Annotated in this window: 49 protein-coding genes, 1 tRNA gene and 1 pseudogene; 23 read left to right on the forward strand and 28 right to left on the reverse strand. The window is 67.1% G+C overall.

Annotated features, from left to right (window positions below; all coding sequences use genetic code 11):
* The coding region (locus tag E3T37_RS12145) for an FGGY family carbohydrate kinase (protein ID WP_134367149.1) at window positions 1-120 on the reverse strand (120 nt) is incomplete at its 3' end.
* Between the two features lie 118 nt (window positions 121-238).
* Window positions 239-1,003 (reverse strand): MIP/aquaporin family protein, encoded by a 765-nt coding sequence (locus E3T37_RS12150; protein ID WP_134402663.1) that lies wholly within the window; start codon window positions 1,001-1,003, stop codon window positions 239-241.
* Between the two features lie 226 nt (window positions 1,004-1,229).
* Here E3T37_RS12150 and dhaK point away from each other — a divergent pair, with 226 nt between their 5' ends.
* The 4 genes from dhaK (at window position 1,230) to E3T37_RS12170 (ending at window position 5,786) form a co-directional block, all read left to right on the forward strand.
* Complete coding sequence (gene dhaK, locus E3T37_RS12155; RefSeq protein ID WP_134367151.1) at window positions 1,230-2,231, forward strand: dihydroxyacetone kinase subunit DhaK; 1,002 nt, start codon at window positions 1,230-1,232, stop codon at window positions 2,229-2,231.
* A gap of 11 nt (window positions 2,232-2,242) precedes the next feature.
* Entirely contained in the window at window positions 2,243-2,878 is a 636-nt protein-coding gene (gene dhaL / locus E3T37_RS12160) for a dihydroxyacetone kinase subunit DhaL (RefSeq protein ID WP_134367153.1), read from the forward strand.
* A gap of 71 nt (window positions 2,879-2,949) precedes the next feature.
* Window positions 2,950-3,567, forward strand: a complete 618-nt coding sequence (dhaM, locus tag E3T37_RS12165; protein ID WP_338144999.1) for a dihydroxyacetone kinase phosphoryl donor subunit DhaM — start codon at window positions 2,950-2,952, stop codon at window positions 3,565-3,567.
* 200 nt (window positions 3,568-3,767) lie between these two features.
* The gene (locus E3T37_RS12170; protein WP_134367155.1) at window positions 3,768-5,786 is read left to right on the forward strand and encodes a bifunctional diguanylate cyclase/phosphodiesterase; all 2,019 of its coding nucleotides are present in this window, start codon (window positions 3,768-3,770) and stop codon (window positions 5,784-5,786) included.
* Between the two features lie 9 nt (window positions 5,787-5,795).
* Here the strand turns inward: E3T37_RS12170 and E3T37_RS12175 are convergent, their stop codons facing one another.
* From E3T37_RS12175 to E3T37_RS17850, 4 genes are all read right to left on the reverse strand, one after another.
* A complete protein-coding gene (locus tag E3T37_RS12175) occupies window positions 5,796-6,497 on the reverse strand; it encodes a hypothetical protein (protein ID WP_134367157.1) in 702 nt (233 codons plus the stop codon).
* 559 nt (window positions 6,498-7,056) lie between these two features.
* Window positions 7,057-8,013, reverse strand: coding sequence for a hypothetical protein (locus tag E3T37_RS12180; protein ID WP_134367159.1), 957 nt, complete (start codon window positions 8,011-8,013; stop codon window positions 7,057-7,059).
* Window positions 8,014-8,563: 550 nt separating this feature from the next.
* Window positions 8,564-8,884 (reverse strand): helix-turn-helix transcriptional regulator, encoded by a 321-nt coding sequence (locus tag E3T37_RS17410; RefSeq protein ID WP_338145005.1) that lies wholly within the window; start codon window positions 8,882-8,884, stop codon window positions 8,564-8,566.
* Between the two features lie 19 nt (window positions 8,885-8,903).
* Window positions 8,904-9,884, reverse strand: a complete 981-nt coding sequence (locus E3T37_RS17850; RefSeq protein WP_370292502.1) for a tyrosine-type recombinase/integrase — start codon at window positions 9,882-9,884, stop codon at window positions 8,904-8,906.
* Window positions 9,885-10,558: 674 nt separating this feature from the next.
* Between E3T37_RS17850 and E3T37_RS12195 the strand changes: the two genes are divergently transcribed.
* Window positions 10,559-11,128, forward strand: coding sequence for an HdeD family acid-resistance protein (locus E3T37_RS12195; RefSeq protein ID WP_206750641.1), 570 nt, complete (start codon window positions 10,559-10,561; stop codon window positions 11,126-11,128).
* Here the strand turns inward: E3T37_RS12195 and E3T37_RS12200 are convergent.
* Window positions 11,114-11,914, reverse strand: coding sequence for an SDR family oxidoreductase (locus tag E3T37_RS12200; RefSeq protein ID WP_134367163.1), 801 nt, complete (start codon window positions 11,912-11,914; stop codon window positions 11,114-11,116). The genes E3T37_RS12195 and E3T37_RS12200 overlap by 15 nt on opposite strands.
* A gap of 115 nt (window positions 11,915-12,029) precedes the next feature.
* On the opposite strand from E3T37_RS12200, the gene E3T37_RS12205 reads away from it, so the two are divergent.
* The 4 genes from E3T37_RS12205 to E3T37_RS12220 all read left to right on the forward strand — a co-directional run bounded on the left by E3T37_RS12205 (window position 12,030) and on the right by E3T37_RS12220 (window position 14,689).
* Window positions 12,030-12,503 carry an NfeD family protein gene (locus E3T37_RS12205; protein WP_134367165.1) on the forward strand — a complete coding sequence of 158 codons (474 nt, stop codon included), beginning with the start codon at window positions 12,030-12,032 and terminating at the stop codon, window positions 12,501-12,503.
* Window positions 12,500-13,459, forward strand: a complete 960-nt coding sequence (locus E3T37_RS12210; RefSeq protein WP_134367167.1) for an SPFH domain-containing protein — start codon at window positions 12,500-12,502, stop codon at window positions 13,457-13,459. The genes E3T37_RS12205 and E3T37_RS12210 overlap by 4 nt, the downstream gene beginning before the upstream one ends.
* Window positions 13,460-13,468: 9 nt before the next feature.
* On the forward strand, window positions 13,469-14,233 hold the full coding sequence (locus E3T37_RS12215) for a glycerophosphodiester phosphodiesterase family protein (protein ID WP_134367169.1): 765 nt from the start codon (window positions 13,469-13,471) through the stop codon (window positions 14,231-14,233).
* A gap of 90 nt (window positions 14,234-14,323) precedes the next feature.
* Window positions 14,324-14,689, forward strand: a complete 366-nt coding sequence (locus E3T37_RS12220; RefSeq protein WP_134367171.1) for an RNA polymerase-binding protein RbpA — start codon at window positions 14,324-14,326, stop codon at window positions 14,687-14,689.
* Between the two features lie 22 nt (window positions 14,690-14,711).
* Here the strand turns inward: E3T37_RS12220 and lnt are convergent, their stop codons facing one another.
* The 10 genes from lnt to E3T37_RS12270 form a co-directional block, all read right to left on the reverse strand.
* Window positions 14,712-16,301, reverse strand: coding sequence for an apolipoprotein N-acyltransferase (lnt, locus tag E3T37_RS12225; protein ID WP_134367173.1), 1,590 nt, complete (start codon window positions 16,299-16,301; stop codon window positions 14,712-14,714).
* A gap of 9 nt (window positions 16,302-16,310) precedes the next feature.
* Complete coding sequence (locus tag E3T37_RS12230; protein WP_134367175.1) at window positions 16,311-18,770, reverse strand: RNA helicase; 2,460 nt, start codon at window positions 18,768-18,770, stop codon at window positions 16,311-16,313.
* Window positions 18,771-18,801: 31 nt separating this feature from the next.
* Window positions 18,802-19,554, reverse strand: coding sequence for a twin-arginine translocase subunit TatC (gene tatC, locus E3T37_RS12235; protein ID WP_134367228.1), 753 nt, complete (start codon window positions 19,552-19,554; stop codon window positions 18,802-18,804).
* A gap of 45 nt (window positions 19,555-19,599) precedes the next feature.
* A complete protein-coding gene (gene tatA, locus E3T37_RS12240) occupies window positions 19,600-19,821 on the reverse strand; it encodes a twin-arginine translocase TatA/TatE family subunit (RefSeq protein ID WP_134367177.1) in 222 nt (73 codons plus the stop codon).
* On the reverse strand, window positions 19,814-20,158 hold the full coding sequence (locus E3T37_RS12245) for a hypothetical protein (RefSeq protein ID WP_134367179.1): 345 nt from the start codon (window positions 20,156-20,158) through the stop codon (window positions 19,814-19,816). The genes tatA and E3T37_RS12245 overlap by 8 nt, the downstream gene beginning before the upstream one ends.
* Window positions 20,158-21,192 (reverse strand): YafY family protein, encoded by a 1,035-nt coding sequence (locus E3T37_RS12250; RefSeq protein WP_134367181.1) that lies wholly within the window; start codon window positions 21,190-21,192, stop codon window positions 20,158-20,160. The genes E3T37_RS12245 and E3T37_RS12250 overlap by 1 nt, the downstream gene beginning before the upstream one ends.
* Window positions 21,189-22,283: a YafY family protein gene (locus tag E3T37_RS12255; protein WP_134367183.1), complete on the reverse strand. Its 1,095-nt coding sequence runs from the start codon at window positions 22,281-22,283 to the stop codon at window positions 21,189-21,191. Before E3T37_RS12255 ends, E3T37_RS12250 begins: the two co-directional genes overlap by 4 nt.
* A 35-nt stretch (window positions 22,284-22,318) precedes the next feature.
* Entirely contained in the window at window positions 22,319-23,284 is a 966-nt protein-coding gene (locus E3T37_RS12260; RefSeq protein ID WP_134367185.1) for an FKBP-type peptidyl-prolyl cis-trans isomerase, read from the reverse strand.
* Window positions 23,285-23,366: 82 nt separating this feature from the next.
* Window positions 23,367-24,431, reverse strand: a complete 1,065-nt coding sequence (locus E3T37_RS12265; RefSeq protein WP_134367186.1) for a tRNA (adenine-N1)-methyltransferase — start codon at window positions 24,429-24,431, stop codon at window positions 23,367-23,369.
* 26 nt (window positions 24,432-24,457) lie between these two features.
* Window positions 24,458-25,177 carry an HAD family phosphatase gene (locus tag E3T37_RS12270; RefSeq protein WP_255572859.1) on the reverse strand — a complete coding sequence of 240 codons (720 nt, stop codon included), beginning with the start codon at window positions 25,175-25,177 and terminating at the stop codon, window positions 24,458-24,460.
* 84 nt (window positions 25,178-25,261) lie between these two features.
* Here E3T37_RS12270 and E3T37_RS12275 point away from each other — a divergent pair, with 84 nt between their 5' ends.
* A complete protein-coding gene (locus E3T37_RS12275; protein WP_134367188.1) occupies window positions 25,262-26,215 on the forward strand; it encodes a proteasome assembly chaperone family protein in 954 nt (317 codons plus the stop codon).
* A gap of 54 nt (window positions 26,216-26,269) precedes the next feature.
* On the opposite strand, the gene mshC is transcribed toward E3T37_RS12275, so the two are convergent.
* Genes mshC through E3T37_RS12290 form a run of 3 tightly spaced genes read right to left on the reverse strand, consistent with a single transcriptional unit; the run spans window position 26,270 to window position 29,727 of the window.
* Window positions 26,270-27,514, reverse strand: coding sequence for a cysteine--1-D-myo-inosityl 2-amino-2-deoxy-alpha-D-glucopyranoside ligase (gene mshC / locus E3T37_RS12280; protein WP_134367189.1), 1,245 nt, complete (start codon window positions 27,512-27,514; stop codon window positions 26,270-26,272).
* Window positions 27,515-27,527: 13 nt separating this feature from the next.
* Window positions 27,528-28,382 (reverse strand): undecaprenyl-diphosphate phosphatase, encoded by an 855-nt coding sequence (locus tag E3T37_RS12285; protein ID WP_134367191.1) that lies wholly within the window; start codon window positions 28,380-28,382, stop codon window positions 27,528-27,530.
* Window positions 28,383-28,401: 19 nt separating this feature from the next.
* Window positions 28,402-29,727: a M20/M25/M40 family metallo-hydrolase gene (locus E3T37_RS12290; protein ID WP_134367193.1), complete on the reverse strand. Its 1,326-nt coding sequence runs from the start codon at window positions 29,725-29,727 to the stop codon at window positions 28,402-28,404.
* A 116-nt stretch (window positions 29,728-29,843) separates the two neighbouring features.
* Here E3T37_RS12290 and E3T37_RS12295 point away from each other — a divergent pair.
* Window positions 29,844-29,926, forward strand: a tRNA-Leu gene (locus E3T37_RS12295).
* Window positions 29,927-30,188: 262 nt separating this feature from the next.
* Here E3T37_RS12295 and E3T37_RS12300 read toward each other — a convergent pair.
* From E3T37_RS12300 to E3T37_RS12310, 3 genes are all read right to left on the reverse strand, one after another.
* Window positions 30,189-30,497, reverse strand: a complete 309-nt coding sequence (locus E3T37_RS12300; protein ID WP_134367195.1) for a hypothetical protein — start codon at window positions 30,495-30,497, stop codon at window positions 30,189-30,191.
* Between the two features lie 758 nt (window positions 30,498-31,255).
* Window positions 31,256-31,918 carry an alpha/beta hydrolase gene (locus E3T37_RS12305; protein WP_160141125.1) on the reverse strand — a complete coding sequence of 221 codons (663 nt, stop codon included), beginning with the start codon at window positions 31,916-31,918 and terminating at the stop codon, window positions 31,256-31,258.
* Window positions 31,915-32,829, reverse strand: a complete 915-nt coding sequence (locus tag E3T37_RS12310; RefSeq protein ID WP_134367199.1) for a VOC family protein — start codon at window positions 32,827-32,829, stop codon at window positions 31,915-31,917. Before E3T37_RS12310 ends, E3T37_RS12305 begins: the two co-directional genes overlap by 4 nt.
* 308 nt (window positions 32,830-33,137) lie before the next feature.
* Between E3T37_RS12310 and E3T37_RS12315 the strand changes: the two genes are divergently transcribed.
* On the forward strand, window positions 33,138-34,751 hold the full coding sequence (locus E3T37_RS12315) for an isocitrate lyase (protein ID WP_134367201.1): 1,614 nt from the start codon (window positions 33,138-33,140) through the stop codon (window positions 34,749-34,751).
* Window positions 34,752-35,078: 327 nt separating this feature from the next.
* Here E3T37_RS12315 and E3T37_RS12320 read toward each other — a convergent pair whose 3' ends face one another.
* A complete protein-coding gene (locus E3T37_RS12320; protein WP_134367203.1) occupies window positions 35,079-35,279 on the reverse strand; it encodes a hypothetical protein in 201 nt (66 codons plus the stop codon).
* 114 nt (window positions 35,280-35,393) lie between these two features.
* Window positions 35,394-35,513 (reverse strand): VOC family protein, encoded by a 120-nt coding sequence (locus tag E3T37_RS12325; protein ID WP_134367205.1) that lies wholly within the window; start codon window positions 35,511-35,513, stop codon window positions 35,394-35,396.
* A 193-nt stretch (window positions 35,514-35,706) separates the two neighbouring features.
* Here E3T37_RS12325 and E3T37_RS12330 point away from each other — a divergent pair.
* Window positions 35,707-36,629: pseudogene (locus tag E3T37_RS12330) on the forward strand (5'-3' exonuclease H3TH domain-containing protein).
* Window positions 36,630-36,736: 107 nt separating this feature from the next.
* Here the strand turns inward: E3T37_RS12330 and E3T37_RS12335 are convergent.
* From E3T37_RS12335 to E3T37_RS12345, 3 genes are all read right to left on the reverse strand, one after another.
* Window positions 36,737-37,237 carry a CarD family transcriptional regulator gene (locus E3T37_RS12335; protein WP_134367207.1) on the reverse strand — a complete coding sequence of 167 codons (501 nt, stop codon included), beginning with the start codon at window positions 37,235-37,237 and terminating at the stop codon, window positions 36,737-36,739.
* 133 nt (window positions 37,238-37,370) lie between these two features.
* Window positions 37,371-38,396: an agmatine/peptidylarginine deiminase gene (locus E3T37_RS12340; protein WP_134367209.1), complete on the reverse strand. Its 1,026-nt coding sequence runs from the start codon at window positions 38,394-38,396 to the stop codon at window positions 37,371-37,373.
* Window positions 38,393-39,385 (reverse strand): nitrilase-related carbon-nitrogen hydrolase, encoded by a 993-nt coding sequence (locus E3T37_RS12345; RefSeq protein ID WP_134367211.1) that lies wholly within the window; start codon window positions 39,383-39,385, stop codon window positions 38,393-38,395. The genes E3T37_RS12340 and E3T37_RS12345 overlap by 4 nt, the downstream gene beginning before the upstream one ends.
* A 94-nt stretch (window positions 39,386-39,479) precedes the next feature.
* On the opposite strand from E3T37_RS12345, the gene E3T37_RS12350 reads away from it, so the two are divergent.
* From E3T37_RS12350 to E3T37_RS12390, 10 genes are all read left to right on the forward strand, one after another.
* A complete protein-coding gene (locus E3T37_RS12350; protein ID WP_134367213.1) occupies window positions 39,480-40,118 on the forward strand; it encodes a TetR/AcrR family transcriptional regulator in 639 nt (212 codons plus the stop codon).
* Window positions 40,119-40,392: 274 nt separating this feature from the next.
* Window positions 40,393-41,271, forward strand: coding sequence for a xanthine dehydrogenase family protein subunit M (locus E3T37_RS12355; protein ID WP_134367215.1), 879 nt, complete (start codon window positions 40,393-40,395; stop codon window positions 41,269-41,271).
* A 5-nt stretch (window positions 41,272-41,276) separates the two neighbouring features.
* Window positions 41,277-41,774: a (2Fe-2S)-binding protein gene (locus E3T37_RS12360; protein ID WP_134367217.1), complete on the forward strand. Its 498-nt coding sequence runs from the start codon at window positions 41,277-41,279 to the stop codon at window positions 41,772-41,774.
* Window positions 41,771-42,637, forward strand: coding sequence for a molybdopterin cofactor-binding domain-containing protein (locus tag E3T37_RS17650; protein WP_255572866.1), 867 nt, complete (start codon window positions 41,771-41,773; stop codon window positions 42,635-42,637). The genes E3T37_RS12360 and E3T37_RS17650 overlap by 4 nt, the downstream gene beginning before the upstream one ends.
* 5 nt (window positions 42,638-42,642) lie before the next feature.
* Window positions 42,643-43,776, forward strand: a complete 1,134-nt coding sequence (locus E3T37_RS17655) for a molybdopterin cofactor-binding domain-containing protein (protein ID WP_241975868.1) — start codon at window positions 42,643-42,645, stop codon at window positions 43,774-43,776.
* Between the two features lie 9 nt (window positions 43,777-43,785).
* On the forward strand, window positions 43,786-44,715 hold the full coding sequence (locus E3T37_RS12370) for an XdhC family protein (protein WP_241978689.1): 930 nt from the start codon (window positions 43,786-43,788) through the stop codon (window positions 44,713-44,715).
* Window positions 44,699-45,307: an NTP transferase domain-containing protein gene (locus E3T37_RS12375; RefSeq protein WP_174844102.1), complete on the forward strand. Its 609-nt coding sequence runs from the start codon at window positions 44,699-44,701 to the stop codon at window positions 45,305-45,307. The genes E3T37_RS12370 and E3T37_RS12375 overlap by 17 nt, the downstream gene beginning before the upstream one ends.
* Window positions 45,304-46,227, forward strand: a complete 924-nt coding sequence (locus tag E3T37_RS12380; RefSeq protein WP_134367221.1) for a MoxR family ATPase — start codon at window positions 45,304-45,306, stop codon at window positions 46,225-46,227. Before E3T37_RS12375 ends, E3T37_RS12380 begins: the two co-directional genes overlap by 4 nt.
* 383 nt (window positions 46,228-46,610) lie before the next feature.
* Window positions 46,611-47,501, forward strand: a complete 891-nt coding sequence (locus tag E3T37_RS12385) for a VWA domain-containing protein (RefSeq protein WP_166806102.1) — start codon at window positions 46,611-46,613, stop codon at window positions 47,499-47,501.
* Window positions 47,501-48,045: SRPBCC family protein (locus tag E3T37_RS12390; RefSeq protein ID WP_134367224.1), on the forward strand; the 545-nt coding region annotated here is incomplete at its 3' end. The genes E3T37_RS12385 and E3T37_RS12390, both read left to right, overlap by 1 nt.

The raw sequence follows: 48,045 nt of genomic DNA on the forward strand, positions 1-48,045 counted from the left end.
CCGGGGGAAGATCTGCTCGTGCTCGAGCTGACCGGCGGAAATGATCGTCCCGGCCTTGTCGAAGATGATCGCGCGGGTACTGGTGGTGCCCTGGTCGATTGCGATGACGTGCTTGGCCATGGAATTCCTCCTAGTGGGTGGTGCGGGAAGTCGGAGCGGAAAACAGAGTTGCGGTGAAACCGGGCGGACAGCAAAAAAATGGGCCGATTCAGGTGTCGAATCGGCCCACCCTTCAGCGCTAGGTGAGGATGGGGAGCAGGACCAGGGACGCCCAGCCGGCCAGCACCCCGCCGATCACCGGCCCGACGACCGGAACCCAGGAGTAGGCCCAGTCTGAGGAACCCTTGCCCTTGATCGGAAGCACGAAGTGCGCGATCCGCGGCCCAAGGTCACGGGCCGGGTTGATGGCGTAGCCGGTCGGTCCGCCGAGGGAGGTGCCGATCACGAGAACTAGCAGGGCCACCGGCAGTGCGCCGAGGGCCGCGAGGCCACCGCTTTCGCCCTGGCGGCCGCCGCCGAAGGCCAGAACCACGAACACGAGCACGAAGGTGCCGATGATCTCGGTGACCATGTTCCAGCCGTAGGAACGGATGGCCGGGCCGGTCGAGAACACGCCCAGCTTGTTGGCCGGGTTCGGCTCCGCATCGAAGTGCTGCCGGTAGGCCAGCCAGCAGAAGACCGCCCCGATGAAAGCACCCAGGAACTGGGCTGCGATGTATGTCAGGACCGAGAGGAAATTGACGGGGACGCCGGATCCGAACTCGGTGGCGCCCGACGCGACGAGGCCGAGAGTGACGGCCGGGTTCAGGTGTGCGCCGGAATTATAGGCAGCGATCACACCGACGAAGACCGCGAAGCCCCAGCCGATGGTGACCATCAGGAACCCGCCGCCGAGGCCCTTGTTCTTGGCCAGAGCGACGTTGGCGACCACGCCGGTTCCGAGGAGGACCAGCAGCGCCGTCCCCACGACCTCCGACAAAAACACAACTCCGATATTGTCCACGTTGACCTTCCTTGCCGAGGCGGGAGATGCCGGAGCGATCCCATGTTGGTGTGCGGTTTGCATCACCATAGCCCGGTGCTTTCCGGAGGGGAATGGGAAGACTTTCCCGCTGATTTTGGCCCTTATCAGCCGTTGCGCCCACGCGTAGATTGAAGCGGGTAGGCGAAGTTCCTACGGCACGGCACCGCGGTCGTGCCGTCCTGTCATCCCGATCGAAGGAAGAGCCATGAAGAAACTCGTCAATGATCCAAAGAACGTGGTGGATGAGGCTGTTGCCGGGTTCGGGGCAGCCCACGCCGACCTGGTGAGCGTGCACCAGGATCCCAACTTCATCGTGCGCAAGGACGCACCGGTGGCGGGGAAGGTCGGACTGGTCAGCGGAGGAGGCAGCGGTCACGAACCGATGCACGGTGGTTTCGTTGGATTCGGAATGCTCGACGCCGCTGTTCCCGGCGCCGTGTTCACATCCCCGACACCGGACCCCATCCTCGCCGCGACGAAGGCCGTTGACGGGGGAGCGGGAGTGCTTCACATCGTCAAGAACTACACCGGCGACGTCCTCAACTTCGAGACGGCGGCCGATTTGGCCGCCGCGGACGGCATCGAGGTGCGCTCGGTGCTCGTCAACGACGACGTCGCGGTGAAGGACTCCCTCTATACGGCCGGCCGACGCGGCGTCGCCGGAACGGTGCTGGTCGAGAAGATTGCCGGGGCGGCCGCAGACCGGGGGGACAACCTGGATGCGGTGGCGACGGTGGCGGAGAAGGTCATCGCGCGGGTGCGGTCGATGGGGGTGGCTCTGACGCCGTGCGTCGTGCCGCATGCCGGCGAACCGAGCTTCACCCTGGCTGAGGACGAGATCGAGATCGGAATCGGCATCCACGGTGAGCCGGGACGGGAACGAATCAAGCTTGAACCCGCTGATGCCATCGTCGACCGGCTGCTCGGCCCCATCCTCGACGACATCCCCTTCGTAAGCGGCGACGAGGTTCTCCTCATGGTCAACGGCATGGGCGGGACGCCGCAGATCGAGCTCTACATCGTCTTCCGGCACGCCGCCGAGGTCCTTGCGGCGAAGGGCCTCACGGTCACTCGGACCCTGGTCGGGAATTTCACGACCTCACTCGAAATGCAGGGCATGTCGATCACGGTACTGAAACTGGACCAGGAATTGACCACCCTGTGGGATGCGCCGGTCCAGACGGCGGCGCTACGGTGGGGACGGTAGAGGGAGATCGAATGAACTTGGGTGCCACCTGGGCGAAGGCCTGGATCAGGACCAGCGCGGATGTCATGAGCGAACACCGGGTGGAGCTGATCAACCTGGACCGCGAGATCGGCGACGGTGACCACGGCGAGAACATGGACAGGGGTTTTCAAGCGGTGCTCGGGAAGCTCGACGATCTACCGGCGGATGCCGCCCCCGGGGACGTTTTCAAGCTCGTCGCGACCACACTGATCTCCACGGTGGGTGGCGCCGCCGGTCCGCTGTACGGCACGGCGTTCCTGAAGGCCGCCGTGGCCGTGGCCGGTGCGCTCGAGCTTGACGGCGCCGCGCTGGTGGCGCTGCTCACGGCCGCCAGGGACGGCATCGTCCTGCGCGGCAAGGCGGAATTACGAGACAAGACCATGGTTGACGCCTGGACTCCGGCCGTCGACGCGGCCGCCGCCGCCCACGAGGCAGGGGCCAACGATCTGGACATCCTGATTGCGGCAGCGAACGCCGCGGAGGCGGGAGCGGTCGCGACGGAACCCTGGGTGGCGCGTAAGGGCCGGGCGAGCTACCTGGGGGAGAGGGCCATCGGCCATCGAGATCCCGGCGCCCAGTCGTCGGCCCTGCTGCTGCGTGCGGCCGCAGACACGGCGGCGGCGTGAAAGTGGACGCTAGGAAAGGTCGGGTCGGCCTGGTCTTCGTCTCGCACAGCGCCAAAATCGCGGAAGGTTTGGTGGATCTGGCGCGCCAAATGGCGCCGAACACCGCCCTCATCCCGGCGGGGGGAACCGACGAAGGCGATATCGGGACGAGTTTCGAGAAAGTGGCCACCGGCATCGTGCAGGCGGATGCGGGTGCCGGCGTCGCACTGCTCTGCGATCTGGGCTCCGCCATTCTTACCGCAGAGACGGCGCTCGACTTCCTGGCCGAAGACGTGCGAGCGCGCGTGCGCATCGTTGACGCGCCCCTGGTCGAAGGCGGCGTCGCAGCCGCCGTGGCAGCCGAGGTCGGGGGAGATCTCGATGCCGTGGAGAAGGCCGCCCGCTCGGCCGTTCACCTATCGCCGGCCGTGGAGGCAGCACCTCCCGTTGCTCCTGTTGTCACCCGCAGGGTGACACTCGTCAACAGGGACGGCCTGCACGCTCGGCCCGCCGCCGACTTCGTCAAGCTGGCCAGCACCCTCAACGCACGCGTGACGGTGAACGGCAAGGATGCGTCCAGTCTGCTGGCCATCATGGGCCTGGGCCTGATCCGGGGCATGACCGCCGAGATCTCGTCCTCCGACGAGCACGGAGCGGAAGCGGTCGAGGCCCTGGCCAATCTGCTGGAATCAGGATTCGGCGAGGAATAGGGGACGGCGTTCCCGAGCACGCGCGCCCCCTTCAGTAGGATGGGGAGCTGTGGGCATGACCGGCACCGGTCCCGTGTCGACAGGGTCGCGAAGCTCGGTTTCCGGCCTGCATCCTCTCGCGATTCGAAGGCCGGCACCTTGAGTTCTTCCCCCGACCGTGGTCTGTCAGCGTGACCCATCAATGGCCGGCGCGCGCGCGAATGTCGGTCGCGTCCGAATTCGGACTGCGGGCGACATTCCCTGACCATCCGACAACCGCCGCCGCACGCAGCGAGGTGAAAAGGCTCCTGGCTCGGGCATTCTCCGCCACATCCCAGGCCTCCCTGATCACCGATGCCCGGCAGCGGATCCTTCACGTCAGCGGATCCTTCACCGCCATCACGGGCTATGACGAAGCCGAACTCCTGGGCCAGGACTGCCGTATTCTGCAGGGGCCCGGATCCGACCCCGGCGTCACGGCAGCAATCCGGCGGGCACTCAGTTATGGGGAATCGTATGAGGGAGATATCCTCAACTACCGAAAAGACGGTTCCCCGTTCTGGAACAGCCTGAGCATCAGGCCGCTGCGCGACGAGGCAGGAACGATCACCCACTTCGTCAGCGTCCAGCGTGACGTCACCGCGCGAATGGCACACCAGGAGCAATTGCGGTTCCAGGCCGGGCACGACCCGGTGACCGGCCTGCCGAACCGCCGGGCACTGGATCAGCACCTGTCCTCCCGTCGCCCCGCCGAGGGCGCAGTGCTGGCCATGATCGACGTCGTCGCGCTCCGCTCGATCAACAGCACCTTCGGGTACGAGGCGGGCGACAGTCTGCTCAAACAACTCGGACGCCGGATGCGGGAGCTGCTGGCGGACGGTGACTTCCTGGCGTGCCTCGGCGGCGATCTGTTCGCCGTCGTCCTCGAGAACATCGACGGAGGAACCCGGTTGGAGGATGAGCTGGCGCGCCTGCACGAGGCTGTGCAAACGCCCTTCTCGTTCACGGACCTGGACCAGGACTGCACCATCGATCTGAGCATGGGATTGGCCCGCATCACGGGTGACGGCACGACCGGTTTCCTTTTTCATCAAGCGGATGCTGCGCTCCGCCGGGCCAGGGAGGGCCGCCCCGCGGGCCCGTGGTGGACGCTGGCGCCGGACGTTCCCGAGGAAGCGGTGGATCGGGACGTCGACGGCGTGGGGGACCTGCCGGACGTGGGGGACCTGTCTACCGGCAGGTCCGATCGGGAGCAGTTGTTCGCCGGGGGACTGTCCATGTTCATGCAGCCCGTGCTGGATCTGCGAACCGGCCGACTCAGTCGAGTCGAAGCCCTGGCCCGGCTGACCCTCTCGGACGGCACGGTGATTCCACCGGCCCGGTTCCTTCCCGCCCTGGATGATGCCGACCTCGACGAGTTGTTCCGGCGGGGCCTGAACGAGGCACTCCGCTGCCTCGCTCGCTGGGACGACGGGGGCCTGTCGACCAGTGTCTCAGTGAATATCTCCCCGTCGACGCTTCGGAACCCGGATTGTCCGCGGTGGGTCAGCAATGCGATGCGGCGCCACGGCATCGCGCCGGACCGGCTCGGTCTGGAATTGCTGGAGACGCTGGCGGTCGAATCGGAGGTGCAGATCGAGGCGATCGATCGTCTCCTCCGTCTGGGAGTGGGGCTCGCCCTGGACGATCTGGGCTCGGGGTACAGCAGCCTGCAGCGACTGTTCGCGCTGCCCTTCGACACGATCAAACTCGACCGCGGTCTACTCGTCGAGATCCGGTCCAGACCGGTGGAGACGTTGAGCCTGGTCTCGGCCCTGACCCAAATGGGTCGTGACTTCGGCGTCAGCGTGGTGATCGAAGGACTCGAGGACGCCGGGATGGCCGAGGCAGCGAGCGTCCTGGGAGTTCCACTGGGGCAGGGATACTTCTTCGCCCGTCCGATGCCGGCGGATGAGGTGCCCGGATGGGTGGCCGGGTTCACCTTCCCGCTTCGTGCCGACGCGGTACAGAGCGCCCTCGGGGCCCTTGCGTACCACTGGCAGTTTCTGCGCTGGGCCTCGCCCCACCCGACTGTGCTCGCCGGCTGTCCTCTGACCGACTTCATCTCGCTCCATTCGACGACAGCCGCGGCCGCACGCTGGCACGCGCACCAGCATGGCCAGGCTCCCGATCCGGTGTACGGACAGATGCTGGCGGATTGGCTGGTCGACCTCGTCCGGGATGGCCCCCTGGGCGAGTAGCTGGAGGAGCTACGGGAGCAGGTTGTCCAGGATTCGTCCCGAGTATTCCTGGGCGAACACCGCGGCCAGGAACGTGATCGTCGGGATGAACAACGATCCCACCGCATGGCTCAGCGCCTGCCTCCGTTTCGGACTGGTGGGGGAGTCGCGGATCAGGTCGTGCACGGCGATCAGCTGCCGGACCCGTTCCAGAGCAGTCGCGGGGAGCTCGCTGAGCACCGCGCCGAAAGACTCGATCCGGAACTGCAGAAGTGCCAGGTTGTTATCCACACCGCGGCGGATGATCTTCCGAACAGCGGAACGCGAACTGACGATGGAGACCAGCGTCGCGACATAACCGGTCACGATGAGAGCGAACGCGATGGGCAGAAGCAACGGTGATGTCACCGACAGCAGAACTCCAACCAGAACCAGGTAGGCGGTGACTCCCAGTCCGCGGGCGAAATCCACCCTCGCCAGAGCACGGAGCTGCTCCTGGACGGCCATCGAGTCCGCTGGGCTGGGCCAGAATAGACGATGATCGAAACGAGCCTGCAAACTTATCACGGGCCAGGGGATCACGCTGGCGAACATCATTTCGCCGGCGTAGTAAAAAATGATCATCAGGAGCGCGGTGCTTCCGATCTGAAGCCGGCTGAGGGGGACCGGGGCGACCAGACCGGCGAGCAGGACGACGAACACCGTCAGTGCCGACGCGGCCAGCGTGCTCACCCGCGGCCGGTACCAGCGGCGGCAGAATGTCAGCACTTGTCGCAGATCGCAGATCGCAGTCGCGCGCGATCGTGTGCAGCACGGCGTTCAGGCTCCGTGTCGGTTCGGCCCATCCGGCCACGGTCCATCCGTCGAGAAGTCCCATCGCGAGGGCGATCAGTGCCCAGCGCATGACCGGAGCCTCCGCCCATTGGCCGGCAAAGGCGGTCAGGACCAGCGGGATCCCCAGTGCGACCGAGGCGCTGAAGGCCGCCGTCAGGATGGCGCCCCGGCTGCTCAGCAGTGAGATCCCACGTCGCTTCAGAATCAGGTCGGCCAGCCGGGGCATCACAAACTCTGTGGTCGGCGATTGGTGGTGGGCGACGTACTCCGAAAACAGTCGTTCGAAGGACTCGGCTCTCCGGTCGGGTCGCTGGTCGGTCACGGATCCTCACCTTTCAACGCTGCGTTCCCGAAGTTGGCGTGGCGCGTGGCGCGTGGCGTCACACTACAGCCGCGTCCGGGGGTCCAATAGTGGCGCAGTATCCGCAAGCGGGAACTGGACTTATCCGAAAGAGTCCTAATCCTTCACGGAGCTGAGCCTGGGTGAGGTCTGCAGCTGTGATGATTTGAGGTTGATGTAGTCGGCGTGTGGCGCTCCGGCGGCGGCGGAGTGCTGGTGGATTATCTTGCTGCTGTAGCCGAGCGAGTTGGCTAAGGCGGTGGGATTGAGTTCTCTGGCGAGGTCGCGCAGGGCGGTGTTTCTGACGCCGTTGAGGTCGATGCCCCAGTTGCGAAGTCGGTTCAGCATGGTTTCTGGATGGGTGTGTTGGCCAGGCAGGTTGCAGGGAAAGAGCCAAGGGCTGTCGGTGTTGACAGTTTGCTGGTTGGGGCGGTTGTGGACGTAGTCCCAGAAGGTTGCCGCGACTTGTGCGGGCAGTAGGGCGGGCACCGATCCCAGGCGCAGGTAGAGGCCATCGGGTCGGGCTTCGAGTGCGCTGGTTTTCAGAGCTGCGATCTTCCCGACCGGGTGTGCATAGAGCAGGAGGATGAGTGCGGCGACGCGGTCTGCGGCGGGCATTTCTCCGGCGGTGAGGCAGACGCGGATGTGGTCGATTCTGGCTGCCTGCGTCAAGATCGGGGTCGATCGTGCCTCACGACGGGGGACCCGGACTTTCGCGATCTCGCGTGATGTGACGAGCCACGCGATGAAGGTGTTGATGGCATGGCGAGTGGATGGTCCGGAGGCGAGGTAGTCGTCGAGGTGCGACTGACGGATATCGGTGTAGGTGGCGTCGTGCTCGGATAGGAGCCAGGCGAGGAATCGTCCTGACTCAGTTATTTCCTGCTTCGCCGACCGGACGGCGAAGTTCATGTTCTTGCCGGGCAGCGACTTCGCCCGGAGTCGTTTCAAGTGATGCCACCGACCGAAGCGTTCGATCGGTCCTTGGATCTCGCGATGGTCAGCAAGAGACACGATTCTCTTCTCGAGCCAGCGTTCGAACGCCGCCAGTTGGCGGTCCCGGGGCGGCAGCATGCCGTGATGGGTGAGTGTTTCGCGAAGGTGCTCGACGGCGTTGGACGCGGGTAGGGCGTCGAAGGCCTCGTGGCTGATGGCCAGTTCCCTGGTGCCCAGTCGGGTGAGGAGCGCGCTGGGGCCGATGCCGCGTTTTCAGGCATAGATGCTCTCGGGGCGCTCGGCGTCGGCGAAGACAGCGACCAGGCGTTTGAGCCGGAGGTCCGGGGGAGTGTTCGGTTGGAGGGTTGCGGTGAGGTCGGCGCGGAGGACGCAGCGGATGCAGTTGCCGTTGCGAAATCGTTCGGCTTCTTCGCCGCAGTTGTCGCAGTGCAGGAGTGTGGTGATGCCCGCTCAGTCACGGCAGGTATTGGCGCTGTCCGCGTCTTTGCCAGGCAGTAGGCGTGTGTCGCCGCAGGTGGCGCAAGGGCCGCGGGTGTGTGTCGCTGTGGTGAAACAGATCCCGCAAATGGCGCCGTCTGGCCAATGCACTCGAATCTTTGGCACCTGGCGGCCGCAGCGGTCGCAGAGCAGGGTGCCTGGGGTTCGGGGTCGTCCGCGGGGCCGGTGCTCAGTCCTCATCGTCGAGGATTCGGGCGCGGACGGGTTTGTATGCGTCGGCGAAGTTGACGATATTCTCACCGGAGGCGATCGCTCGTTCTTGACGTTGGCTCTTGGCGTTCGCTGCGGTGAAGGTGACGAGCTCGTTCGCTTCAACGTTGAAGATGTCGCAGAGAGCGGTCAGGACTTTGAAGGAGATCCGTTCGGGATCCTGGGCGACGAGTCGATAGATCTGCGACTCCGAGAGCGTGATGCCGCGTTCTCGGAGCGGGGCAACGAGTTCTCGGTGTTCTTCATGCCGTGGCGCGCCATGAGCTCGCGGGCGCGCCAGCGGTACTCGATTTCTCGTTTCATGGTTTTTCCTCCCACGGGGTGCTGCTGGTGGTCGCGTTGATCGTGCGCTCGAGGACGCGGTTCAACGCCCGGGTTTGGTAGTCGCTGGAGACTGCCGTGTAGATGGATGTGGTCGACGCATGGAGGTGGCCAACTTGTTGTTGGACGAACGTGTGCTCGAAGCCGTGGAACTCGAACAGGTGGGTGACGTAGGACCGGCGAAGGGAATGCATGTCCAGGCCAGCCGGGAAGCCCAGCTCGTTGACGTAGGCGCGGAAGCGTCGACGCAGATTCGACTTCGGCACGACAAGGCTCTGGCTGGTGGGGAACAGGTCGGTCGGTTGAGCGGCAAGGTGAGGCAGTCCAGTGCGGATCCACCGGTGAACGGCCTCAGGCGACCACTCGAACACGGACAGAACGGAGCGGCGCTTGGGCGCAGACCCCTTCTGGGCCTTCCCGTAACGGACGTGGAGGACACCGAAGTCGCCGAACTGGGGCGAGTGCGGGTTGCGGGAGAAATCGACCAGCTGCAGGTGGGTCACCTCATTGGCGCGAAGTCCCCAGGCGTAGGCGGTCTTGAACGCGATGGCATCGCGGTATGCGGCGATGGCGCCCTTGCGACCCGAATTGATGACACGCTCGACCTCGACGTCGGCCAGATCGAAGAAGTCCTGCAGCTCACGACGCGAGAACGGTCGTTTCGTCGCCTGCTGTTCATTCTGTTGAGTGTCGGTGGCGCGGTTGAACTCAGTGATGATCTGAGTGACCGGCCGGCCAAACGAACGCCCGCAGACCTCGCTCCAGTCGTAGGCCGGATCGGTCAGGAAGTCGCAAAACAGTTTGAGGTTTGTTTGATACGCCCGGACGGTGGCCTGGGACAGATTTGATACCGAGCGGGTGTACGCGAAGTAGTCCTCGACATCCGCGAACGTCCATTCCCACGGGAAGTGCCCGGTGAAGTCCGCGAACTGACGGATCGTCCGTTCACGTCCAGAAATGGTCTCGTGCCGGAAATTGCGGGAGAGCTATTGGCGGCGCCAGCTGTCGACCATGTCGGTGCAAACGGCATCCGGGCTGCTCGCCTCCGGGCGCAGAGGCAGATGGGTAACTCGGCCCGATGCAACGCTCATAAGTACCCTCAACCTTTCTGCGAATTATGCTCTTCAAATGCAAAACATGCAAAACACGCCAGGTCAAACCGCGGAAATACGGGGATCCCGAGAGGATATGCGCCTCAAAATTCCCCACGTTGACTCAGAGCGCTCAGACCTTGCCCAGTGCAGATATAGCGCCCCGCATCCCAGAGAAACAGCGGAAGTTCCTGACGACGCCGGCACTCCGCCGGACAAATACCAGGGGAGTCCTATTCTGCAAATCCTGCAATAGATGCAATAGATGCAATAGATGCAATAGATGCAATAGATGCAATAGATGCAATACAACTTGACATAATGTGCATTATCGGTCATATTCCGCGAGGGTTCCGAGGGTCTGGACGCCGTGCATCGGCGCGACTAATCTGTGCTGCACAGGCGCCGTGCTGCACCGGCTTTGTGCTGCATCGTTTCGCCCGTGGTGACGCCCGGACCGGGTGCCACAGCCTCACAAGATTCGAGGGGTGAGTGACATGTCCAACACCACAACAAACACCAGAACGGTTTTTGATCTGTCGATGGATGCGAGGACTCTGAGCAAACCCGAGACCACGGGTGTCCGGGTCGCGCTCGGCGTGAGCGGCCTGATCGCCCTGGCGCTCGGCGTTATTGTCCTCGTCTGGCCCGACGCGACGGTGGCCATCCTCGGCGTTCTCTTCGGACTCTATTTCCTCATCAGCGGGATCGTCCATATCGCCAGGGGGCTCTTCACCAAGGGCGCCTCCGGCGGGAGCCGGGTACTGAACATTCTGCTCGGTGTCCTGCTCGGAGTCGGAGGAATCGTCGCCATCAAGAATCCGCTGAATTCCCTGGTCATCCTGGGCATGCTCATCGGCATCTCCTGGATCGTGGAGGGCGTCGCGGGCCTGGTCGAGACGGCGCCCGACTCCAGCCGTTGGATCGGCACGATCTTCGGTGCCATCGCCATCATCGCCGGAACGGTCGTGTTGTTCGCGCCCGTCGAGTCGATCAGTTTCCTGGTCATCGTCGGCGGAATATTCCTGGTTCTATCAGGTTTTTTTCAGATTGTTCAGGCGTTCATGTTCGGCCGGGGCAGTGGCCGAAGGGCGACGTCAGATACCGTCTGACCCGATGACGGCCTGGGCGGCGACTTCCCCGACGTAGTCGGCGATGTCCCCGACGTAACGGGTGTTGTTCTCCGGGACCGGCTCGACGGCGGCGAGGGCCACCTCGGCCGCGAATTCGTTGACGTTGTACAACCGGCCGGCGGCGTCCTTGCGGGCGTCCATCGTGCCCGGGCTGGCGCGCTCGAGCAGCACGGCAGTCACAGTGCCCTCGATGATGTCACCGGAGACGACGACGAAACCGATTCCGGCCTCGGCCAGTTCCGGGATCTGGGCGCGAAGGGCGTCCTCGCCGGCGCGCTTGCTGCGGGCCACCGGCTCGTACTCCGGCATCGTTTCCGTCGTCGCGACGAAGTGCGCCTGGTGGCTCGTGACGAAGACGACTCGAGCGCCCGGAGCCAGCAGCGGACGGGCCGTCGCCAGGAGGTTCGCCTGGGCGTCCCGGTTCAACTTCATGGCGTAATCGGCTTCCATGCCGCTCTCCATACCGCCGGAGGCATTCATCACCAGGATGTCCAGTCCCCCGAACTCCGTCTTGATGGCCTCGAACATGGCCGAGACCGAATCGGCATCCGTCAGATCGGCGCCGACCGTGATCGCCGTGCCGCCCGCCGCGCGGATCGCGTCGGCCACCTTGATGGCGCGCGCCTCCTTGTTGCGGAAATTGATCACGACGCCGGCTCCCGCGTCGGCGAAGTACCCGACTGTCGCCGCACCCACGCCGCGAGAGGACCCGGTGACGAGAACGCGCTTGCCGTTGAGCGAACCTGCTGCAAGTGGATTGGTCACGAGAACTCCTAAGAATAACGAACTGGGCCTAGCAGAAGACCTTACCAAGAAGCCTCCCTCCCCCGGTTCAGCCACCTGCTAGTTTCGAAGTGGAGAACAACCTGGAGGGGACGCCATGGACGCCTTTGCGTCGGAGTTCGCGTGGATCGTGTGGCTGGTACTCATCCTGCTGTTCGTGACGATGGAAATGGTCACCCTCGACCTGACGTTCCTGATGATCGCCGCCGGCAGCGTCGGCGGCCTCGCCTCCGCCCTGATCTGGGCCCCGTGGTGGCTGCAGCTGATCATCGCCGCCGTGGTGTCCATGGCACTCCTGTTCGGCATCAGACCGCCGTTGTTGCGCGTGCTCAGGCGTGGCGGAGACCCGGCCCGAACCAACGTCGACGCCTTACTGGGCATGGACGGGCGCGTCGTCAGCACCGTGGGGACGTCCGGCGGCCAGGTGCGACTCGCCAACGGCGAGACGTGGACGTCGCGGCTCTCCCCCGGTCTCGACCGACAGGTCGTCGAACCGGGCGAACGAGTTCTCGTCACTGCAATCGACGGGGCGACCGCAGTGGTCATCCCCGCGGAAAGGAAGCCGTCATGAGCGGTCTGGTCCCCCTCATTGTGCAGGTCGTGATCGGCATCGCCATCGCGGTGCTGGTCATCTTCGTCATCGTCACGCTGATCAAATCCATCCGGATCATCCCGCAGGCCAGCGCCGGCGTCGTGGAACGGCTCGGGCGGTACCACAAGACGCTGATGCCGGGACTGAACATCCTGATCCCGTTCGTCGACCGCCTCCGGCCCCTGATCGACATGCGCGAGCAGGTCGTGTCGTTCCCGCCCCAGCCGGTGATCACCGAGGACAATCTGGTGGTCTCCATTGACACGGTCGTCTATTTCCAGGTGACGGATGCCCGGGCGGCGACCTATGAGATCGCCAACTACCTCGGCGCGGTCGAGCAGCTCACCACGACGACGCTGCGCAACGTGGTCGGCGGGCTCAACCTCGAAGAGGCTCTGACCAGCCGGGACAACATCAACGGGCAGCTGCGCATCGTGCTCGATGAGGCGACCGGCAAATGGGGCATCCGGGTCGGACGGGTGGAACTGAAAGCCATCGACCCGCCCCTGTCCATCCAGGATTCGATGGAGAAGCAGATGCGGGCCGAGCGCGACCGCCGTGCGGTCATCCTCACCGCGGAGGGAACCAAGCAGTCCGCGATCCTGACCGCGGAGGGTGCCCGTCAGGCCGCCATTCTCTCGGCCGAAGGTGACGCGAAGGCCGCGGTCCTGCGCGCGCAGGGCGAGGCCGAGGCCATCACCACGGTCTTTAAGGCGATCCACGACGGTGACCCCGATCCGAAGCTCCTGGCCTACCAGTACCTGCTGACCCTTCCCAAGCTGGCCGAAGGCAGCGCGAACAAGCTCTGGATCGTTCCCAGCGAGCTCACGGAAGCCATGAAGGGCATCGGCCGTGCCTTCGGACAGAACCCGGCCCCCGGCTCCCCCGCCGGCCCGGCGGGTGCCGCTTCCGCCCCCAGCACCCCCGAAGTGTAGGCAACCGGCATGACCCCTGGCGCCACGTCGCGTTTCCTGGACGGCGCCTCCCCCCGCGTGTTCGCCCACCGCGGCCTGGCTCTCGATGCGCCCGAGAACACGCTGCTGGCCTTCGCTCATGCGCTGGCGGCCGGCGCTACCCACATCGAGACGGATGTTCGCGCCACCGACGACGGCATCGCCGTGATCAGCCACGACGCCGACTTCGTGATCCCGGGCACGAGAATCCGGGTCGACAGCCTCACCATGGCCGAGCTCCACCGGATCAACCGGGGGCACGGCCAGTCGTTCTCCTCCCTGGGTGAGGGGCTGGACGCCTTCCCGGACGCCCGGTTCAACATCGACGTGAAATCGGAGGCCGCGATCGAGGCGACCGCTTTCGCGGTGCGGGACGCGAACGCGACGGGCCGGGTGCTGATCACGTCCTTCTCCGAGGACCGGCGGCGCCGCACGGCGGCGCTCCTCCCCGGGGTCGCGACCTCGCCGTCGGCATCCATCGTCGCGAGTGCGTTCGCGGCGGCCGAACTCGGACTCGGTGCGTCGCTGCGGCGTTCCCTGCACGGGTTCACCGCCGTGCAGGTCCCGGAAACGGTGCGCTTCCTGCGGATTCTGACCCCCCGCTTCATCCGCGCCGTGCACGCCGCCGGCGTGGAGGTGCACGTGTGGACCGTCAACGACCCCGCCGACATGAGCCGGCTGCTGGACCTGGGAATCGAAGGCCTCGTCACCGACCGGTGCGACCTCGCCGCAGCCGTGATCGCGGACCGAACCTGAGAGTTGTCACCGAGAAATTCCGTAACGGAAAGATAACGTCCAGCTTCATGGTTTAGAACTAGTAGTTGCATCGCGAGAGGAGACCACACGATGGCGGACCGCAGTTTGCGTGGCATGAGGTTAGGCGCACAAAGCCTTCAGAGCGAAGAGGGTGTCACCTTTTCACCACGAGTTAGTCACACGTATCTGTGTGCGACATGCGCACGGGAGACAGTCATGATCTTCTCGGCAGAGGCGGAAGCCCCCGACGAGTGGGAATGCCGCTTCTGTTCACAGACCGCTACCAGGCTGGTTGATTCCAAGCCGGTGATCGTCGACCACTCCGACGAGAAGGTCCCCCGCACGCACTGGGACATGCTCCTGGAGCGCCGCACCCGGGCCGAACTCGAGGAACTGCTCGAAGAGCGCCTGACGTTCCTGCGGCAACGCCGCGGCCAGCAGAAAATCGGTGCCTGACCGCATCCCTCTTCTTCTCATCTCACCTGCTACGCACCCGATTCCGTCGGGTGCGTAGTGCGTTAACCGGCGGCCGGACGCCACGTCGGGCGTTCACGGGATGCGCGTGCAGAATACACAGGGCCAATCCGGCCAGGCCGAGTCCGGCGACGAGCCACTCGACGCCCCGTCCCGCGGCCATGGCCGGGGTCACCACGGTGCTGAGCGGGACTTCCTGCACCATCGCGCCCGGGGTCCAGGTCGGCAGCCTGTCGATCGTGCGTCCGTCGGGGCCGATGATCGCGCTGGTGCCGACGGTCGAGATGTTGACGACGGTGCGGCCGGCCTCGATGGCGCGGAGACGGGCGATGGCCAGCTGCTGGACGCTCTCGTCGGTGTGTCCGAAATCGGCATTGTTGGTCTGCGCCAGGATGATCTGGGCTTTGTCGTCGATCATCTCGTGCACGAGCTGATCGTCGGCGATATCGAAGCAGATTGCGATGCCGGCGATGATCCCATTGATGTCGAAGACGTTGTCCCGGGTGCCGATGGCGTAGTCGCGGGAGATCAGGTCGATCAGCTCCGGGGCGAACGGTCGCCAGAATGCCCGGTCGGGCATGTACTCGGCGAACGGAACGGGGTGCACCTTGTCGTAGATGTCCACGGCACCCTCACCGTTTTTCCAGAGCAGCGAGCTGTTGTAGAACCGGTCCCCTCGAGCGGTGATGGTGCCGGTGATGATCGGCACCCCCATTTCCCGGCTGAGATAGTCCAGGACACGCGCCGCAACCGGCGATCGGAGCGGATCGATGTCGCTGCCGTTCTCTGGCCAGACCACGAAGTCGACCTTCTGGCCGATCAGCGGCAGGGTCGCCGAGGTGTGATCGGCCAGGATCTGGCCCGGGGAGTACTGCGCGAAGAGCCCGGCGTCGGAGGCGCCCTGCACCGCAGCGAGACGGGTGGTACCGGATTGGATGACGGGAAACGCCGGGATCACCAGGAGCACGGCGATGGCGCCGACCGCGATGCCCGCACGCACAGGGGCATCGACGTCGACCTCCCGCAGGAGCTGGACCACCAGGGCGCTGAGCCAGACCAGGAGGAAGCTCAGACCTGACATGCCCACCCAGGCGACGAGCCCATTGAAGGGGCTCTCTGACTGGGACAGGGCCACCCGTCCCCACGCGAACCCGCCATACGGCCAGACCGCCGAGATCGCCTCCCGCGCCGTCCACAGGCCGGCCACGACCACGGGAACGACGAAGAGGCGGCCGGCGACCCCGGGCCAGACCCGCGGGCCGACCCGGAGGACGATGCCGATCATCGCCAGGCTGAGCCCGAAGAAGATCGATTCGAGACCGGCCAGGGCCAGCCACGGCACCGGTCCGAGGTAGAGCGTGAGCCAGCTGATGTGGATCATCCAGAACGACGATCCCGCGACCATGCCGACCAGGAGCCCGGCCCAGGGACCCCGGCCGAGCAGGGCCACGAACATGAGGGTCACCCCGACGGGCGCCAGAATCCACCACGACCGGTCCGGGAAGCCCGCGTCGAGAATCGCGCCGGCGGCGGCAGCGAGCGGAATGGATGCCTGCAGCGGCAGGGCCAGCCGCCGTTCGGTCCCCTGGATCACCTGACCAGCCTAAACGACGGAGGAATAGGCGACGATGCCGCGCCGGATCGCGTCCATGGCCTGCCGGGCGGTGCGGCCGACCGGGTCGTCGGCGACGACGGAGAGCTGGTCTAGTAGATCGATCGTCTGCTTCGTCCACCGCACGAAATCCCCGGCGGCCATTTCCGCCTCGTCGAGCACGTCGACGAGGGAGCCTCCCCGCGCCCACTTCCAGATGGCGAGACTCAGTCCCACTGCCAGTGGGTTGCTCCCGGGGAGCTTGTTCTCACGTTCGAGGTCGTCGAGCCGGCTCCAGAGGTCCTGCGTATCGTGGAGGGCCTCCCGGAAGGGCCCCTTCGGCAGGTACCGTTCGTCGATCAGGCCTTCGTCGCGGCGGGGCTCGAAGACGAGCGCGCACGCCATCGCGGCCAGACCGGCCGGGTCCAGGCCGGACCAGAGTCCACGGCGCAGCGATTCGGCGACCAGCAGGTCCCGGTCCGCGTAGATGCGCCGCAGGATGAGCCCGCTCGGGCTGAGGCCGACCCCGGTGGGGACTTCTACGAGGTAACCGTACCCGAGGAGCACATCGGTCACCCGGTCGAAGATGCGGGCGACGGCGCCGGTGCGGGTCGTGATCTGATGGGTGAGCGCATCCGTGTCGCGTCTGAGCTTCCACCACCGCTGGGCCCACCGCGCGTGCTGCTCGCGCTCCGGGCAATTGTGGCACGGGTGGGCGCGCATCCGCTTGCGCAGGCCGGCCAGCTCGTGCTGGCGACGTTCCCGCGCGGCCCGGGCACCGGTCTCCCCGGCCGCGGTTTCCCGCTCCACCTTGGTCAGCCGGCGCCGGATGGCCGAGTAGGCGGTGAAGTCACCCAGATGGCACTCCATGGCCGTCGCGAACCCGGCCAGGGACTGCTCCTGTTGGCGCACCTTGCGGGCCAGGTCGACGACGGCGCGGTCGGCCTGGAACTGGGCGAACGAGGATTCGAGCACGTCGCGGGTGTGTTCCCGGCCGAACTGCTCGATCAGGTTGACCGCCATGTTGTAGGTGGGCTTGAAACTGGAGTTGAGCGGGTAGGTGCGCCGAGACGCGAGGGATGCCACGGTCTGCGGGTCGAGGCCCTGCGCCCACTGAATCACCGAGTGTCCTTCGACGTCGATGCCGCGGCGGCCCGCCCGCCCGGTGAGTTGCGTGTACTCCCCCGGCGTGATCGGGACCCTGGCTTCGCCGTTGAACTTCTCCAGCTTGTCGAGCACGACCGTGCGTGCGGGCATGTTGATGCCCAGGGCGAGCGTCTCCGTTGCGAAGACCGCCTTCACCAGCTTCTTCTGGAAGAGCTCCTCGACCACCTCCTTGAACGCCGGCAGCAGCCCGGCGTGGTGCGCGGCGACGCCGCGCTCCAGGCCGTCGAGCCATTCGAAGTAGCCCAGGACGCCCAGGTCCTCGTCGAGCAAGGTGCGGCAGCGTTCATCGACGATCTGGCGGATCTCCTCACGCTCCTGCGCGTCGGTGAGCCGGACCCCGGCGCGCAGAACCTGGCGCACGGCCTGGTCGCAGCCGACCCGGCTGAAAATAAAGAAGATCGCCGGAAGCAGGTGCTTGCCCTCGAGCAGGCGCACGATCTCGGAGCGATCCATCCGGCCGGCCTCGAATCCGCCCCGCTGATGCTGGGGCCCCCTTCCCCGGTCGCCGGCCCGGTCACCACCCCGGCGGCCGTTCGGGGACCGGAGCGCGGCGCCGCGCCCGCCGGACTGGGACAGGCGGACCAGCTCCGGGTTCACCCGGTGGGTGCCGGCCAGCCCGGCGGCGTCGAACAGGTCGAGCATCTTGCTCTTGACCAGCACGTGCTGCTCGAGCGGGACCGGCCGCTCCTCGGACACGATCACATCCGTCTCGCCCCGCACCGCCTGCAGCCAGTCACCGAACTCCTCGGCGTTGGAGACCGTGGCGCTCAAGGACACCATCCGCACCTGCTGCGGCAGGTGGATGATGACTTCCTCCCACACTGCTCCGCGGAAACGATCCGCCAGGAAGTGAACCTCGTCCAGGACGACGAAGGCCAGGTTGGTGAGCAGGTCGGAATCCGCGTAGAGCATGTTGCGCAGCACTTCGGTGGTCATGACGACGATGCGGGCCTGCGGGTTGACGTTCGTGTCGCCCGTGAGAAGGCCCACCTCATCCGCCCCGTACTCCGCGACGAGTTCCTGGAATTTCTGGTTGCTCAGCGCCTTCATCGGCGCCGTGTAGAAGACCTTTTTCGCCGGGCTCTGCATCGCCAGGTAGATCGCGAACTCCGCGATCAGGGTCTTTCCCGCACCGGTGGGCGCGGCGACCAGCACGCTGTTCCCGTCTTCGAGGGACGCGCAGGCCGCCAGCTGGAAGGGATCCAGCTCGAACCGGAGGCCGGACCGGAACAGCTCCAATTGCGGACGGCCAGCGCGGGCCCGGGCGGAGGCGTAGCGCTCGGCCGGTGACTGCAGGGAGGTCATCGGATGCACGGAATTGTCATAGTGGGGCGCCCTAGAGCGCCAGCTCCTGATCGAGGGCACGGGCGCGCCTAGCGGCGCGGCGGTCGTGAAGGAAAGCGATGCCGTAAGCGGCGAAGTAGAGAACGACCATCGGGATGGCCAGCAGGAACATGGAGACCACGTCCGCGGCGGGAGTGGCGATGGCCGTGAACAGGACGATCACGAGGATGGCCACGCGCCAGGACTTGATGATCGACGCGGCGCTGATCACGCCGGCCAGGTTGAGCAGCACGATGAAAACGGGCAGGACGAAGGCGACGCCGATGGCGATCATGAGCTTGAGAACGAAGTCCAAATAGTTCTGCGCCACGATCAGCGCGGCGTCTTCCTTCGGCGCGAAACTGGTCATCAGCCCGACGACGTTCGGCAGCACGTACCAGCCGGCCGCGCATCCGGCCAGGAACAGCGGAATAGCGGTGAACAGGAAGCCGAAGGTGTACTGCTTCTCCTTGCGGGTCAGCCCTGGCGTGAGGAAAGCGAAGATCTGGTAGAGCCAGACCGGGCTGGACACGATCAGGCCGACATAGAAGGAGATCTTCAGCTTGAGATCGAAAGCCGAGGTGATGTCCGGGTAGTTGAGCTGGGCGTTGCGGTTTTGCGCCTCAACGATCGCGTAGATCGGTTCGCGCAGCGAGTCCCACACGAAATCGGACAGGAACCAGCCGATGACCGCCCCGACCGCGATACCGGCCGCAGCCCAGAACAGACGCTTGCGCAACTCGAGCAGATGCTGCCCGAGCGACATCTTGCCGTCGTTGGTCTCACGCCGAGGAGTACGCCCCGCCACGGACTACGACTTCGTCGTGGGGTCCGACGGCCCCGCGGCCTTCGTGGAACCGTCAGCGTGGGGCGCCAGGTCGGTTTCGTCCTTGTCGCTCTTGATCTCGTTCTTGAAGATCTTCATCGACTGACCGAGGCTGCGGGCGAGGCCGGGAAGCTTGGGGGCGCCGAACAGAAGCAGAACGATGACGAGGATGATCAGGAAGTGCCATCCGGTCAGGTTGTTAAGCATCAGGGTCTGTCCTTCGGTTCAAGGGAACATGTTGCAACAGTTTACCTCTGGCGATCAAGGAGTCCCGACGCGCCTGTCGGCGGTGCTGCCGCTCATCGCGGAGGAGCTCGACGGCGAGCTGGAGGTCCTCACGGTTCTGGAAGATTCCCGGCCGGAATTGAGCCTGCTCCGGCGGGGCCTGGTCCCGGCCCAACGCGGCCACCTGGTCGCCCAGGTCCCTGAGCGCGTCCACCGTGGCCATCAGCTTCTTGAACAGGCTGAAGCCGAACCAGGCCAGTGTGCCGAGGAGGCCGAGAATCAGCCCGCTCCAGATCAGGGCCCATGACCACCAAGGCATCAGCGGATCCCCCCGACTGGCGGGGCATTGTCGTCGCCAGTGGCCCAGTCAGGCGCCTCGTCGTAGGCCTGTACGCCCGCACCGGCCCAGTCCCGCACCGCTTTCCGCGCCTCGGCCGGGCCGACGACGGTCACGACTCCGGCAAGCCCGGAGACGAGCCGCTTCAGCCCGTGATAGTGCGCCACCCTGACGGTCAGGCGCACCTGCTCGGCGGGGAGGCCGCTATCCGTTTCAGCCCTCTGCGGGGAGAAGTCGGCCAGCAGGGGCACGGCCGATATCGGCAGTTCGACCACGACGTCGAGGTCGGAGGCAGACCCCTCGAACAGGTTCTCCGGAAGGACGACATCATCGGGGCGCGGGGTGGTCGGCAGCGTAGTGGTCTGCAGGTCGCTCATCCGGTCAAGCCGGAAGGTGCGGATGGCGCCGCGCAGGTGGCACCAGCCGCGCAGGTACCAGTCACGGTCAACGGATTCGACGCGCCACGGATCGACCCGCCGCTTCTCCTGCGTGCCCCGGGCGTTGAGGTAATCGAATTCGACTTGCACCCCGTCGCGGACCGCGGACTGGATGATCGTGATCGCGGTGCCCGAATCGGTGCGGGCTACGGCGACCTGGGTGGGAGCGGCGGAAGCGCTGCGGGTGAGCTTCGCCATCAGTGAGGCGATCGCCTCGCTGTCGGCGTTCTCCGGCAGCGAGGACAGATATTGGAGTCCTGCGATCAAAGCGGCGGCCTCGCGGGCCGAGAATCGCGGGGAGTCGTCGATGGCCACGAGGTGGGTGAGGGCGATGGTGTCGTTGGTCTCGAACTCCTCCCAGTGGATGTCGAAGAGGTCGCCGTGCTGGTACTGCCGGCTCTCTCCGGGGACGCCCGACACCGCAATCAGACTCACCGCGTCGCGGACGAGTTGCGGCGCCACACCGAAGTGATCGGCGACATCCGTGACACTGATGCTGTCTCGGTCCATCAGGTAGGGAACCAGCGACAGGAGGAAAGTCAGCTTGTCGGATGCTCCGGGCATGACGAGGGCGCTCATCTCGGTTCTCCCTCGCTGGACGGGTCGGTGCCGGCGGGGTCGGTGCTGGACGGGTCGGTGCTGGACGGGTCGGTGCTGGACGGGTCGGTGTGGGCGTCCCTCACACCGATGAGGCGAGTCAGGACCGCGTCCCGGAGCGACGCCGGAGAACGCACGAGCACCTCGGGTCCGTAACCGGCCAATTCGTCCGCGAGCACATTGAGATCCGTATAGTGCAGCGCGATGGCCGACACGGCGGCGGGATCGGTGTTCCCGGAGCTTCGTTTGGAGAGCCGGACCGCGGCATCGCTGCCGGGACGCACCGTGACCTCGGCGACCTGCGCGTGCCACAGCGCGTCGAGTTCCCGCAGGGCTTCCTGCCCTTTGCCGTCGCCGTCCGGCACGAAGGATTCACCGGGCACGGTGACCACCGGACCGACGATGCGCGACAGCAGGAACGTGCGGGTCGCGTCGGCCTCCGTGTCCCGGCCGAAGAGATGCCAGCGACCGTCGTGCAGCACGACGGCCTGCGGGGCGACCCGGCGTCGGCGCGGCGATTCCTCGCCCGGTTTGAGGTAGAGGAAGGAGACCACGTGGCCGCGGTCCATGGCTTTGCTGAGCGGTTCGAACGAGGCCTCCCTCACGCGGAGGGAGGGGGAATAGCCGAGCACGGGATCGCTCGCGTCAACGCCCAGCGAGTGGAGCTTGGTCAGGGCTCGCCTCGATTCCGCGGACAGCGACCCTTCCCGCCACACGGTCGACGCGAGCTTGAGCAGGGTCAGCTCTTCGGCGCTGAAGGACACGTCCGCCGGGAGGTCGTAGAGGCCTTTGGGGATCCGGTAGCGCAGATGGTGGTTGCTGCCGGGGTCGTCAGGCGGCTCCACGGTCTCGAGCGGGATGCCCAGTTCGCGGATGTCGTCCTTGTCCCGCTCAAACTGGCGCTCGAGGCTGGCGTTGTCCCCGCCCGGGGCATACCGCTGGCGGTAGCCCTGGACATTGGACAGGATGTCGGCCTTCGTCAGCCCGATCTCGGTCGCGATCAGCGCGAGTACGAGGCTGAACAGGCGTTCTTCGACCGAAACACGGCTGGGTTGATCGGGAATGGGCGGCACGCTGCGAGTCTATCGGCCCGTCCCCGTCGCGGGGTTTAGCCGATGCCGAGGATGTCGACGACGAAGACCAGCGTCGATCCGGCCGGGATCGAGCCCTGTGCCGAGTCGCCGTACCCCTCGTCCGGAGGGATGACCGCGACGATCTGGGAGCCGACCGTCTGCCCGATGAGAGCCTTCGCGAACCCGGGGATGACCCCGGCCTGCGTCGCTGATCCGACCGCCGCCACGAGAGTGGCCGGTGCGCCGTTGGCCCAGCTCGAGTCGAAGACGGTCTTCTGGTCCCAGACGACTCCGGTGTAGTGCACGGTGACGTTGTCACCCTCGGCCGCCTCCGCGCCGTTCCCCTTCTTGAGGACACCGATCTGCAGTTTCGCCGGCGGAGCACCGGACGGGATGGTGATGCCGGGCGTGCCGTCCTCGGCCAGCACGACGGCCGGGAGACCGTTCGCCACGGGCTGGCTGGCGCCGTCGGCGCGCGGCAGGTAGGCCTTGACGACATCGGCGACGAAGATCAAGGAATCGTCCTTGCCCACACCGAACTGTTCGCTGCCGCCCTGCGGCCCGAAAGCGTCTTCCGGAGCGACGACGACGACCATTCTCGATCCCACCTGGGCGCAGAGGAGGCCGTCCGTCAGGCCCTTGAGCGGGGCATCGGCCAGAACATAGTTCGTCTGCGAGGTGCCGTCATACGCGCTCTTTTCGATCACGGCGCCCGTGGTTCCGTTGTAGATGCTGAGTTCGAGCGTGACCTGCTGGCCGTGAACGAGGCCCGCCCCGCTGCCGTCGATGACCTCGCTGGCCTGGGTGGTCGTGGTCTTCACCGGCGTGGGGAAGTCGACCGTGGGGGCCTTGCCGAAGTCGCCGTCTACCGTGACGAGCTTCGTTGCGGCACCCGCCGAAACGGGAGCGTCGCAGTCCGCGGCCGAACCGGTGGTGCTGCAGCCGGTGAGGGCCGCGACCAGCAGTCCTGCCGAGGCGATGAGGGCAGAAGCTCTACGCACGAGTTCTCATTTCAGTCTGGGGCGCAATAAGTGCTGGATGGTGCGGGAAAGTGCCGTGGCCCGATGGCAGGCCGATATAATCCTATCCGGCGTCGGGGGTGGCCTCGTCGGCGTCCGAGGCCACGCCAGAGGGCACGGTCGCGGGCTCGCCCGGGTTGAGGTCCCTGGCCTTGGAGATGGCCGCGCCCGACTCCGCGATCCGCACGCGTTTGCGCATGACCTTCGAGCTCACGCTGCGTTCGCCGAGGGCGCCCGGAGTCCAGGCCTCCACGTCCGCGTCGGAGAAGTCGGTCTTGGACGGCCGGCGTTTGAGTTCGGGCAGAATCGTGTCCGGCGCGAGGCGTCGGGCGGTGATCAGAAAACCGGTGTGGCCGATCATGCGGTGATCCGGGCGTACGGCGAGACCCTCGACGTGCCAGCCCCGCACCATCGTCTCGTTGGAGTCCGGGTTGGTGTAGAGCCCGGTGCCGCGGATGGCCTCGGCCACCCGGGAGAGCTGGGTCACGGTGGCCACGTAGCAGAGCAGCACTCCCCCGGGCTTGAGGGCCTCGGAGACCGCCTCGAGGCACTCCCATGGGGCGAGCATGTCGAGCACGACCCGGTCCACACTCTGAGAGGGCATGGTGCCCGGCAGGGTGTCCGCGAGGTCACCGAGGGTGATCGACCAGTTCAACGGGTCGTGCCCGAGGAAGGTGGCGATGTTATCGCGCGCGACATCCGCGAACTCGCCGCGTCGTTCAAACGACGCCAGCCGGCCCGCCGGGCCGATGGCGCGCAGCAGCCACAGCGACAGCGCCCCGGAACCGACGCCGGCTTCGACCACCGTCGCGCCGGGGAAGATGTCCGCCTGGGCGATGATCTGGGCGGCGTCCTTGGGGTAGATGATCGCCGCGCCGCGCGGCATCGACATCACGAAGTCGTTCAGCAGCGGGCGCAGGGCCAGGTGCTCCACCCCGACGTTGTTCGTGACGACCGACCCGTCTGGGAGGCCGATGATGTCGTCGTGGGCCAGGATGCCGCGGTGAGTGTGGAACACCTTCCCCGGTTCCAGGGTGATCGTGTTCAGTTTGTTCTTGGGGCCGGTCAGCTGCACCCGGTCACCGATCCGAAAGGGTCCGCTGTTCTGGATGACCTGGTTGTCGCTCATGCGTGGATTACGTCCTTGTTCTTGGCTCATTCAGAATCGGTCACAGTCAGTGGCAGTGCGGCGGAGCCGCGGCGGGCGCCGAACAGGTCGGTGAACCCGTCGAGGGAACGGCCGGACAGGGTCGACCAGAGGTCGTAGTGCGCGCTTTCCGGCAGGGTGACCATGTGCGGTACCCCGAGGACGACCGCCCCGGAGGCCACCGCCGCGGCGATGCCCGGCACGGAGTCTTCCACGGCCATGCACCGGCCCGCGTCGACGCGCAGCCGCCCGGCAGCGGACAGATAGGCCTCGGGGTGCGGCTTGCTGTTGGCAACCATGTCCCCGGCGACGATGGCATCGAAGGCGGGGAAGCCGACGAAGTCGGCGACCTGGCGCGCCATCCGTTCCACCGACGAGGTCACGAGGGCCATCGGTATCCCCGCACCCTTGAGCGCGGTCAGCATCTCCAGCGCGCCGGGGCGCCAGGGGGCGCCGAGCTCCTGGAGGAGTTCCTGAACCCGGTCGGTCAGCGTCTGCACGATCACCTCGGCGTCGAGTTCGACGCCGCGTCCCTGCAGGATGGATGCCGAACCCCAGAGCCCGGCCCCGACCAGCAGCATCCCGTCGTCGTGGGTCCAGACTCCCCCGAAGGACTCCACCAGCTCCGTCTCGGCGCGCATCCAGTATGGCTCGGAGTCGACGATGGTCCCGTCCATATCCCAGAGCACGGCCGCGGGCAGGACGGAATTCGTTCGGATCAGGTTCACGGGGTTCAAGTGTAAGGGGCACGGCCTATCCTTGACTGATGGTGCGCCGCGCGGGGCACCACCAGTCGAACGGGGTTTCAGACAGTGACAGAGGCTAATGGGTTCCTCAACGGGCGACTCCTGGTGGTGGCGTTCGAAGGCTGGAATGACGCCGGTGAGGCGGCGACCGGCGCTGTGGACACCCTGAAAGACCTGCTCGATGTCGCTCCGCTGATGGAGATCGACCCGGAAACCTATTTCGACTACCAGTTCAACCGGCCCACGATTTCCGCAGGTGGAGAAGACGGCCGCCGCAAGCTCGAGTGGCCGGGCGCCGTGCTCTACGGGCCGACCACCCCCGCCGAGGCCGGGGCGCCCCTGGCCGCCGACGCCGAACTGCGGGTGAGCGGCACGAACGCGGGCAACATTTACCTGCTCCTCGGTACGGAGCCGTCCCGCAGTTGGAAGAGCTTCGCCGCGGAGATCCTGGATGCGGCCCTCGCGGCCGACGTCGGAGGCATCGTCTTCCTCGGCGCGATGCTGGCGGATGTGCCCCACACCCGGCCGATCTCCATCTTCGTCTCCAGCGACAACCCGCAGGTGCGGATGGAACTGCAGATCGAACGCAGCACCTACGAGGGCCCCGTCGGCATCCTGAGCGTGCTTGCGATCGCTGCGGAGGAGGTCGGGATTCCGACTCTCTCGATTTGGGCATCCGTTCCCCACTACGTGCACAACGCGCCCTCCCCCAAGGCGATGCTCGCCCTGATCGACAAACTGGAGGAGATCATCGACGTCGTGATCCCCCGTGGTGACCTCGTCACCGAGGCCGAGGAGTGGCAGAGCGGCATCGACACCCTCGCCGCGGAAGACGACGAGATGGCCGCGTACATCGCGCAGCTCGAACAGGCCCGAGACACGGTCGACTCCCCCGAGGCCAGCGGTGAGGCGATCGCGCAGGAATTCGAGAAGTACCTTCGTAAGCGCGGCGACGGGCGCGACGGCCGCCCGGATGGCCGTGAGGGTCGTTCCGGCCCCGACGGGCCGCGCCAGCAGTAGACGCAGGCAGAAGGTCGCCGGGCCTTCAGTGCGGGTCGCGGGCCTTCAATGCGGTCAGAGCGCCACGCCGAGCAGGGCGTCGATGGCCACGGCCAGCAGCGCCGGTTCGGTGACCGGGCTGAGAACGGCGTCGTCCAGGATGCTCAGCGCGCCGGGGGTGTCCAGATCGGCACCCAGGGTCAGCCTGAGCTGGGCGATGACCGTTTGCGTGTCCACGACGCCGACCACGTGACCGGGGCCGAAGGCGACGCTCCAGGCTGCGAGACGCGACTCTGCCCGCAGCAGGTGCTGGTCGGTCCATTCCCAGTCGGTGCGGTAGTGCTCTGCCAGCAGGGCCAGGCGGATGGCTCGGGGGTCGGTGCCGGCCGCGCGCAGCGCCGACACGAGCACCAGGTTGCCCAGTGACTTGCTCATTTTCTCGCCCTGGTAGGCGACCATCCCGGTGTGGCTGTAGACGCCAGCGAGGGGATGACCCGACAGGGCTGCCGCGTGCCCGGCACTCATGTCGTGGTGGGGGAAGATCAGGTCGCTCCCCCCGCCCTGCACGGTGAAGTCCGTGCCGAGTTCCTTGAGGGCGATCACCGAGCATTCGATGTGCCAGCCGGGCCGGCCGGCCCCGACCCGGGACGGCCAGGACGGCTCGTCCGGCCGCGCTGAGCGCCAGAGCAGCGGGTCGAGCGCATCCCGCTTGCCCGGGCGGTCGGGGTCTCCGCCGCGCTCCGCGAACAGGGCGAGCATATCGCCACGAGCGAGGTTGCTCTCGTCGCCGAGTTTCCACGGCGCCTTGCCCTCGGCCGCGGAAATGTCGAAGTAGATGTCTGAGCCAGCCGCGCCGGAAGTCGGAACGGCGTAGGCGACGCCGGAATCCCAGAGCTGGGAGACCGCATCGGCGATCTCGTCGATGACCTCGGTCACGGCGACGTAGTCGTTCGGGGGCAGTATCCCCAGCGCCTCCATATCGGTGCGGAACAGGTCCACCTGGGATTCCGCGAGCTCTTGCCAGTCGACTCCGGTTGCGGCGGCCCGCTCGAGCAGCGGGTCGTCGACGTCGGTGACGTTCTGGGCGTAGTGCACCCGGTAGCCGCCGTCCAGCCAGATCCGCTGCAGGGTGTCGAAGGCCAGGTAGGTGGCGGCATGCCCGAGGTGGGTGGCGTCGTAGGGGGTGATTCCGCACACGTAGAGGCGCGCGACATCCGTGGGGCGTGCCTCGACCAGCACGTCGGCGGCGGTGTCGTGCAGCCAGGGTGCGCCGGACTGACCGGGGAGTGGGGGGATTTCGGGTCGTTGCCAGGCGCGCATCCCCCCAGCCTAACTACGCCGCGATGGTGTTCGTCGCCAACAGGCCCATCAGCAGGAACCCCAGGGCGATGCGGTAGATCACGAACGGAAGGAAGCTGCGTCGGGAGATGTAGTTCATGAAGAACCGGATCACGAACAGGGCTACGACGAACGCGATCAGCGTGGCCACCAAAGTCTCCCACGGCCCGAATATCTCCGGGGTGCAGTTGGTCGCGCCCTTTAGGCACGGCTTGGCGATGGACTTGTACATCTGGTAGAAGCCGCTGCCGAGGACCGCGGGAATCGCCAGCAGGAAGGCGTAGCGGGCCGCAGCGCGACGCTCGTAGCCCATGAACAGGCCCGCGGTGATGGTGCCGCCGGAACGGGAGACCCCGGGGATCAGCGCGAGTGCCTGGGCGAACCCGTAGATGACGCCGTGCGGCACCGTGAGGTCTTTCAGGCGGCGACGCTTCGCCCCGACGAAGTCGGCGATACCCAGCAGGACGCCGAAGACGATCAACACCGTGGCGGTGATCCAGAGGTTGCGCAGAGATGATTCGATCTGGTCCTGGAACAGCAGCCCGAGAACGATGATCGGCAGGGAGCCGAAGATGATCAGCCAGCCCATCCGGGCATCGGGATCCATGCGCGGCACCTTGCCGACGAGGGACTTCGCCCACTGCCCGATGATGCGCACGATGTCGCGCCAGAAGAAGATCACCACGGCGGCCTCGGTGCCGATCTGGATGATCGCCGTGAACCGTGACCCCGGGTCGGCCCCGGTGCCCAGGAACTCCCCGACGATACGGATGTGCGCACTCGACGAGACCGGGAGAAACTCGGTCAGTCCCTGCACGAGTCCAAGGATCATTGCGTTGATGAAATTCACAAGCCGCCCGCTTTGCTGGTCAGTAGTTCGAAAGCAGATCGGTCAGAACCCGCCTGCCAAACACTAACGCGTCGAGCGGCACGCGCTCATCGACGCCGTGGAACATCGCCGGAAAATCGAGATCCGCGGGCAGTTTCAGGGGTGCGAATCCGTAGCCCTTGATTCCCAGCGTGCTGAGGGCCTTGTTGTCGGTGCCGGCCGAGAGCAGGTAGGGCAGCACGGGGGCTCCCGGGTCGTGCCGTCCCAGGGTCTCCACGACCGCGTCGACGAGCGGCCCGCCGAACTCGGTCTCCAGGCCGATGTCGCGGTGCATGATCACGATTTCGATCTCCGGGCCGACCAGCGCGGCGACTTCGGCCAGCACGGCGTCTTCGTCGCCCGGCAGGGTGCGGATGTCGATCAGCGCCTCGGCCCGGTCAGGGATCACGTTGTGCTTGTAGCCGGCCTGCAGCACGGTCGGATTGGTGGTCGTGCGCAGGCTCGCCTGGATGAAGCCGGACGCGGTCCCGGTGGCCAGGGCCAGTTCGTCGGGGCCGACGCGCTGAGGGTCGACCCCCAGAACCCGGGCCAGCTCGGCCAGCAGCTGGCTGGTGGTGTCGGTCAGGCGGATGGGCCAGTTGCGACGGCCCACCTTGGCAACGGCCTCGGCAAGCCTGGTCACGGCGTTGTTGTGGATCAGCCGGGATCCGTGTGCGGCGTCACCCCGGGCGACCAGCTTGATCCAGATCAGGGCCTTCTCCCCCGTCTGCAGCAGGTAAGCGCGCCGTCCGCCGAGCGTGATCGAGTAGCCGCCCACTTCGCTGATGGCCTCGGTGGCGCCGGCGAAGAGCTCGGGGCGGGTGTCGACGAGGTGGTGTGAGCCCAGCACTCCCCCGGCTTCCTCGTCGGCGAAGAACGCGACGACCAGGTTCCGGGCCGGCTCGCTGCCTGCCCCGAGGATGTCCTGCAGGGACGCGAGGATCATGGCGTCCATGTTCTTCATGTCCACGGCCCCGCGGCCCCACAGCAGCCCGTCCTTGATCACACCCGCGAACGGGTCCACCGACCAGTTGTCCGGGTCGGCGGGGACGACGTCCAGGTGGCCGTGGACAACGAGCGCGCCGCGGCTTCGGTCGCGGCCGGGGACCCGCACGACGACGCTCGTGCGGCCGGGTTCCGGGTCGAAAAGCTCGGGGCTGAGACCGAGGCCGCGGAGGTTGGCGGCGACGTACTCGGCGGCATCCGTCTCGCCGTTGGAACGGCCTTCACCGTAGTTGGTCGTGTCGAAGCGGATCAGGTCGCGAGCGATCTCGGCAGTCAGGTCCAGTCGGTCTGCGGCGGGGGCATCTTCAGCGGAGGAAAGCATGGGTTTCACGCTACCGGGCCGCACTATCGGCTGGCGACGGTGCCGGCGGCCGGATGGCGTGAAAATCCGTGCTAGATTGTCTATTCGGCGGCCGGGAACGGCCACTGAAACACCCGGCCCGGGTGGCGGAATGGCAGACGCGCTAGCTTGAGGTGCTAGTGCCCTTATGGGCGTGGGGGTTCAAGTCCCCCCTCGGGCACACAGAGAAGTTCGGAGCACTTCGAGCTTTATTGAGAAATAGGTCGTGACATCGGATTATTCGTTGCACGGCCTTTTTTTCATGCCCGGATGCGAGATGTCGCCGGGTGGCCAAACGGCCTGCCCGGAGAACCGGGTCGCCCTCGCTGGGTCGATTCTTCGTCGCAGTCTGGAGCGAGGAAGGACCGAGATGGTTGAAAACCACCCCGGTCCTGGAGTTGCTCCGGTGCCGATCCGGAGCCGTTGCGCCGTCGAACGGCAGGTTATTCCGCAAACTCCACGTTGCCGCGGCAGGCTTCGCCCGGGCTGGGTACAGCGTCCTTGAAGCCGTGGCTGACATACCGCCCGTAACTCTGCACCCGCCCGTCGGTGACGAAGTCATCGTTGAACTGGGGCGGCTGGTTCTCCTGTGCGTCGGGCAGGTCCCGACCCGAATAGGCGCAAACCGAACTGGCCTTCTCTGCACCGGGGACCGGTTTCCCGTTACCGCTGGTCTCGCCGGCCTGAGCGGAACTGACGCCGACGAAGACGAGCCCGAGTGCGACGACGCACCCAATGGCCATGCGTTTCATGACTCTTCCTTTCCTCAAGAGGCGGCCCGCCTGGCGTCGAGTGAGCCAGCGCACCGCCCCACCTTCGGTCGAAACTACTCCTGGGAGGCTAGCGGGACAACGGCCAGCAAAGAAATTCTTCGAGATTCCGGCATCCATTCGGAAAGAGCTTGCGCGCTCTGGGTGTCCTCCGTGTCCCCGCCGTCGACACCACCAGCTTTGGCATTGCGGCCAGCGCGGGCCTGCCCGATGGCGGGCGGGCCCGCCCGATGGCGGGCGGGCCCGCATGGTGGCAACATCCGCGCTTGCGGCGCACATGTGTCTCCTGCCCGTCCACGTCACGGCGGACATCGAGGACGGCTACTCCGACGACCCCGTCGAGATCGCGGATCTTGTGGCGAAGAGACACAGCCCGGACGTGTTCATCAATGCGAGGGTGGACAATTTTGGTTCGCCGAACAGGCCTCTGTGGATGCAGTCCTGCTCCGTGCCCGGGCCTACGCCGGCGCAGGGGCCGACGGGATCTTCGTCCCCGGAATTGCGGCACGGAGGACATCCGGAGCATCGCCGCGGGGATCGGTCTGCCTCTCAATATTCTCGCACATCCCTTACTGACAGTGGCCGAGCTGGGGCGTTGGGCGTGAGGCGTGTGAGCTCCGGCTCCCTGCTGTACCGCTCAGCAGTGGACACCGCTGTGAACGTCGCCAGGGCCCTGCGCAACAATAGGAAGGTGCCGGTCGCAACCCCCGACGGTGAGATGCAGTCGCGCCTCGTGGCCTTCAGTCAGGGGCGCGCGGGCTGACGGCGCCTCCGCCGACGTGGGTGGTGAGGAACTCTCGCACGTCGCCGATCTCGGCGCCATCGATGCCGTGCGCCAGCCCCGGGTACACTCGTTCCACGAGGGACGAGTGACGCGGCAGGTAAGCGGTCGTGCGCGCGATCGCAGGTTCCGCGATGACTCGATCCAGGGCGCCGCGCCCCCAGAACACGGGCGGCAGGATCGCTGCGAGGATACCGTCGCCTGGCTGTGCTGCCCCCAGCACGAATCCGCCGAGCACGACCGTGGCGAGTATGCGCTCGGGTCGTGTTCGCAGGAGCTGGCTGGCCATCAGGCCGCCCTGGGAGAAACCGATGGGGATCACCCGGGTGCGGGCATCCACATGTGTGTCGACCCAGGCCCAGATCGCGTCCGTTGCGTCAGCCACGGGTTGAGGCTCGGGGCTTCCCGGCGTGGTGATCGTGAACCACGCTGCGCCGCCGGATCCCAGTTCGACCGGCGCGCGCAGGGACGCCCACGGCAGTCGCAGGCAGAGCGCCGGGATGAGGCCGGTCAGGTCGCGCTCATTCGAGCCGAAGCCGTGCAGCAGGAGAGCGACGGCGGATTCGGCGGTGGCGTGGGCGGGCCATCCGGGTGAGCGCACGTCACGCAGCGGACTGATCACCGGGCCATCAACTCGTCGGTGGTCAGGTCGGGCAGCGCGACGGTGACGTGTGTGCCCCACGGGTCGGTGACGGTCACGGAACGACCGTTGCTGCCGAACGGGATCGATCGGGCCCGCAGACGGGCCGTGAGGGACTCCAGATCCGCGGTGTCCGGAACGGTCACCGCCACGTCGCCGAGTCCGAGGCCGGCCGCGCGCGGTCCCGAGCCGCGGCTGTTCCAGACGTTCATCGCGATGTGGTGGTGGTAGCCGCCCGCCGACGCGAAGAGCGCCCCGGGGTACTCGGTCTGGGTCGTCTCAAAGCCGAGCGCGTCGACGTAGAAGGCGCGGGCGGTGTGCAGATCCCCCACCTGCAGGTGTACGTGTCCCACCGTGCCCGCCTGCGACACGGCGGCATCCAGCGTCTCCTCGGTCAGGTGTCTCTTCAGATAGACGTTGGGGTCGAGATACTCGGTGGCCATCCGGATCTCGTTGCCGTGGCGAACCCACTGGTCGCGGTCCCTGTCGACGTACAGCTCGACGCCGTTGCCCTCGGGGTCGGTGAAGTAGAATGCCTCGCTGACAAGGTGGTCACTCGATCCCACGAATCGGCTGCGCGGGTCCTGCGTCGCCCGGTAGACGGTCGCGGCGAGACTGGCGGGGCTCTCGAAGAGGAAGGCGGTGTGAAACAGGCCTGCCTGACGCGGGTCGACACCGGGCAGATCCGGGGTGTGGACCAGGCGCACGAGCGGCGTGAGCCCGCGGCCGAGAACGCGGTGCACCTCGCGGTCCCGGGTGCGCTCCGCCACGGGCTCCATCGCGAAGGCCCGTGAGTAGTAGCTCGACATCCCCTCGAGGTCGGCGACCCGCAGGGTCACCGCGCCCATCGAGGTCTCGGGGGCGAGAAGGCGGTCGTCAAGTGAAACGGTCATGATGGCGTCCTGTCTATCGATGCGAGCGTGCCCGCAAATTACTTGTAGCTTCAACCTAACAGGGTTTACTTGTAGGTTCAAGTACTTCACCGGTTCGGATGGGGTCTCAAACGCGGCAGAGGCCTCAGATTGCCCAATGGGGCGACTTTCGGCGCTTTTCTTCTCAGTCGAAGAAGAAACGCAAAAGTTCTGTTCCGAATCTTGACGAAGACCTGTTGCTATTGCCGCAGTCTTCATGTAGCAGCCAATATCGGGCCGCCGATACAGCCGACCAGTGCTCTGCACAATTCAACGTCGAAGGAATGCACATGACCATCTATCAAGACGACACCGAGGCAGTCGAAGCCCTCAAGAATGCGTTCGGAAGCAGCTGGGATGCCATCAACCCCGAATCCGTTGCGCGGATGCGCGCCCAGAACCGGTTCAAGACCGGCCTCGAGATCGCCCAGTACACCGCCGACATCATGCGCAAAGACATGGAGGAATACGACGCGGACTCCTCCGTCTACACGCAGTCCCTCGGCGTCTGGCACGGCTTCATCGGCCAGCAGAAGATGATCTCGATCAAGAAGCACCTGAAGACCACGAACAAGCGCTACCTGTACCTCTCCGGCTGGATGGTAGCCGCCCTGCGGAGCGAGTTCGGCCCGCTGCCCGACCAGTCCATGCACGAGAAGACGGCCGTTCCCGCCCTCGTGGAGGAGCTCTACACCTTCCTCCGCCAGGCCGACGCCCGCGAGCTGGACCTGCTCTTCACCGCCCTGGATGGGGCCCGCGGCGCCGGTGACGACGCCAAGATCGCGGCCATTCAGGACCAGATCGACAACTACGAGACCCACGTGGTGCCGATCATCGCCGACATCGACGCCGGCTTCGGCAACCCCGAGGCGACGTACCTGCTGGCCAAGAAGATGATCGAGGCCGGTGCCTGCGCGATCCAGATCGAGAACCAGGTCTCGGACGAGAAGCAGTGCGGCCACCAGGACGGCAAAGTCACCGTCCCGCACGAGGACTTCATCGCGAAGATCAACGCCGTGCGGTACGCGTTCCTCGAGCTGGGCATCGACAACGGCATCATCGTCTCGCGCACCGACTCGCTCGGTGCCGGCCTGACGCAGAAGCTCGCTGTGACGTACCAGCCCGGTGACCTCGGCGACCAGTACAACTCCTACCTCGACGTCGACGAGATAACCGAGGCCGACCTGGGCAACGGGGACGTCGTCATCAAGCGCGACGGGAAGCTGCTGCGCCCCAAGCGTCTGGCCAGCAACCTGTTCCAGTTCCGCCAAGGCACCGGCGAGGCCCGGTGCGTGCTCGACAGCATCACCTCGCTGCAGAACGGCGCTGACCTGCTCTGGATCGAGACCGAGAAGCCGCACGTCGCCCAGATCGCCGGAATGATGAACGAAGTTCGTAAGGTGATCCCGAACGCCAAGCTGGTCTACAACAACAGCCCGTCGTTCAACTGGACCCTCAACTTCCGCCAGCAGGCGTACGACAACCTCCTCGCCGAGGGCAAGGACGTGTCGGCCTACGACCGGGCCAAGCTCATGAGCGTCGCCTACGACGAGACCGAGCTCGCCCAGATCGCCGACGAGAGCATCCGCACGTTCCAGCGCGACGGCTCTGCCGAGGCCGGCATCTTCCACCACCTCATCACCCTGCCGACGTACCACACGGCAGCACTCTCCACCGATGATCTGGCCAAGGGCTACTTCGCCGACCAGGGCATGCTGGCCTACGTGAAGGGCGTGCAGCGTCGCGAAATCCGCGAGGGAATCGCAACGGTCAAGCACCAGAACATGTCTGGATCCGACCTCGGTGACAACCACAAGGAGTACTTCGCCGGCGAGGCCGCGCTGAAGGCCGGTGGCAAGAACAACACGATGAACCAGTTCGAGGAACCGGCCCTGAGCCACTGACTCAGCAGCCACTACTCGACTGAGCAGTCGAAGTGACAACGAAGAAGCCCCAGTCCTGCGACTGGGGCTTCTTCGTTTGCTGTCACCCGGTCACCCGAGCCGGGATGGGGAACCAGGGATCGCAGCTCCCGCCTCGATCTCGATCAGGGTACCGGGTCGGGCCGGCGGGAACGATCACGCGTCTCGTACCGCAATCGAAGGCAGCGCTTGAGGTCCTCGAACACGTCCGTGATCGTGCACTCGTCCTCGGCGCGCTGCAGACTCGGCGCCATCAACGTGATCTGGTCGTGCGACACGCTGTAGAGGGAGCACCCGAGATGGGAATTGTCAGGCCCCGATCAGAACAAGTACGTGGTAGACGACGTAGACGGGCCAGACGATCGCCTGCAACAGTCCGAGGATGACGCCCCAGAACGAGCCGTCCGAGACAGAGACGAAGTAGATGGCGGCCCCGATATACGCCAAGAGAAAGGCAAAGCCCCAGGGTCCGTCTCGTACGATCACCCGTGCACGACCATCCGTACTCATCTGATCCTCCGTTTCCGCGAGGTGCGCCTGACTGCTGGGCACAACGGTAGCCGGAGTGTGCACGGCCCGACACCCCTTCGAGGCGATGTCAGGACAGCGCTCGGACGCGCGGTCTCATCGTCGGGCGAGCTGCGGCCGCGCCCTGGGGTTGCCGTCAGGATCGCTGAAATAGGCGTAGCGGATGCCGTCCACGTCCGTCGGGGGCAACGGAACCAGTTCGAGTCGCATGTCCACAGTGCACTTCTTCTTTCACGATGAAATCTGCCGTAGTGCGACGCTCCAGCTGCCGCACGCGAGTACAGCCTGGCATTGCCCTCGGCCGATCCGCGCAGATTCGCCGCCGATCAGAGTCGCCGAGCTGAGCCGCCGCACGATTTCGTTCCGACTGTGGGAGGATGCCGCCGTGACCGCTCCACGCGAGCGCGGGATGCTCCTCGACACCGCCGCACTGTACTTTCGGGCGTTTCGCGCCCTGCCCGACACCGTGCGGGCACCGAACGGGATACCGGTGAACGCCGTCCGGGGTCTGCTCGACATCATCGCACGACTCGCGTCCGAGTTCCGGCCAAGCGAAATCGTGGCCTGCTGGGACGACGACTGGCGTCCGCAGTGGCGCGTTGATCTCATCCCGACGTACAAGACCCACCGGGTCGCCGGGGTGCAGCCGGCGGGGGGAGGTCCTCTGCTCGAGGAAGTCCCCGACCTGCTGATACCTCAGGTACCGGTCATTCGCGAAGTACTGGGCGCACTCGGCGTGCCGGTGGTCGGTTCCCCGCACCACGAGGCAGACGACGTCATCGGCACACTGGTATCGCACTCCCGGATTCCCGTCGATGTCGTCACGGGTGACCGCGACCTGTTCCAGCTGGTCGATGACACCCGCGACGTGCGGATGATCTACACCGGTCGCGGCATGGCCCGGCTCGAGGTCCTGACGGATGCCGCGCTCACGGCCCGGTACGGGGTCGCCCCGATGCAGTACGCCGATTTCGCGGCGCTGCGCGAAGACCCCTCGGACGGGCTTCCCGGGGTGCCCGGCGTGGGCGAGAAGACGGCGGCCACGCTGTTGTCCTCCTACGGGACCCTTGACGGCATCGTCGCTGCAGCGGCAGACCGAGGTCCGGGATGGCACCGCCCGTGCGCGCCAGGATCGCCGCCGCGGGCGACTATCTGAGCGTCGCCCCGGCGGTGGTCAAGGTGGTGCGAGACCTCCCCCTGACCCCGTTCGATGCGCGCATCCGGGTCAGCAGCCGGGAACAGGCCGCCGAACTGGACCGGCTGTCTGCCCTCTGGGGGCTCGGCGCCTCGATGACGCGCGCGCAAGACGCCCTGGCCGCACTGGCCGGGTAAGCCTCGACCGCCGACCAGGCCCCGTTAAGCACGCCGAACCGTGAGCTCCGACCCCTTTTCACGACCGTTCAGGGGGTTAACTCACGGTTCGGCGAATCCTGAAAGGTCTAGGCGACCTCGGTGAGGGCTCCGGAGAGCACCTCGTTCAACGCCACCACGGTGTCCTCCGGGGACGTGCCGAGCGCCAGTGCCAGCTCGGATTCCAGCAGCTGACGGGACTTGGCGAGCATCCGCTTCTCACCGGCGGATACGCCGCCGTCCTGTTCCCGGCGCCACAGGTCGCGGACGACCTCGGCGACGCGGGTCACGCTGTCGCTGGCCATCTTTTCCTGGTTGGCCTTGAAACGGCGGCTCCAGTTCGTGGCTTCTTCGGTGAACGGGTCCCGCAGAACCTTGTACACCTCTTCCAGCCCGGCAGCGTCGATGACGTCGCGGACTCCAACGAGTGCGGCGTTCGCGATCGGCAGCTGAATGGTGAGCTGCGACGAGTGAACGCGGAGCGTCATCGCCGGTTGCTCGACGCCTTTCAGGGTTATGGTGGAGAGTTCGGTAAGGGTGACCGCACCGTGGTGCGGGTAGACGAGGGTTTCCCCGACGATGAACTTCAAACTTCCTCGATTCGGTAGCGCTGTGGCCAACCTGTCAATGTTGCCACAGTCCCCTGAACATCTGCCTTACGCCACTCGGTCAGTTCACAGACGCCGTCCTGACGCACCGCGGGCAGCTCGAAGCGCCGGGAGACTAGCGTGCGGAGGGTTGCTGCTGGGTGATGCAGTGGATGCCGCCGCCACGGGCGAACAACGGCCGCGCTTCGACGGAGACGACCGTGCGGCCCGGGTACACCGAGGCCAGGATCTCCCGTGCGGCCCGGTCGGCCGTCTCCTCCCCGAACGAGCAGGCGATCACACCGCCGTTGACGACGAGATGGTTCACGTAGTTGTAGTCGACGAAGCCGTCGCCGTCGGTGAGGGCGGCCGGGGCCGGCAGGTCGACGAGGGTGAAGGCCCGGCCCGCGGCATCCGTCGATGCGGCGAGCAGGGCACGGAGCTCCCGGGTCACGGCGTAGTCGGGGTGGGCCGGGTCGTTCTGGGCGTGCACCAGCACCGTGCCCGGTGACGGGATGGCGGCGACCATATCCACGTGGCCCCGGGTGCCGTACCGCTCCTGGTCGCGGGTCAGCCCGCGGGGCAGCCAGACCACGCGGGTGGCCCCGATGGTGCGGGCGAATTCGGCCTCGACCCGGGCCCGGTCGGCATAGGGGTTGCGGCCGGGGTCCAGTTGAACGCTGAGGGTGGCCAGCACGGTCCCCTCACCGTCGACGTGGATGCCGCCGCCCTCGTTCACGAGCACCGAGGAGATCGCGGTCGCCCCGGCGGCCGTCGTGACCCGCCTCCCGATCCCGGCGTCGTTGTCCCAGGTCGCCCAGTCCTGGGCGCCCCAGCCGTTGAACGTCCAGTCCACGGCGCCGAGCCGGCCGTCGTCGCCCAGAACGAAGCTCGGGCCGATGTCACGCATCCAGGCGTCGTCGAGCGGCGCCTCGATGATCTCCACCTCCGACGACAGGTACCGACCGGCCAACGCGCGCTCGGACGGTTCGACGACCATGGTGACGGGCTCGAATTCGAGCACCGCGTGGGCGACGGCGGCCCAGCTGCGGCGTGCCTCGTCGGCTGATTCCGGGCCGTCACCCAGGGTGTATCCCGCCACCGGGAACGCCATCCACACGCGGTCCTGGGGTGCGGTCTCCGCCGGCATCCGCCAGCTCATGAGCGCGCCACGGCGCTGCTCGCCCCGAACGGATGCCCGGCGTCGACCGGAACCGTGAGCCCCGCATAGCTGTCGGGGCGGCGGGTGGCGAGAAAGGGGAACAGTGCGAGCCACTCCTCCCGCTGGGCCAGGTCCAGGTCGGCGACGAGCACCGCGGATTCGTCGCGGGGAGCCTGCACGAGCACCCGCCCGTAGGGGTCGGAAATGAAGGAGGAGCCGTAGAAGGTCAGGTCGCCCTCGTCGCCGTGACGGTTGGGCACCACCATGAACAGCCCGCTGGTGATGCCGTTGGCGACGATGACCTGCTGCCAGATGGGCTGGGTGTCGAGGGCCGGGAAGCCCGGCTCGGAGCCGATCGCGGTGGGGTACACGAGAAGCTGGGCTCCGGCGAGGCCGTAGAGCCGGGACACCTCGGGGAACCACTCGTCCCAGCAGGTGGGCAGCCCGATCCGCGCGCCGTCCAGCTCCTCCGGCGCGTACACGGGATACGCCTCCTCGGCCGGGCCCGGCCGGAACCAGGTGTCCTCGTAGTAGCCCTCGGTGACCGGGATGTGCAGTTTTCGGGTGCGGCCGATCAGCTGCCCGCCGGGCGACACCATGATCGCGGTGTTGTAGCCGCGCGGGTCGTCCGGGGCGTCGTCCGTGGCCGGCTTCTCATACAGCGACGCGTGCACGACGACCCCGTGCACCCGCGCCTGCTCGGCCGCGAGCGCGAAGGTCGGCCCGGTCAGCAGGTCTTCGGCGCCGCGTTTCGGCACCCCCTCCGCCCGGGCGTTGCCGGGGTACTTTCGCAGGGTCAATTCGGGCAGGAAGACGACCCGGGCCCCCTGGGCGGCGGCCACACGGATGCCCTCGGCCAGTTCCGCGCGCAGCTCGGCCTCATCGGCGTGCCAGCGGTGCTGCACGAGTCCGACCCGGAGGGGCGGGCCGACCTGGTCCGTGATGCGGGTCAGTGGTTCGGCGATGCCGGGGGCAAGGATCAGGCGCATGAGGGGTCTCCCTGGTGAGGTTAGGTGTGGATCCACCAATTGATTGATCAACTGATCAATAGACGATGACTAAAGATATATAGACTGTGGATTCATGTCAACCGTTCAGAGCACATCCCGCCGGAAGGCGCCGGTCGAGCGTGCGGCGGAGATCGCCCGCACCGCGAGGGAGATCGCCCTCGTCGAGGGCCTGTCGGCCATCACGCTGCGCGGGGTCGCATCCCGGATCGGGGTGACTCCCGCCCTGGTCAGCCACTACCAGCCGAGCATGGACGTTCTCGTCGCGGCGACATTCGGGGCGATCGTCGCGGCCGAGATCGGGGAAGTCGCCGAAGAGCTCGCGCCCTGCGAGACGTCGGTGGCGACGCTTCAGGCCCTGATCAACACGCTGCTCGGTCCCGAACGCAGCGCTGTGACCGCCGTCTGGCTCGACGCCTGGAGCCTCGGCCGTCGCCACGCCTCGCTGGCGGCTGAGGTCGGCGTGCAAATGGATGCCTGGCAGGCTTTCCTGTCCGGACTGCTGACCACCGGCTGCGCCCGTGGGGAGTTCCGGACCGCCGACCCGGATGCGGTGGCCTGGCAGCTGTTGGCGATCATCGACGGGCTGAACGCACACGCGATCGTGCGGTACGGCGACGCAAAACGGCTGCGCGGACTCGTGCGAACGGTCGCCGAACACGAGTTGGGTTTGCCTTCCGGGGCCCTCGGTCCGGCAGACGGGTCGGTCCTCTGACGGTAGGCTGACTCTCAGACTTCCGGGATCGGCCTTGCTGATACCGGACGAGCGCTGGTTGAGACAGTGCACGAAGCCCCGGCATTTTCGCCGGGGCTTCTTTCGTGCGGTTACCACGGCACTTCGGCCCGCCGTTCTGAGCGCCCCGACACGAGCCGATTCCGGGTCTCGGCCGGCCCGCGACGCGCGTTGACAACCGCATTGCCCCGGAGCAATGTGTGACTCAATTCGTGTCTGACGCTGCGGTCAGGCACCTTTCGACGTGGAGGCAATCGTGCAAATCCCGGCTCCCTTCGACTACGTGCGTGCCAGCACCGTCGACAATGCTCTCGCCCTCCTCGAACGTCACGGCCCGGAGTCCCGGGTCGTCGCGGGCGGGCACAGCCTGCTCCCGATGATGAAGCTTCGGCTGGCCAGGCCCGAGTGTCTGGTCGACTTCAACGATGTGTTCGAACTCGACTTCGTGCTCCGGGACGGGGACACCCTCCGCATCGGGGCGATGACCCGGCACTCAACGCTTCTCGAGTCCGCCGAGATCGCCCGGCTCTTCCCGATCGTCGGCGACGCCGAGCGGGTGATCGCCGATCCCACCGTGCGAAACCGCGGAACCATCGGTGGTTCCCTGTGCCAGGCCGATCCGGCCGAGGACCTCTCCACCGTGTGCAAGGTGCTCGGAGCGCAGGCGGTCGTCCGCGGTCCCGCGGGCGAGCGCCTGCTCAGCATGAGCGAGTTCCACCGCGGACCGTACGAGACGGCCGTCGCCCACAACGAGCTGCTGTGCGAAGTGCGGATTCCGATCCGCGCGCGTTCGGGCAGCGCCTATGAGAAGGTCGAACGCCGAGTCGGCGACTGGGCCGTCGTGGCCGCCGGGGCATCCGTCACACTGGCCGCCGACGGCACGATCGACGATGTCAGGATCGGGCTCACCGCCGTGGGCATCGTGGGAACAGCCACCGAAGCCGAGGCCGTGCTCCGGGGCCGGCATCCCGGGGAAGACCTCTTCGTGGAGGCCGGCCGGCTTGCCGCCCTGGCCAGCGATCCCGTTGCCGACCAGCGCGGTCCGGTCGACTACAAGCGGCACCTCGCCGACGAACTCACTCGCCGGGTCCTGCGACGTGCGACCGCGCGCGCAACCGAAACACAGGAAGGCTGAAGTCGATGCAGATCAGCATGACCGTCAATGGCAAGGACATCACCGAGGAGGCCGAGCCGCGCGTGCTGCTCGTGCACTTCATCCGCGACGTGTTGCGGTTGACGGGCTCGCACCGGGGGTGCGACACCTCCAACTGCGGCACCTGCGTCGTACTGATGGACGGCCAGCCAGTGAAGTCCTGCACGGTGCTCGCGGCGATGGCCGACGGCCACTCCATCACGACCGTCGAGGGCCTCGCCTCCGGCGCCACCCTCGACCCGGTGCAACAGGGATTCATGGAGGAGCACGGCCTGCAGTGCGGGTTCTGCACGCCGGGGATGATGCTCACGGCCCGCGCCCTGCTCGACAACAACCCGCATCCGGATGAGGGCGAGATCCGCGAGGCGATCTCCGGCCAGATGTGCCGCTGCACCGGATATGCGACCATCGTTCGCTCCGTGCAGTGGGCCGCGCAACACCCGGCGACCCAGGAAGAAACCGCTGGAGAAGAGGTGACCGCATGAGCATCATCGAGGAACGCGCCGCGAACCCGGCCGCCGGTGACGACGACCGGCCCATCGGCTACGGCCGCATCCAGCGCAAGGAAGATCCGCGCTTCGTGCGCGGCAAAGGACACTACGTCGACGACATCGTGCTGCCCGGGATGTTGCACGGGGCCATCCTGCGCTCCCCCGTCGCGCACGCGCGCATCGTCTCGATCGACACGAGTGCGGCGCTCGCCCACCCGGGCGTGGTGGCCGTGATCACCGGCCAGGACCTGCTCGGACTCAAGCTCGCCTGGGCGCCGACCCTGTCCGCCGACGTGCAGGCCGTGCTCGCCACCGACAAGGTGCGCTTCCAGGGTCAGGAGGTGGCGTTCGTCGTCGCGGAGGACCGCTACGCCGCCCGTGACGCGCTCGAACTGATCGAGGTCGACTACGACGTGCTCCGCCCGGTGATCGACGTTCGCAAGGCCCTGGACCCCGACGCGCCCGTCATCCGGGATGACATCGAGGGACGCACCGACAACCACATCTTCGATTGGGAGGCGGGCGACGCGGCCGAGACCGACGCGGTGTTCGCCTCGGCGGACGTCGTCGTCTCCCAGGAGATGGTCTATCTCCGGGTGCACCCGGCGCCGATGGAAACGTGCGGGGCGGTCGCGGACTACGAACCGATCGAAGGCGCACTCACGCTCTACGAGACCAGCCAGGCGCCGCATGCCCACCGCACGCTGTTCGCGATCGTATCCGGGATCCCCGAGCACAAGATCCGCGTCGTCTCACCGGACATCGGCGGCGGCTTCGGGAACAAGGTCGGAATCCACCCCGGGTACATCCTCGCCGTCGTCGGATCCATCGTCACCGGCCGGCCGGCCGGCCGGTGAAGTGGATGGAGGACCGGTCCGAGAACCTGATGTCCACCTCGTTCGCCCGCGACTACATCATGCAGGGTGAGATCGCCGCCACGAAGGACGGCAGGATCCTCGCCGTGCGGTCGAGCGTGCTGGCCGACCACGGAGCCTTCAACGCCACGGCGCAGCCGTCGAAGTACCCCGCGGGCTTCTTCCACATCTTCACCGGCAGCTACGACCTGCAGGCCGCGCACTGCAAGGTGACCGGGGTGTACACGAACAAGGCCCCGGGCGGCGTCGCCTACGCCTGCTCCTTCCGGGTGACGGAGGCGGTCTACCTGGTCGAACGGCTCGTCGACATGCTCGCCCGGAAACTGGACATGGACCCCGCCCGGTTGCGGCTGAAGAACCTGATCAAGCCGGAGCAATTCCCGTACAAGAACAAGACCGGTTGGGAGTACGACTCCGGCAATTACGAGCAGGCGCTGCGGAAGTCGATGCAGATGGCCGGCTACGACGACCTGCGGCGCGAGCAGCGGGAGAAACGGGATCGCGGCGAGCTGATGGGGATCGGCATCTCGTTCTTAACCGAGACCGTCGGCGCCGGTCCGCGCAAGCACATGGACATCGTGGGCCTCGGCATGGCCGACGGGGCTGAGCTGCGCATCCACCCCACCGGCAAGGCCGTCGTGCGCATCTCGGTGCAGAGCCAGAGCCAGGGCCAGGGCCAGGGGCACGAGACGACCTTCGCCCAGATTGTGGCGGAGGAACTCGGCATCCCGGCGGAAGATATGGACGTCGTTCACGGCGACACCGACCAGACGCCGTTCGGGCTGGGCACCTACGGCAGCCGATCGCCTCCGGTCAGCGGCGCGGCCGTGGCGCTGGTCGCCCGCAAAGTGAGTGAGAAGGCGAAATTCATCGCCGCGGCCATGCTTGAGACAAGACCGGAGGACCTGGAATGGGAGACCGGCTTCACGGTGACCCCGTCGCCGCACCACCCGATCGGCGCCAAGGGAATCGGCGAATCCGCGACGGTCGGCTCCCCGCCGGCCATCGTGAACGCGGTCGTCGATGCCCTCGCGCCCTTCGGGATCACCCACATGGACATGCCGTGCACCCCGGCCCGAGTCTGGGAGGCCATGCAGGGCCGGCCACGACCGCCGATCTAAATGTCGGCGATGGGAGAGGCGCTCGCGACCAGGGCGCAGGAACTCACCGGCCGCCGCGAACCCTTCGTGCGCGCCACCGTGGTGCGAGCCCAGCATCCGACGAGCGCCCAGGCCGGGGACACGGGCCTGCTGCTTTCGGACGGAACGCTGGAGGGGTTCGTCGGCGGGGCCTGCGTGCAGTCATCGGTGCGCGAATACGGTTTGAAGAGCCTGGCCACCCGGGAGCCGATCCTGCTCCGGGTGGTCGCGGGCGAACCGTCCCATCGGCAAGAGGAGGGCGCCGTGCAGGTGTCCAACCCGTGCCTCAGCGGCGGGGCCGTCGAGATCTTCCTCGAACCGTCGGTGCCGTCGCCGCGCGTGCTCGTCGTCGGCTCGACACCGATCGCCCACGCTCTGGTGGCGCTGGGCGGGCCGCTCGGCCTGCACCTGCAACTCGTCGCGGGACTTGCCGCCTCTGTGGACATCGAGCCGCGGCCCAACGATGCCGCGCTCATCGTGGCGTCGCACGGGCGGGACGAGGAGCCTGCCCTCGAGGCCGCCCTGCGTGCCGGCGTGCCATACGTCGGTCTCGTCGCCAGTCACGCACGGGGCGCCGCCGTGCTCGCTTCCCTGAACGTCACCGACGAGCAGCGCGCCCGCGTGCTTAGCCCCGCCGGCCTGCAACTGGGGGCCCGCTCCCCCGCCGAGATCGCCCTGTCGATCCTGGCGCAACTGGTCGCCGAACGAGCGGCTGCCCACCCCGCGGAAACCGAGGCGGCGAACGGCGTCCCCGCCGCAGACACCGCCCCGGCCGCGATCGACCCGGTTTGCGGGATGAGCGTGACCGTCGGCGACACCACACCCTCAGCCGAATTCGCCGGGGCGACCTTCCACGTCTGTTCGGAGTCCTGCCGGCGCACCTTCCTGGCCGATCCGGAGCGGTATGCGAACGCATCGTGAACTGCGCACCGCCGGACTCGTCCTGGCGGCCGGGGCGTCACGCCGAATGGGCAGACCCAAGCAGCTCCTCCCCTTCGGCGACGGGGTCGTCCTCGACGCCGTACTCGACACGAGTCGCGCCTGCGGCTTCGACCAGATTGTCGTAACGCTCGGCGGGGCCGGGGACCAGGTGCGACGCCGGGTCGACACCCGAGGCTGCGACCTGGTCGACAACCCCGCATTCGGCACCGGATTCTCGTCCTCGATCGCGGCGGCCATCCCGGCGCTGCACTCGGAGACCGACGTGCTCGTGCTCCTGCTCGAAGATCAGCCCGGGGTGCGCCCCGAGGCCGTCCGCGCGCTCCTGGACGGACGCGGTGACGCGCCCCTCGCTGTCTGCCGCTACGACGACGGCGTGGGGCATCCGTTCGCCTTCGCCCGGTCGATGCTGCCGGACCTGGCCACGCTGCACGGCGACAAGGCGGTCTGGAAACTCTTCGACCAGCGTGCGCCGGAGGTGGCGGAGGTGGTCGTGCCCGGACCGATCCCGCCGGACATCGACACGGAGGCCGACTACGAGCGGGCGCTCGCCGAACGGGAACGAACGCGATGAGCGGCGCGGCGCGGTCGGGAGCCGAGGACGACGTCCGGCGGCTGATCCCCGACGTCCCCAGCCTGCTGACCGCCCTGGACGGGGTCGACTACCTGGCCGACGACGGGCTGGCCACGGCGTTGTTCCTCGCTGTGCGCCTGCCCCAGCCGATCCTGCTCGAGGGGGAGCCGGGGGTCGGCAAGACCGAGGCGGCCAAGGCGCTGGCCCGGGTGCTGGACACGCCCCTGTTCCGGTTGCAGTGCTACGAAGGGATCGACGCGGGGGAAGCTCTGTACGAGTGGAACTACCCGCGCCAGCTGCTGGGCATCAGGCTGGCCGAGGCCCGTCAGGCCGACCTGGACGAGACGGAACTGTTCGGCCCCGAGTACCTGCTCCGCCGCCCCCTCCTGCAGGCGCTCGAGCACCGCGGGCCCCGCCCCGCGATGCTCCTCCTCGACGAGATCGACCGTGCCGACGCCGAATTCGAAGCGTTCACCTTCGAGCTGCTGGCCGAGGCGGCCGTCACCATCCCCGAGCTCGGAACGGTGCGGGCCACGCATCCGCCGATCGTCATCCTGACCTCCAACCGCACACGCGACCTGCACGATGCCCTGACCCGGCGCTGCCTGTATCACTGGATCGATTACCCCACCCCCCAGCGCATCGCCGAGATCGTGCGCCGTCGGGTGCCGGACAGCGCCGGGCCGATCGCCCTGCAGGCAGCCTCGGCCGTCACCCGGCTGCGGTCGCTGGACCTCGCGAAACCGCCCGGCATCGCCGAGGCCATCGACTGGGTGTCCGCGTTGACGGTGCTCGGGGTGGAGACGCTCGAAGCCGGGCATGTGGACCAGACCTGGGGGTCCATCCTCAAGAACCGCGACGACCTCGACCTGGCCGTCGGCCGCGGCGCCGCCTGGGTGCTGGGGGGCGAACATGACTGAAACGGATGCCCGCGCCGGGCGTTCCAGCGTCGAGGCCGCAGCCCTGGCCACGGGCTTCACCACGGTGCTTCGACGCGCCCGGCTTCCGGGCTCCCCGGATCGTGCCGCCCGCCTGGCCGAGGCCCTCCGCCTCCTTCCGCCCTCCGATCGCGACGCGTTGTATTGGACCTGCCGGGTGGTGCTCGTCTCCTCCCGGGAGCAGCTGCCTGTGTTCGACCGGGTCTTCGACGCCGTCTTCGGCGGCCGGCTCGATCCGGCCGACAGCCGCGGAGACCAGAACGCACCCCCGGGGATCGGGGCCGAACCTCGTACCCGCCCCACCCCCGGCGGACCAGCGGCCGACCGAATCGGCCGGCCGGGAGACGGAGCGGAAGGAGCCTGCGATGGCTCCCGCCGGGGACGGCCCCGAGAACGACGAGGCGCCGGAGCGGGAGTCGGTGCTGATGGTGGCGTCGGCCGAGCAGCGACTGCACGACACGTCCTTCGCGGAACTGGCCCCCGACGAGGTGGCCCAGATCCGCACGCTCGTGCGGCGAATCAGGCTGTCCACGCCGGAACGGGTCAGCCGCCGCGTCCGGAAGACCTCGACGACCACCCCACGGCTGGACCTGCGGCGTACTGTCCGCGCGGCGCAGCGCACCGGCGGCGAGCCCCTCCCGCTCGTCTACCGGCGCCGCCGCACCCGCCTGCGACGCCTGATCCTCCTCTGCGACGTGTCCGGGTCGATGGAACCGTACACGAGGGTGTTCCTCTCGCTGCTGCAGGGCGCCGTCTCAGGCGCCCAGGCCGAGGCCTTCGTCTTCTCGACCCGGCTGACCCGGCTCACCCGACAGCTGGCGGTGCAGAACCCGGACCAGGCGCTGGCACGCGCCGCCGCCTCGGTCGACGACTGGGCCGGCGGCACGCGTCTGGCGGAGAGCCTCCGCCGCTTCGTCGACGAGCACGGCCGGCGCGGCCTCGCCCGCGGAGCCGTCGTCGTGGTCATCTCCGACGGCTGGGCGATGGACGAGCCGGAGATGGTGGGCGCCCAGATGGCACGCCTGCCTCGCCTGGCCCACCGCATCGTCTGGGTCAACCCCCGGAAGGTGGCCCGGGACCACCAGCCGGCGGTGGGCGGCATGGCGGCGGCGCTGCCCTACGTCGACGCGTTCGTCAGCGGGCACAGCTACGCGGCGCTGACAGAAGTGGCGGCGGATATCCGCGCCGACCGCTCGGCGCCAGTCCAGAATCAGCCATTCCAGAATCGCCCACCCGAGAATCAGAGGACACGATAATGCAAATAGACAGCACTTTTTCCGTCGTCGCACCCATCGACCAGGTGTGGAAGACTCTGATGGACTTCGAACGTGTCGCCGGCTGCGTCCCGGGGGCGCAGGTGCTGAACAAGCTGTCGGATGACGCCTATCAGGTCGGTATGAAAGTGAAGCTGGGTCCGGTGACCATGCAGTACAAGGGGCAGATGACCGTCCTCGAGCGGGATGCGACGGCCCACCGTGCGGTGTTCGAGGGGCGCGCGCAGGAGACCCGCGGCCAGGGCACCTCGCAGGGCACGGCCACCCTCAGCCTGGTCGAAGAATCGGGGATGACCAAGGGCACGGTCAGCGAGGACGCCGCGCTGTCCGGCAAGGTCGCCGCCATGGGCCGGAGCATCATCGGCAGCGTCACCGACCAGATGATGGCCCTGTTCGCGGAGAACCTCCAGGCGATGGTCGGCGAAGGTCCCGCGGCGGTCGCGGGCAAGGCCGGCGAGGGCGGGACGAGCACGGAGCAGCCGCCCGCCGCACCGCCAGCCGCCGCACCGCCAGCCGCCGCACCCGC

The organism is Cryobacterium sp. TMT2-10 (genome assembly GCF_004403075.1).
Classification (GTDB): Bacteria; Actinomycetota; Actinomycetes; order Actinomycetales; family Microbacteriaceae; genus Cryobacterium; species Cryobacterium shii.

What these genes read in the sequence shown, in the direction of transcription:
- tatA (WP_134367177.1), bottom strand. Translation starts at nt 19,821, where the DNA reads ATGCTTAACAACCTGACCGGATGGCACTTCCTGATCATCCTCGTCATC.
- dhaL (WP_134367153.1), top strand. Translation starts at nt 2,243, where the DNA reads ATGAACTTGGGTGCCACCTGGGCGAAGGCCTGGATCAGGACCAGCGCG.
- E3T37_RS12195 (WP_206750641.1), top strand. Translation starts at nt 10,559, where the DNA reads ATGGATGCGAGGACTCTGAGCAAACCCGAGACCACGGGTGTCCGGGTC.
- E3T37_RS12345 (WP_134367211.1), bottom strand. Translation starts at nt 39,385, where the DNA reads ATGCGCCTGATCCTTGCCCCCGGCATCGCCGAACCACTGACCCGCATC.
- E3T37_RS12315 (WP_134367201.1), top strand. Translation starts at nt 33,138, where the DNA reads ATGACCATCTATCAAGACGACACCGAGGCAGTCGAAGCCCTCAAGAAT.
- E3T37_RS12370 (WP_241978689.1), top strand. Translation starts at nt 43,786, where the DNA reads ATGGGAGAGGCGCTCGCGACCAGGGCGCAGGAACTCACCGGCCGCCGC.
- E3T37_RS12290 (WP_134367193.1), bottom strand. Translation starts at nt 29,727, where the DNA reads ATGCTTTCCTCCGCTGAAGATGCCCCCGCCGCAGACCGACTGGACCTG.
- E3T37_RS12375 (WP_174844102.1), top strand. Translation starts at nt 44,699, where the DNA reads ATGCGAACGCATCGTGAACTGCGCACCGCCGGACTCGTCCTGGCGGCC.
- E3T37_RS12170 (WP_134367155.1), top strand. Translation starts at nt 3,768, where the DNA reads ATGTCGGTCGCGTCCGAATTCGGACTGCGGGCGACATTCCCTGACCAT.
- E3T37_RS12220 (WP_134367171.1), top strand. Translation starts at nt 14,324, where the DNA reads ATGGCGGACCGCAGTTTGCGTGGCATGAGGTTAGGCGCACAAAGCCTT.
- E3T37_RS12180 (WP_134367159.1), bottom strand. Translation starts at nt 8,013, where the DNA reads ATGCTGCCGCCCCGGGACCGCCAACTGGCGGCGTTCGAACGCTGGCTC.
- E3T37_RS12230 (WP_134367175.1), bottom strand. Translation starts at nt 18,770, where the DNA reads ATGACCTCCCTGCAGTCACCGGCCGAGCGCTACGCCTCCGCCCGGGCC.
- E3T37_RS12385 (WP_166806102.1), top strand. Translation starts at nt 46,611, where the DNA reads ATGGCTCCCGCCGGGGACGGCCCCGAGAACGACGAGGCGCCGGAGCGG.
- E3T37_RS12380 (WP_134367221.1), top strand. Translation starts at nt 45,304, where the DNA reads ATGAGCGGCGCGGCGCGGTCGGGAGCCGAGGACGACGTCCGGCGGCTG.
- E3T37_RS12245 (WP_134367179.1), bottom strand. Translation starts at nt 20,158, where the DNA reads ATGCCTTGGTGGTCATGGGCCCTGATCTGGAGCGGGCTGATTCTCGGC.
- E3T37_RS12360 (WP_134367217.1), top strand. Translation starts at nt 41,277, where the DNA reads ATGCAGATCAGCATGACCGTCAATGGCAAGGACATCACCGAGGAGGCC.
- E3T37_RS12340 (WP_134367209.1), bottom strand. Translation starts at nt 38,396, where the DNA reads ATGAGCTGGCGGATGCCGGCGGAGACCGCACCCCAGGACCGCGTGTGG.
- E3T37_RS12265 (WP_134367186.1), bottom strand. Translation starts at nt 24,431, where the DNA reads ATGAGCGACAACCAGGTCATCCAGAACAGCGGACCCTTTCGGATCGGT.
- mshC (WP_134367189.1), bottom strand. Translation starts at nt 27,514, where the DNA reads ATGCGCGCCTGGCAACGACCCGAAATCCCCCCACTCCCCGGTCAGTCC.
- E3T37_RS12320 (WP_134367203.1), bottom strand. Translation starts at nt 35,279, where the DNA reads ATGAGTACGGATGGTCGTGCACGGGTGATCGTACGAGACGGACCCTGG.
- E3T37_RS12350 (WP_134367213.1), top strand. Translation starts at nt 39,480, where the DNA reads ATGTCAACCGTTCAGAGCACATCCCGCCGGAAGGCGCCGGTCGAGCGT.
- E3T37_RS12300 (WP_134367195.1), bottom strand. Translation starts at nt 30,497, where the DNA reads ATGAAACGCATGGCCATTGGGTGCGTCGTCGCACTCGGGCTCGTCTTC.
- E3T37_RS12215 (WP_134367169.1), top strand. Translation starts at nt 13,469, where the DNA reads ATGACCCCTGGCGCCACGTCGCGTTTCCTGGACGGCGCCTCCCCCCGC.
- E3T37_RS17655 (WP_241975868.1), top strand. Translation starts at nt 42,643, where the DNA reads ATGGAGGACCGGTCCGAGAACCTGATGTCCACCTCGTTCGCCCGCGAC.
- E3T37_RS12205 (WP_134367165.1), top strand. Translation starts at nt 12,030, where the DNA reads ATGGACGCCTTTGCGTCGGAGTTCGCGTGGATCGTGTGGCTGGTACTC.
- tatC (WP_134367228.1), bottom strand. Translation starts at nt 19,554, where the DNA reads ATGTCGCTCGGGCAGCATCTGCTCGAGTTGCGCAAGCGTCTGTTCTGG.
- dhaK (WP_134367151.1), top strand. Translation starts at nt 1,230, where the DNA reads ATGAAGAAACTCGTCAATGATCCAAAGAACGTGGTGGATGAGGCTGTT.
- E3T37_RS12250 (WP_134367181.1), bottom strand. Translation starts at nt 21,192, where the DNA reads ATGAGCGCCCTCGTCATGCCCGGAGCATCCGACAAGCTGACTTTCCTC.
- E3T37_RS12210 (WP_134367167.1), top strand. Translation starts at nt 12,500, where the DNA reads ATGAGCGGTCTGGTCCCCCTCATTGTGCAGGTCGTGATCGGCATCGCC.
- E3T37_RS12310 (WP_134367199.1), bottom strand. Translation starts at nt 32,829, where the DNA reads ATGACCGTTTCACTTGACGACCGCCTTCTCGCCCCCGAGACCTCGATG.
- E3T37_RS17650 (WP_255572866.1), top strand. Translation starts at nt 41,771, where the DNA reads ATGAGCATCATCGAGGAACGCGCCGCGAACCCGGCCGCCGGTGACGAC.